The organism is Dactylosporangium sp. CS-033363, from assembly GCF_050942475.1.
Classification (GTDB): Bacteria; Actinomycetota; Actinomycetes; order Mycobacteriales; family Micromonosporaceae; genus Dactylosporangium.
In genome coordinates, this window is the sequence record NZ_CP192032.1 from 8,773,182 (window position 1) to 8,830,601 (window position 57,420).

The 57,420-nt window shown below is 71.6% G+C and carries 49 protein-coding genes and 1 pseudogene; 13 read left to right on the plus strand and 37 right to left on the minus strand.

Annotation, left to right across the window (positions count from 1 at the left end):
- Positions 1–41: 41 nt before the first annotated feature.
- Positions 42–920, plus strand: a complete 879-nt coding sequence (locus tag ACQPZ4_RS40370; RefSeq protein WP_433048390.1) for a peptidylprolyl isomerase — start codon at positions 42–44, stop codon at positions 918–920.
- On the opposite strand, the gene ACQPZ4_RS40375 is transcribed toward ACQPZ4_RS40370, so the two are convergent.
- The 9 genes from ACQPZ4_RS40375 to ruvC all read right to left on the minus strand — a co-directional run bounded on the left by ACQPZ4_RS40375 (position 886) and on the right by ruvC (position 13,487).
- On the minus strand, positions 886–4,497 hold the full coding sequence (locus ACQPZ4_RS40375) for a hypothetical protein (protein ID WP_433048393.1): 3,612 nt from the start codon (positions 4,495–4,497) through the stop codon (positions 886–888). The genes ACQPZ4_RS40370 and ACQPZ4_RS40375 overlap by 35 nt on opposite strands.
- Positions 4,498–4,548: 51 nt before the next feature.
- Positions 4,549–7,131 carry a RelA/SpoT family protein gene (locus tag ACQPZ4_RS40380; protein WP_433048396.1) on the minus strand — a complete coding sequence of 861 codons (2,583 nt, stop codon included), beginning with the start codon at positions 7,129–7,131 and terminating at the stop codon, positions 4,549–4,551.
- Positions 7,132–7,164: 33 nt separating this feature from the next.
- Positions 7,165–7,740, minus strand: a complete 576-nt coding sequence (locus ACQPZ4_RS40385) for an adenine phosphoribosyltransferase (protein ID WP_433048399.1) — start codon at positions 7,738–7,740, stop codon at positions 7,165–7,167.
- A gap of 11 nt (positions 7,741–7,751) precedes the next feature.
- Positions 7,752–8,936, minus strand: a complete 1,185-nt coding sequence (secF, locus tag ACQPZ4_RS40390; RefSeq protein WP_433048402.1) for a protein translocase subunit SecF — start codon at positions 8,934–8,936, stop codon at positions 7,752–7,754.
- Positions 8,937–8,938: 2 nt separating this feature from the next.
- Positions 8,939–10,783 carry a protein translocase subunit SecD gene (gene secD, locus ACQPZ4_RS40395; RefSeq protein WP_433048405.1) on the minus strand — a complete coding sequence of 615 codons (1,845 nt, stop codon included), beginning with the start codon at positions 10,781–10,783 and terminating at the stop codon, positions 8,939–8,941.
- Between the two features lie 80 nt (positions 10,784–10,863).
- Complete coding sequence (gene yajC, locus ACQPZ4_RS40400; protein ID WP_433048408.1) at positions 10,864–11,214, minus strand: preprotein translocase subunit YajC; 351 nt, start codon at positions 11,212–11,214, stop codon at positions 10,864–10,866.
- Between the two features lie 106 nt (positions 11,215–11,320).
- Positions 11,321–12,379 carry a Holliday junction branch migration DNA helicase RuvB gene (gene ruvB, locus ACQPZ4_RS40405; RefSeq protein WP_433048411.1) on the minus strand — a complete coding sequence of 353 codons (1,059 nt, stop codon included), beginning with the start codon at positions 12,377–12,379 and terminating at the stop codon, positions 11,321–11,323.
- Positions 12,376–12,978, minus strand: coding sequence for a Holliday junction branch migration protein RuvA (gene ruvA / locus ACQPZ4_RS40410; RefSeq protein ID WP_433048414.1), 603 nt, complete (start codon positions 12,976–12,978; stop codon positions 12,376–12,378). Before ruvA ends, ruvB begins: the two co-directional genes overlap by 4 nt.
- Positions 12,975–13,487, minus strand: coding sequence for a crossover junction endodeoxyribonuclease RuvC (gene ruvC / locus ACQPZ4_RS40415; RefSeq protein ID WP_433048417.1), 513 nt, complete (start codon positions 13,485–13,487; stop codon positions 12,975–12,977). The genes ruvA and ruvC overlap by 4 nt, the downstream gene beginning before the upstream one ends.
- Before the next feature lie 139 nt (positions 13,488–13,626).
- On the opposite strand from ruvC, the gene ACQPZ4_RS40420 reads away from it, so the two are divergent.
- A complete protein-coding gene (locus ACQPZ4_RS40420) occupies positions 13,627–14,385 on the plus strand; it encodes a 3-hydroxybutyrate dehydrogenase (protein ID WP_433048420.1) in 759 nt (252 codons plus the stop codon).
- Positions 14,386–14,396: 11 nt separating this feature from the next.
- On the plus strand, positions 14,397–16,289 hold the full coding sequence (locus tag ACQPZ4_RS40425) for a helix-turn-helix domain-containing protein (protein ID WP_433066869.1): 1,893 nt from the start codon (positions 14,397–14,399) through the stop codon (positions 16,287–16,289).
- 57 nt (positions 16,290–16,346) lie between these two features.
- Here ACQPZ4_RS40425 and ACQPZ4_RS40430 read toward each other — a convergent pair whose 3' ends face one another.
- From ACQPZ4_RS40430 to ACQPZ4_RS40525, 20 genes and pseudogenes are all read right to left on the minus strand, one after another.
- Positions 16,347–16,961 (minus strand): TetR/AcrR family transcriptional regulator, encoded by a 615-nt coding sequence (locus ACQPZ4_RS40430; protein WP_433048423.1) that lies wholly within the window; start codon positions 16,959–16,961, stop codon positions 16,347–16,349.
- 59 nt (positions 16,962–17,020) lie between these two features.
- Positions 17,021–18,559 carry an MFS transporter gene (locus ACQPZ4_RS40435; RefSeq protein WP_433048426.1) on the minus strand — a complete coding sequence of 513 codons (1,539 nt, stop codon included), beginning with the start codon at positions 18,557–18,559 and terminating at the stop codon, positions 17,021–17,023.
- 179 nt (positions 18,560–18,738) lie between these two features.
- Complete coding sequence (locus ACQPZ4_RS40440; RefSeq protein WP_433048429.1) at positions 18,739–19,659, minus strand: branched-chain amino acid ABC transporter permease; 921 nt, start codon at positions 19,657–19,659, stop codon at positions 18,739–18,741.
- A 61-nt stretch (positions 19,660–19,720) separates the two neighbouring features.
- Entirely contained in the window at positions 19,721–20,590 is an 870-nt protein-coding gene (locus tag ACQPZ4_RS40445) for a branched-chain amino acid ABC transporter permease (protein ID WP_433048432.1), read from the minus strand.
- Positions 20,591–20,596: 6 nt separating this feature from the next.
- A complete protein-coding gene (locus tag ACQPZ4_RS40450; RefSeq protein ID WP_433048435.1) occupies positions 20,597–21,838 on the minus strand; it encodes an ABC transporter substrate-binding protein in 1,242 nt (413 codons plus the stop codon).
- A 15-nt stretch (positions 21,839–21,853) separates the two neighbouring features.
- Positions 21,854–22,546, minus strand: a complete 693-nt coding sequence (locus ACQPZ4_RS40455) for an ABC transporter ATP-binding protein (protein ID WP_433048438.1) — start codon at positions 22,544–22,546, stop codon at positions 21,854–21,856.
- Positions 22,533–23,291 carry an ABC transporter ATP-binding protein gene (locus ACQPZ4_RS40460; protein WP_433048441.1) on the minus strand — a complete coding sequence of 253 codons (759 nt, stop codon included), beginning with the start codon at positions 23,289–23,291 and terminating at the stop codon, positions 22,533–22,535. Before ACQPZ4_RS40460 ends, ACQPZ4_RS40455 begins: the two co-directional genes overlap by 14 nt.
- 103 nt (positions 23,292–23,394) lie before the next feature.
- Positions 23,395–24,498: a branched-chain amino acid ABC transporter permease gene (locus ACQPZ4_RS40465; protein WP_433048444.1), complete on the minus strand. Its 1,104-nt coding sequence runs from the start codon at positions 24,496–24,498 to the stop codon at positions 23,395–23,397.
- A complete protein-coding gene (locus ACQPZ4_RS40470) occupies positions 24,495–25,382 on the minus strand; it encodes a branched-chain amino acid ABC transporter permease (protein WP_433048447.1) in 888 nt (295 codons plus the stop codon). Before ACQPZ4_RS40470 ends, ACQPZ4_RS40465 begins: the two co-directional genes overlap by 4 nt.
- Positions 25,379–26,098: an ABC transporter ATP-binding protein gene (locus ACQPZ4_RS40475; RefSeq protein ID WP_433048450.1), complete on the minus strand. Its 720-nt coding sequence runs from the start codon at positions 26,096–26,098 to the stop codon at positions 25,379–25,381. Before ACQPZ4_RS40475 ends, ACQPZ4_RS40470 begins: the two co-directional genes overlap by 4 nt.
- Positions 26,095–26,838: an ABC transporter ATP-binding protein gene (locus ACQPZ4_RS40480; RefSeq protein ID WP_433066872.1), complete on the minus strand. Its 744-nt coding sequence runs from the start codon at positions 26,836–26,838 to the stop codon at positions 26,095–26,097. The genes ACQPZ4_RS40475 and ACQPZ4_RS40480 overlap by 4 nt, the downstream gene beginning before the upstream one ends.
- Positions 26,839–26,902: 64 nt before the next feature.
- Positions 26,903–28,111: a substrate-binding domain-containing protein gene (locus ACQPZ4_RS40485; RefSeq protein WP_433066875.1), complete on the minus strand. Its 1,209-nt coding sequence runs from the start codon at positions 28,109–28,111 to the stop codon at positions 26,903–26,905.
- Positions 28,112–28,230: 119 nt separating this feature from the next.
- Complete coding sequence (locus tag ACQPZ4_RS40490; protein WP_433048453.1) at positions 28,231–29,163, minus strand: alpha/beta hydrolase family protein; 933 nt, start codon at positions 29,161–29,163, stop codon at positions 28,231–28,233.
- Positions 29,164–29,216: 53 nt separating this feature from the next.
- Positions 29,217–30,443, minus strand: a complete 1,227-nt coding sequence (locus ACQPZ4_RS40495) for a glycoside hydrolase family 5 protein (RefSeq protein ID WP_433048456.1) — start codon at positions 30,441–30,443, stop codon at positions 29,217–29,219.
- 197 nt (positions 30,444–30,640) lie between these two features.
- Positions 30,641–31,309: a response regulator gene (locus tag ACQPZ4_RS40500; RefSeq protein WP_433048459.1), complete on the minus strand. Its 669-nt coding sequence runs from the start codon at positions 31,307–31,309 to the stop codon at positions 30,641–30,643.
- Positions 31,306–32,328: an ATP-binding protein gene (locus ACQPZ4_RS40505; RefSeq protein WP_433048462.1), complete on the minus strand. Its 1,023-nt coding sequence runs from the start codon at positions 32,326–32,328 to the stop codon at positions 31,306–31,308. The genes ACQPZ4_RS40500 and ACQPZ4_RS40505 overlap by 4 nt, the downstream gene beginning before the upstream one ends.
- Positions 32,329–32,333: 5 nt before the next feature.
- Complete coding sequence (locus ACQPZ4_RS40510) at positions 32,334–33,797, minus strand: hypothetical protein (RefSeq protein ID WP_433048465.1); 1,464 nt, start codon at positions 33,795–33,797, stop codon at positions 32,334–32,336.
- Positions 33,798–33,814: 17 nt separating this feature from the next.
- A complete protein-coding gene (locus ACQPZ4_RS40515) occupies positions 33,815–35,419 on the minus strand; it encodes an ArnT family glycosyltransferase (RefSeq protein ID WP_433048468.1) in 1,605 nt (534 codons plus the stop codon).
- Positions 35,409–36,620: a glycosyltransferase gene (locus ACQPZ4_RS40520; protein WP_433048470.1), complete on the minus strand. Its 1,212-nt coding sequence runs from the start codon at positions 36,618–36,620 to the stop codon at positions 35,409–35,411. Before ACQPZ4_RS40520 ends, ACQPZ4_RS40515 begins: the two co-directional genes overlap by 11 nt.
- A gap of 151 nt (positions 36,621–36,771) precedes the next feature.
- Positions 36,772–37,104: pseudogene (locus tag ACQPZ4_RS40525) on the minus strand (GtrA family protein); the annotation flags it as partial.
- 142 nt (positions 37,105–37,246) lie between these two features.
- On the opposite strand from ACQPZ4_RS40525, the gene ACQPZ4_RS40530 reads away from it, so the two are divergent.
- From ACQPZ4_RS40530 to ACQPZ4_RS40545, 4 genes are read left to right on the plus strand one after another with little or no spacing between them, the layout of a single operon-like run.
- A complete protein-coding gene (locus ACQPZ4_RS40530; RefSeq protein WP_433048473.1) occupies positions 37,247–37,894 on the plus strand; it encodes a response regulator in 648 nt (215 codons plus the stop codon).
- The gene (locus ACQPZ4_RS40535; RefSeq protein ID WP_433048476.1) at positions 37,891–38,727 is read left to right on the plus strand and encodes a sensor histidine kinase; all 837 of its coding nucleotides are present in this window, start codon (positions 37,891–37,893) and stop codon (positions 38,725–38,727) included. Before ACQPZ4_RS40530 ends, ACQPZ4_RS40535 begins: the two co-directional genes overlap by 4 nt.
- Positions 38,728–38,761: 34 nt before the next feature.
- Positions 38,762–40,333 carry an FAD-dependent oxidoreductase gene (locus tag ACQPZ4_RS40540; RefSeq protein WP_433048479.1) on the plus strand — a complete coding sequence of 524 codons (1,572 nt, stop codon included), beginning with the start codon at positions 38,762–38,764 and terminating at the stop codon, positions 40,331–40,333.
- Between the two features lie 17 nt (positions 40,334–40,350).
- Positions 40,351–41,661, plus strand: coding sequence for a cytochrome P450 (locus tag ACQPZ4_RS40545; protein ID WP_433048482.1), 1,311 nt, complete (start codon positions 40,351–40,353; stop codon positions 41,659–41,661).
- A gap of 207 nt (positions 41,662–41,868) precedes the next feature.
- On the opposite strand, the gene ACQPZ4_RS40550 is transcribed toward ACQPZ4_RS40545, so the two are convergent.
- From ACQPZ4_RS40550 to pgsA, 7 genes are all read right to left on the minus strand, one after another.
- Positions 41,869–42,624, minus strand: coding sequence for a YebC/PmpR family DNA-binding transcriptional regulator (locus tag ACQPZ4_RS40550; RefSeq protein ID WP_433048485.1), 756 nt, complete (start codon positions 42,622–42,624; stop codon positions 41,869–41,871).
- 2 nt (positions 42,625–42,626) lie between these two features.
- Positions 42,627–43,235 carry a pyridoxal 5'-phosphate synthase glutaminase subunit PdxT gene (gene pdxT / locus ACQPZ4_RS40555; protein WP_433066878.1) on the minus strand — a complete coding sequence of 203 codons (609 nt, stop codon included), beginning with the start codon at positions 43,233–43,235 and terminating at the stop codon, positions 42,627–42,629.
- A 10-nt stretch (positions 43,236–43,245) separates the two neighbouring features.
- Positions 43,246–44,094 (minus strand): pyridoxal 5'-phosphate synthase lyase subunit PdxS, encoded by an 849-nt coding sequence (pdxS, locus tag ACQPZ4_RS40560; protein WP_433066881.1) that lies wholly within the window; start codon positions 44,092–44,094, stop codon positions 43,246–43,248.
- Positions 44,095–44,243: 149 nt separating this feature from the next.
- Positions 44,244–44,723: a hypothetical protein gene (locus ACQPZ4_RS40565; RefSeq protein WP_433048488.1), complete on the minus strand. Its 480-nt coding sequence runs from the start codon at positions 44,721–44,723 to the stop codon at positions 44,244–44,246.
- A 10-nt stretch (positions 44,724–44,733) separates the two neighbouring features.
- Entirely contained in the window at positions 44,734–45,861 is a 1,128-nt protein-coding gene (locus ACQPZ4_RS40570; RefSeq protein ID WP_433048491.1) for a glycosyltransferase family 4 protein, read from the minus strand.
- An 11-nt stretch (positions 45,862–45,872) separates the two neighbouring features.
- Positions 45,873–46,793, minus strand: coding sequence for a phosphatidylinositol mannoside acyltransferase (locus tag ACQPZ4_RS40575; protein ID WP_433048494.1), 921 nt, complete (start codon positions 46,791–46,793; stop codon positions 45,873–45,875).
- On the minus strand, positions 46,790–47,419 hold the full coding sequence (pgsA, locus tag ACQPZ4_RS40580) for a phosphatidylinositol phosphate synthase (protein WP_433048497.1): 630 nt from the start codon (positions 47,417–47,419) through the stop codon (positions 46,790–46,792). The genes ACQPZ4_RS40575 and pgsA overlap by 4 nt, the downstream gene beginning before the upstream one ends.
- Positions 47,420–47,610: 191 nt before the next feature.
- Between pgsA and ACQPZ4_RS40585 the strand changes: the two genes are divergently transcribed.
- The 3 genes from ACQPZ4_RS40585 to ACQPZ4_RS40595 all read left to right on the plus strand — a co-directional run bounded on the left by ACQPZ4_RS40585 (position 47,611) and on the right by ACQPZ4_RS40595 (position 52,161).
- On the plus strand, positions 47,611–49,773 hold the full coding sequence (locus ACQPZ4_RS40585) for an elongation factor G-like protein EF-G2 (protein WP_433048500.1): 2,163 nt from the start codon (positions 47,611–47,613) through the stop codon (positions 49,771–49,773).
- A 39-nt stretch (positions 49,774–49,812) separates the two neighbouring features.
- Positions 49,813–50,841: a DUF695 domain-containing protein gene (locus ACQPZ4_RS40590; protein ID WP_433048503.1), complete on the plus strand. Its 1,029-nt coding sequence runs from the start codon at positions 49,813–49,815 to the stop codon at positions 50,839–50,841.
- Between the two features lie 120 nt (positions 50,842–50,961).
- Positions 50,962–52,161 carry a cytochrome P450 gene (locus ACQPZ4_RS40595; RefSeq protein WP_433066884.1) on the plus strand — a complete coding sequence of 400 codons (1,200 nt, stop codon included), beginning with the start codon at positions 50,962–50,964 and terminating at the stop codon, positions 52,159–52,161.
- Here ACQPZ4_RS40595 and ACQPZ4_RS40600 read toward each other — a convergent pair.
- The gene (locus tag ACQPZ4_RS40600) at positions 52,113–54,116 is read right to left on the minus strand and encodes an acyltransferase family protein (RefSeq protein ID WP_433048506.1); all 2,004 of its coding nucleotides are present in this window, start codon (positions 54,114–54,116) and stop codon (positions 52,113–52,115) included. The two genes, ACQPZ4_RS40595 and ACQPZ4_RS40600, sit on opposite strands and share 49 nt — an antisense overlap.
- A gap of 97 nt (positions 54,117–54,213) precedes the next feature.
- Here ACQPZ4_RS40600 and ACQPZ4_RS40605 point away from each other — a divergent pair, with 97 nt between their 5' ends.
- The 3 genes from ACQPZ4_RS40605 (at position 54,214) to ACQPZ4_RS40615 (ending at position 57,408) form a co-directional block, all read left to right on the plus strand.
- Positions 54,214–54,795: a phosphatase PAP2 family protein gene (locus ACQPZ4_RS40605; RefSeq protein WP_433048509.1), complete on the plus strand. Its 582-nt coding sequence runs from the start codon at positions 54,214–54,216 to the stop codon at positions 54,793–54,795.
- 64 nt (positions 54,796–54,859) lie between these two features.
- The gene (thrS, locus tag ACQPZ4_RS40610; protein WP_433066887.1) at positions 54,860–56,881 is read left to right on the plus strand and encodes a threonine--tRNA ligase; all 2,022 of its coding nucleotides are present in this window, start codon (positions 54,860–54,862) and stop codon (positions 56,879–56,881) included.
- A gap of 50 nt (positions 56,882–56,931) precedes the next feature.
- On the plus strand, positions 56,932–57,408 hold the full coding sequence (locus ACQPZ4_RS40615; RefSeq protein WP_433066890.1) for an HIT family protein: 477 nt from the start codon (positions 56,932–56,934) through the stop codon (positions 57,406–57,408).
- Positions 57,409–57,420 lie beyond the last annotated feature (12 nt).

A 57,420-nucleotide genomic window follows, 5' to 3' on the forward strand; every position in this document is an offset into this window, starting at 1 on the left:
GTGCAGTCCACCCCATCCCTGTTGAGCAAGGAGTACCGACCGTGACCACCAACCGGGACCGTCAGCGCGCGGCCGCGCGTGCGCGGCTGGAGCGGGAGATGTCCGTCCGGGCCGAGCAGTCCAAGGCCCGGCGCCGGAGGAACACGACGATCGCCGCCGGTGCGGGCGCCCTGATCGTGGTGCTCGCCGCGGCCTGGGTGGTCATCGCGTTGACCAGCGACGACGACAAGAAGGACGCGGCCGCCCCGGGCGCGTCGTCCTCGGCCACCCCGACCAGCTGCACCTGGCAGCCCCTGGTCGACCCGAGCGCGAGCGCCTCGCCCGACCCGGAGCTGGCCAAGAACACCAAGGACGTCGGCAAGCCCCCCGCCACGGGCGAGGCCCGCACCGGCACCCAGACGATGACCCTCGACACGAGCGTCGGCACCATCAAGATCGAGGTGGACACCGCCCACGCCCCGTGCGCCGCGGAAAGTTTCACCTACCTCGCCAGCAAGAAGTTCTTCGACGACTCGATCTGCCACCGCCTGGTCCTGCAGAGCATCTACGTCCTGCAGTGCGGCGACCCCTTCGGCACCGGCTACGGCGGCCCCTCCTACCGCTACGCCGAGGAGAACCTCCCGACCGGCAAGCGCCCGGCCTACGGCGAGGGCGTGGTGGCCATGGCCAACAACGGCCAGCCCGCCTCGACGGGAAGCCAGTTCTTCATCGTCTACAAGGACATCGCGGAGCTGGACGCCAACTACACCGTCATCGGCAAGGTGACGGAGGGCCTGGACCTGGTCAAGAAGGTCGCCGAGGCCGGCGTCGTCCCGGACGCCTCCGCCCCGGCCGCGGACCCGTCGACGGGCCCGAGCGAGGGCAAGCCGAAGACCGAGGTGCGCATCAAGTCCCTGACGATGAGCGCCCCGACTCCGTAGGCTCCGCAGCGCTCAAGGGCCGCCCACCATCACGGTGGGCGGCCCTTCGCAACTCCGCCAGCCTCGGACCGACGAAACCGCGCTCAGCCAGGTGAGCGAACAGATCGTCCCGGCCGGCCTCCAGCAGGAGCCTGGCGAGCCGCAAAGAGACCAAGTTGTCCTTCCCCGGGGCAAACGTGCCCAGGAACGTGTCCCCGTCGTCGACCCGGCCGCTCTCGTACAGGTGTTGCGCGTATTTCACGGTGGCCATGTGCTCGCCGAGCTGTGCCCACCGACGCAACTCGTCGACGTCGCCGCGCCGGAAGAGCAGCTCCGCGAGCCGGTCCGACAAGCTGTCGTCGCCCACGCCCGAGTCGACCCGCGGCCGGAGGACGGCGATCGCCGCATCCAGGTCGCCGAGGTCGACGAGCAGGTCGACCAGGAACGGCACGGCCCGCTTGTCGCGGGCGGCCCAGGTGCGCAGGCGCGCCGAGTCCACCCGGCGCCGCAGGAGCCCGAACAGCGCACGGCTGGCGGCGTAATCCGGTCCGTTCTGCGACTCGAGGGCGACCCGCCGCTCGAGCACTTCCAACGCCTCGCGGATCTCGTCGCGTTCGGCGTGCAGCTCGGCGAGTAGGGCGGCACAGGGCCCGTCGCGGTACCTCCAGCGGCGCAACAAGGCCATCGCGCCCCTGCGGTCGCCGCGGCGGACGAGGAGCTCGGCGAGCTTCCGGGCGGCGTGCGGGTTGCGCTGCGCGGGCTTCCGGAGCACCGCGATCGCCTCGTCGACGTCGCCCCGGTTGGCGAGCAGCGACGCCAGCGTCAAGGCCGCCCAGGGGCGGAGGTGGGCCAACGACCGCAGCAGGGCGATGGCCTCATCGCACCGGCCGCCTTGTTCGCACACGGTGGCCAGGGCCTGGGTAACGTCGTCGTCCGGCGGTTCGGTCAGTCGGCGGAGGGTCAGTTCGTCGCCACGCTCGACCAGCAGCGGCAGTAGGACCCTCCGCGCTACGCGATCTCCCGCGGTCGCGCGCGCCGTCAAGACATCCGTTTCCCCCCGAAAGCGAAGCAGTCCCGCGAGTTCGGTCGCGGCGAACGCATCGCCCGAATCGGCCGCCTGCGTCAGGCCCGGCAGGTCCTCCCGCGCGCGCATGGCCGCCGCAGCCGCCCGTTGCCGGCCCTTCTTCGTGAAGGCGCGACGGGGATGGGCCGGCCGCGCTCGAAGCTTCTCGGCGGGCCGCCGGGCCAGCTCCTCCCTGACGGCGACGCCGTACGGGCCGGTCGACAGGTCCCACAGCTCATGCAGTGGCACATTGGGCAACGCGCTCAGGACGAGCGCGGTCGCGCCTTCGCCGTCACCACGCGCGGCGAGTTCGGCGTACATGTAATCGAGCGCCCGGACGTTCCCCCGCTCGGCGAGTCCACGCAACTCGGCCTCGCCGCCGTGCTTGACCAGCAGGCCGATCAGGGCTTCCGCCGCCGGGCTGTGCGCGGACGCCCCGGCCGAGCGCAGGAGCTGCAGGGCGGCGGCCGTCTGGCCCCGCTGGTCGAGCAGGCCGGCCAGGACGACCCGCGCGCCGCCATCCTGCCGATCCACCCGGCGGCGCAGCAGGGTCAGCACGGCCTCGGTGTCACCGACCTCCTCGGCGGAATCGGCCAGCTCACGCTGCGCACCGTCGTCCCCGGCCTCGGCGGCCTGGAAGAGGGCCTGCCGCCGGGTCGGCGTGGCCAGGCGGTCGTTGATCAGCGCGTGCCGGAACTGCCAGACCGAGCCGCTGCGGCGCAGGACCCCGCGAACGTAGGCGTCCTCCGCGAACCGAGCCATCCGCAGCGGGAGCCGGCCCCGGACCGCCAGGGTCAGGAAGCCCGCGCGGTCACGGGCCCACGGCCGTCCGAACCGGCTCAGCAGCACGGCGGCGCCGAGCACGACGGCGGCACTCATCGACCAGGCCGCGACGGCTCCGGGCGCCCGCCACGCGGCCGCGGCCGCGAACACGGCGACGCCGATCACCCACCACACCAGCATCCGGAGTCCGGCGGCGCGGGGCTGGTGCAGGTGCGTCAGACCGGCGTGCGTCAGGCCCTGGGCCAGGCCGGCGAGCAGCCCGACCCACCACGCCCCGACCACGAACCCGGTGGCCAGCCCGGTCACGAGGGCGAGCAGGGCGATGCTGGCGAATCGCAAGGCCGGCACGTCGTCCGCCGCCAGTGGCGTCCAGCCGATCGCGACCGTCGCGGCGACGATCGCCGCGGCAATGCCCCCGCCCACCGAGCCGAGGGCGTAGCCGAGCAGGGCCAGCGGCAACACGCCGGCGGTCGCCAGAAGCGCCCGCATGAGGTGCGGCCGGGAGTTGAGGAAGGTGACCGGCAGCGAGCGCCAGTCCAGGTCGCGGGTGCCGTGCCGGTACGAGTTGTAGGCCAGCGTGCCCAGCCAGCGCGTCGCCTTCTCCGGCGGATAGGGGCGCAGCGGCTCCCCGGCGACCAGCTGGGGGTCGTCCGGGTCGTAGGCGGCCGCCACGTAGCGGTCGATCAGGCGGTTGGTGATCTCCGTCTTCGTCTTCAGCCGGGTGAGTTCGGCCGGGTCGTGGTGGGGTTCGCGGTAGGCGGTGCGGGTCATGGCGGTCAGCAGCGGGGTGGTCAGGGTGGTGGCCAGGACGCCGGTCGGGTCGTTGCGCAGCAGGTCGAAGACCGGTGACCACCGTTCCGCGGTGGCCCGCGGGCGGCTCAGGAACTCGATGACGTGCTCCGCCGCGACCGGCTGGATCTCGATCAGGGCGGCCTGCTCGAGGTCACCCTGACGGTCCCGGGTGAGCAGGGCGTACTCGCGGGTGCGGCAGGTCAGGACCAGCGGGCGGCCGGCCGAGACGAAGCGGTGCAGCTTGGTGATGGCCGCCGGGATCCGTTCGGGTGGCAGCTCGTCCAGGCCGTCCAGGACCGGGATGACGAGCTGGACGGGCGGCTGGCCGCCGCCGGTGCGCAGCGGCGTGACCAGCATGCGGGCCAGGGCGGCGGTCGGGAACAGGCGTGGGTGGTCGAGCCGGAGCCGGCGGACCACGAAGTCCTCGACCGTGTCGGTGGTCGGGTCCCAGGAGGAGATGGGCAGGAACAGCGGGACCGGGTCGCCGCCGGTCTGCTCCGTCAGCAGGCGGCGGGAGAGCAGCAGCGCCAGGACGCTCTTGCCGGCGCCGGGCTCGCCCAGAATGATCAGCTGGCCGCGGGGCAGGCCCACGAACGCGTCGACGATCTGGTTGATGTCGCCGAGCGGCCGGTGCGAGTCGGCCCAGGAGAACCGGACCTCCAGCGGCAGGGCCTGGCTGACGCCGTGCCGCCACTCCTGCTGCTCGTACGCGGTCAGCAGGCGTTGGGCCAGGTCACGCACGATGCGGCGGACCTCGGTGTCGTCGGCCGCGCCGCCGAGGCCGCGCCGGGCCTCGATGGCGAACGCGGCGGCGACGAGCACCAGGACGCCCGACCACAGCAGCCAGGGCCACCACCACGCCTTGACCGTGACCGTACTGGTGGCAAGGTTCCCGATCAGCGCCAGCGCCGCGCCCAGCAGCAGCGCGGCGGACGAGTGCTGCCACCACCGCCGTCCCACGCGACCCACTGTGCCAACCCTGTCAACACAGGGTGCGCAGGGCGGGAGGGGTCAGGCGCCCGAAGTCACCCGATAGGCGTCGTACACCCCGTCGATCCGCCGCACCGCCGCCAGCAGGTGGTTCAGGTGCTTCGGGTCGGCCATCTCGAAGCTGAACCGGCTGATCGCCACCCGGTCCCGCGTCGTCGTCACCGTCGCCGAGAGGATGTTGACCTTCTCGTCGGAGAGGACCCGCGTCACGTCGGCGAGGAGCTTGTGCCGGTCCAACGCCTCCACCTGGATCGCCACCAGGAAGGTCGACGCGCTCGTCGGCTTCCAGCTGACCTCCAGCACCCGCTCCGGCTGCTCCTTGAGGTCGGCCGCGTTCGCGCAGTCGTCCCGATGCACCGAGACGCCGCCCGAGCGCGTCACGAAGCCGAAGACCGCGTCGCCCGGGACCGGGGTGCAGCAGCGGGCCAGCTTGATCCAGACGTCGTCGACGCCCAGGACCTCGACGCCCGGGTCGGAGGCGGCCGTGCGCGGGCGGGCGGGGCGGGTCGGGATGGCGGTCTCGGCGATGTCCTCGACCGCGCCCTCCTCGCCGCCGTAGCCCTGCACGAGGCGCTGCACGATCGACTGGGCCGAGGTCTGGCCGTCGCCGACCGCCGCGTAGAGGGCGGCCACGTCGGTCAGGTGCAGCTCGCGGGCGATCGTCATCAGCGACTCGGAGGTGAGGAGGCGCTGCAGCGGGAGGCCCTGCTTGCGCATGGCCTTGACGATCGCCTCCTTGCCGGCCTCGATCGCCTCCTCGCGGCGCTCCTTGTTGAAGTACTGGCGGATCTTGGTTCGGGCTCTTGGGCTCTTGACGAAGCCCAGCCAGTCCTGGGTCGGGCCGGCGGTCTCGGACTTCGAGGTGAAGATCTCGATGACGTCGCCGTTGGAGAGGGTGCTCTCCAGGGGGACGAGCTTGCCGTTGACGCGGGCGCCGATGCACTTGTGGCCGACCTCGGTGTGCACGGCGTAGGCGAAGTCGACCGGGGTCGAGCCGGTGGGCAGCGCGATCACGTCGCCCTTCGGCGTGAAGACGTACACCTCCTGGCTGGACAGGTCGAAGCGCAGGGCGTCGAGGAACTCGCTCGGGTCGCTCGCCTCGCGCTGCCAGTCCAGCAGCTGCCGCAGCCAGGTCATCTCGTCGATGTGGGCGGGCGGGCCGGCGATCGTGGCGTTCTTGGTCTCCTTGTAGCGCCAGTGCGCCGCGATGCCGTACTCCGCGGTGCGGTGCATGGCGTAGGTGCGGATCTGCAGCTCGACGGGCTTGCCGGTCGGGCCGATGACCGTCGTGTGCAGCGACTGGTACATGTTGAACTTCGGCATGGCGATGTAGTCCTTGAACCGGCCCGGGACGGGCTGCCAGTTCGCGTGGATCACGCCGAGGGCCGCGTAGCAGTCGCGCACGGTGTCGACCAGGATGCGCACGCCGACCAGGTCGTAGATGTCGCCGAAGTCGCGGCCGCGGACGATCATCTTCTGGTAGACCGAGTACAGGTGCTTCGGCCGCCCGGTCGTCTCCGACTTGATCTTGGCGGCCTTGAGGTCGTTGGCGACCTTCTGGGTCACGGTGCGCAGCAGGGAGTCGCGCTGCGGGGTGTGCTCGGCGATGAGCCGGCTGATCTCGTCGAAGCGCTTGGGGAACAACGTGCGGAACGCCAGGTCCTCCAGCTCCCACTTGATCGTGTTCATGCCCAGCCGGTGCGCGAGCGGGGCCAGGATCTCCAGCGTCTCCTTGGCCTTCTGCTCCTGCTTGGGGCGGGGCAGGAAGGTCAGGGTGCGCATGTTGTGCAGCCGGTCGGCCAGCTTGATCACCAGGACCCGCGGGTCCTTGGCCATCGCCACGACCATCTTGCGGATCGTCTCGGCCTTCGCCGCGTCGCCCAGCTTGACCTTGTCCAGCTTGGTGACGCCGTCGACGAGCAGCGTGACCTCGCCGCCGAAGTCGACCTGCATGCGCTCGATCGTGTACTCGGTGTCCTCGATCGTGTCATGCAGGAGCGCGGCGACCAGCGTGGTGGTGTCCATGCCCAGGTCGGCGAGGATGGTGGCCACGGCGAGCGGGTGCGTGATGTACGGGTCGCCGGACTTGCGGTACTGCCCCTTGTGGAAGTGCTCCGCCATGTCATAGGCGCGCTGGAGCAGCCGCACGTCGGCCTTGGGGTGGCTCGCCTTGTGCTGGGCGATCAGCGGCTCGAGCACCTCGCTCACCGAGGGGCTCTGCCAGGGCGCGTTGAAGCGCGCGAGGCGGGCCCGCACCCGGCGGCCGGTCGGGGCCGCGCCGACGAGCCCGGCCATCGTGCCGGTGACTCCGCTGGCCGCGTCCGTCAGGTCCTCGGTGTCCTCGCCCAGGATCTCCTCGGGCGTACGGCGCGGAGCCTGCTGATCGGACGCACGGCGCTGCGGCGCACCGGGCGGCGTCGGGAACTGCAGCACCACACCGCCGGCCTCCGCCGTCTCCGGCGTGGCGGTCTCGCGGGCGTCCTGCGGTTCATCCTGCACGTGGTCGACCGTACCCTCAATGGGGGGTGCGATGTCGCCGGTCACCGGCCGCTCCTCATCGCCGACAACGTTCCGAACCGCAAGCTTACCCGCCCCCACCGACATTTCCCGTCAGCGCGAGGTGCCGGAAAACGCCGCTCAGACAGTCAACAGGGCATGAACCGGACGTCCCGCCAGTTTCGCCCGCCCCTCCAGGAACGACAGCTCCAGCAGGACGCTGAAGCCGCTGACCGTACCGCCGGCCCGCTCGACGAGGCCGAGGGTGGCCGCGGCGGTCCCGCCGGTGGCCAGCACGTCATCGACGACCAGCACGCGCTCGCCGGCGATGAACGCGTCGGCGTGCACCTCCAGGGTCGCCTCGCCGTACTCGAGGGCGTAGGTGGCCGACACGGTGGCGCGGGGCAGCTTGCCGGCCTTGCGGACGGGCACCACGCCCTTGCCGGTGGCGTAGGCCACCGCGGCGGCGATCACGAACCCGCGCGCCTCGATCCCGGCCACGACGTCGAAGCTGTCCGCGCCGTGCTCGGCGATGACGGCGTCGATGGCCGCCGCGAACGCCTGGCCGTCGGCGAACAGCGGCATGAGGTCCTTGAACACGATCCCGGGCTTCGGGAAGTCCGGCACGTCCAGGACCTTGCTCGCGACCAGGTCGGCGATGTCCACCAACGCTCCTCCAAAGAAAAAGACGGGCGCCGCAGGTGCGGCGCCCGTCATCTTCGCAAGAGTTACCTGCGGCCTGAGCCGCCGCCCCCGGGTCGCCCACCGGCGCGCGGGCGCTTGCCCTGCCCCGGACGGGCCGACGGGCGGGCCCCCGGCCGCGGGGCCGCACCGGCGAGCTCGGAGCGCTCGACCGCCTTGGCCGTGCCGCCGCCGCCGACCGGGACGCCGTCGCTGTCGCGGGCCGGGCCGGTGGTCGCGCGGGCCGCCGCCTCCTTGGCCTGCGCGCTGCGCTTGGCCTTGACGCGGTTGGCGTGCTGCAGCAGGCGCGGCTCGCGGCTCTTGAGCTCGGCCAGCACGGGCGTGGCGAAGAAGATCGAGGAGTACACCGCGACGCCCATACCGATGAAGAGCACCAGGCCGAGGTCCTTCAGCGTGCCCGCGCCCAGCAGGCCGGCCCCGATGAACAGCAGGCCGCCGACCGGGAGCAGGGCCACCAGGCCGGTGTTGATCGAGCGCATCAGCGTCTGGTTGACGGCCAGGTTGGCCGCCTCCGAGTACGTCGAGGTGCTCGAGCCCGTGATGCCCCTCGTGTTCTCCTGCACCTTGTCGAACACCACGACGACGTCGTACAGGGCGAAACCGAGGATCGTCAGGAAGCCGATGACGGTCGACGGCGTCACCTCGAAGCCGACGAGCGAGTACACGCCGCCGGTGAGGATCAGGTCCAGCAGCAGCGAGGCGACCGCGGCGACGGCCATCCGCCACTCGAACCGCGCGATCAGGTACACCAGCACCGCGGCCAGGAAGATCGCGAGGCTCAGCGCCGCCTTGTTGGTGACCTGGCCGCCCCACGACGTGCTGACCGCGCTGTCGCTGATCTGCTCGGGCGTGATGTTGAAGTGCTGGGCGACCGAGTTCTTGATGTCCGTCTGCCGCTCGGCGTCCGTGATCAGTTCGGTCTTGATGATGTACTGGTTGTCGCCCACGGTCTGGCCGGTCTTGACCGACACGCCGGCGTCGGTGAACGCCTGCTCGACCTGCTCCAGCGTGCCGACCTTGACCGGCACGTTGTACTGGTTCCCGCCCTCGAACTCGATGCCGAGCGTGAAGCCGCGGAACAGCATGCTCGCGATCGCGATGACGATCGCGATGCCGGCGATGGTGAACCAGAGCTTGCGGCGGCCGACGACTTCGACGTCGGCCTCACCGCGGTACAGCCGGGCTGCGAGGCCCTTTCCGCTGCCAGCCATCGTCAGGCCTCCTTCGGGCGGTTACGACGGGTGCTGGTGGGCGCCGCGTCCGTGGTCGGTCGGTCGAGCACGCGGCCCAGGCCGCTGACCCGCGGCGAGAGGAACGCCTTGCTGCGGGCGAAGAGCGTCATGATCGGGTGACGGAACAGGAACACGACCACGAGGTCGAGGATCGTCGCGACGCCGAGGGCGAAGGCGAAGCCCTTGACCGAGCCGATCGAGACGAAGTACAGGATCGCCGCGGCCATCAGCGTGATGGTGTTGGCCGAGATGATCGTGCGGCGGGCCCGCACCCAGGCGCGTGGCACGGCGCTGCGTGGACTTCGGCCCTCGTGGATCTCGTCCTTGAGCCGTTCGAAGTAGATGACGAACGAGTCGGCGGCGACACCGAGCGAGACGATGAACCCGGCGAAGCCGGCGAGGCTCAGCGTGAAGCCGATCCCGCGGCCCAGCAGGATCAGGGCCATGAAGACCAGCAGGCCGGAGAGCACCAGGCTGAGCATGATGACCGCGCCGAGCAGGCGGTAGTAGAAGAACGAGTACAGCACCACCAGCAGCATGCCGATGCCGGCGGCGAGCAGGCCCGCCTCCAGGTGCGAGCTGCCCAGCGTGGCCGAGATGCTCTGCGCGTCCTGCGAGGTGAAGGAGAGCGGCAGGGCGCCGTACTGCAACTGGCTGGCCAGCAGCTGCGCCTCGGACTTGGTGAAGGTACCGCTGATCTCCGCGTCACCGGGGATGACGTTCTGGATCGTCGGCGCCGACACGACCTCGTTGTCGAGCACCACGGCGACCTGCTTGCTGTCCTGGCCGTTGTTGTACGCCACGCGGGTCAGGTCGGTCCAGCGGTTCTGCCCGGCGCTGTGGAAGGACAGGTTGACCGTCCACTGCCCGTTCTGCGAGTTGATGCCGGAGTCGGCGCTGGAGACGTCGGTGCCGAGCACCTTGGCCGCGTCGAGCTGGTACTTCACGCCCGGCCCACACGCGACCGCCTGGTCCTCGGCCTTGCTGATCGAGCCGACCGGCCGGTGGTTGAGCTTGTCGCACGTGACGTACGGGATGTTGTACTGCATCGACGCCGGCAGCACCGCGACCTCGGCCGGCGTGAGGTCCTTGAAGCCCGCGTAGCCCTCGGCCTTGTCGGGCGCCTGGGAGAAGTCGACCGGCGCCTGCTCGGCCAGGGCCGCGGCCCAGACGTCCTGGCCCAGCTTCTTCTGCACCGCCGCGCGCTGCGTGGCGATGTCCGGCGCGACCGCGGCCTCGGAGCCCGACGGCGTCGGTGCGGCGGCGGCCGGCGCGCTGGCCGAGGCCGACGGCGCGGCCGAGCCGCTCGGGGTGGCCGACGGCGTCGCCGCGGCCGAGCCGGTGGCCGACGGCGTGGCCGAGGCTCCGGTGGACGCCGGCGCGCTCGCCGAGGCCGACGCGGACGCCGACGGGTCGGTCGCCCCGGTGTCGCCGGTCTGGCCCAGCACCATGCGGAAGCGCAGCTCGGCGGTCTGGCCGATCTGCTTGAGCCGGTCGTCGCTCTTGCCCGGCAGGGAGACGACGATGTTGTTGCTGCCCTCGACCACGACCTCGGCCTCGGCGACGCCCAGGCCGTTGACCCGCTGGTCGATGATGCGGCGGGCGGTCTCCATCTGATCCTGGGTGGGCGGCTTGTTGCCCTCCAGGTTCTGGGCCTGCAGCGTGACCGTGGTCCCGCCGATCAGATCAAGGCCGAGCTTGGGCTCGAGCCGGTTGCGCCAACCACCGCTGCCGCCGAACCACACGAGTGCGGCGAGAACGATGAAGATGGCGGCAAGCACGGCGAGCTGGCGGCTCGGGCGCATCGGTGCCTGAGGTTGTGCCACGGCTGTCGGGTCTCCCTACACGACGCCGGCGGAGGTCGCGCGGCGTGAATGTTTCACATAGCGGGGCAGCGAGCAGTACTTCAGTCGGCGTCCGGCGTCGGGGCGGCGGGCTCGTCGTCGGCGGCCGGCTCTTCCTCGGTCGCCGCCTTCCGGTTCACCTTGCCGATGGCCTGGCGGGCGTACTTGGCGGTGACGCCCGGTGCGATCTCCAGCATGACGGTGTCGTTGTCGACCTCGGTGACGATGCCGTACAGGCCGCCGACCGTGACCACCTCGTCGCCGAGGCCCATCGTGGACTGCATGTCCTGGACCTCACGACGCCGCTTCTGCTGCGGGCGGATCATGAGGAAGTACACGAAGGCGGCGAAGGCGACGACGACAAGAAGCGGGAGCGCCGAGCTGCCGCCCGAGGTCTCCGCGGCGTAATTCACGATGATGGCCCTTCCGGGTCGAGGTATCTGACGTCCGCGCAGCGGATCGCGGCGAGTCTAGTCGGTGTGTCGGACGCCACGAACCCCGGCGTCCGTCACGGTGTTATCACAAACTGAACAGATCGGGCGTTTGCGACAAGCCGCCCGGGAAATTTCCGCCACCGACGGTACCAGCGGGACCTGGAATTCCAAGGTGCTGCCATGCGCCCGCAGTGGCGATCCGGCCACGCGGGGTGCGCGCCATGAGGCCTGATCGCAGCAGGAAGGGCTCGCACACCTCCTCCACCGTGTCCGGCTGCTCGCCGACGGCCACCGCCAGGGTCGACAGGCCGACCGGCCCGCCGCCGTGGCGCAGCAGGGCCATGAGCACCGCGCGGTCGAGCCGGTCGAGACCCAGCTCGTCGACGTCGTACACGCGCAGGGCGGCCCGCGCCGCGGCCAGGTCGACCACGCCCTCGGCCCGCACCTCGGCGTAGTCGCGGACCCGGCGCAGCAGCCGGTTGGCGATGCGCGGGGTGCCGCGCGAGCGCCGCCCGATCTCGACCGCGCCGTCCTCGGTGATCGGCACGTCGAGGATGCGGGCCGAGCGCGTGATGATCTGTTCCAGTTCCTCGGGGTCGTAGAAGTCGAGCTGGCCGACGAAGCCGAACCGGTCGCGCATGGGCCCGGTGAGCAGGCCGCTGCGGGTGGTGGCGCCGACCAGCGTGAACGGCTCGACGTCGAGCGGGATCGCGGTCGCGCCGGGGCCCTTGCCGACCACGACGTCGACGCGGAAGTCCTCCATCGCGCTGTACAGCAGTTCCTCCGCCGGCCGCGCGATGCGGTGGATCTCGTCGATGAACAGCACGTCCCCGTGGGTCAGGCTGGTCAGCACGGCGGCCAGGTCGCCGGCCCGCTCGATGGCCGGCCCGCTGGTCATCCGCAGCCCGGCCCCGAGCTCGGCGGCAACGATCATGGCCATCGTGGTCTTGCCCAGCCCGGGCGGGCCGGAGAGCAGGATGTGGTCGGGCGGGCTGCCGCGGCGCAGGGCGCTCTGCAGCAGCAGGTCGAGCTGCTCGCGGACCCGGTGCTGGCCGATCAGCTCGGCGAGGCGCTTGGGCCGCACGCTCTGGTCGGCCGCCAGATCCTCGTCCGAGGCGAAGGCACTCACCAGCGGGTCCGTCATCGAATCGTGCCCAGCATCCGGATCGCCTGCTTGAGCAGCACCGGTACCGGCGGCGCGGTCTGCCCGTCGAGCTGCTCGGCCACCGCGGCGACCGCCTGGTCGGCCTGCTTCTCGTTCCAGCCCAGCCCGACGAGCGCCTGGCGGACCTGCTCGGGCCACACGGCACCCCCGGCGACCAGCGGCGACCCGGCCCCCGGCAGCGCGCCGATCTTGTCGCGCAGCTCGAGCACGAGGCGCTCGGCACCCTTCTTGCCGATCCCGGGCACCTGCGTGAGCGTGGACGTGTCGGCCGCACCGATCGCCCGCCGTACGACATCCGGGGTGTGCACGGCCAGCACGGCCTGGGCCAGTCGCGGCCCCACCCCGCTCGCCGTCTGCAGCAGCTCGAACAGCTGCTTGGCGTCGTCGTCGGCGAAGCCGTAGAGGGTCAGCGAGTCCTCGCGCACGACCAGCGAGGTGGCCAGCCGGGCCTCCTGCCCGACCCGCAGCTCGGCGAGGGTGTGCGGGGAGCACAGGACGGCCAGCCCGACCCCGCCGACCTCGATCACCGCACCGTCGGGCGACACCGCCGCCACCCGGCCGCGAACGCTCGCGATCACCGTGTCCTCCTCAACGCCGCGCTGATGCGCTCGCGCGCACCGCCTCGCCACACATGACAGATGGCCAAGGCTAAGGCGTCGGCGGCGTCGGCCGGCTTAGGCGCGACCTCCAGCCGCAGCAGCCGGGTCACCATCGCCGTCACCTGGGCCTTGTCGGCCTGGCCGTTGCCGCTGACGGCCGCCTTGACCTCGCTCGGCGTGTACATCTGCACGGGCAGCCCGGCGCGCGCGGCGGCGAGGATGGCCACCGCCCCGGCCTGGGCCGTGCCCATCACCGTGCGGACGTTGTGCTGGGAGAACACCCGCTCCACGGCGACGCTCTCCGGCCGGTGCTCGGCCACCAGTTCGGCGAGCCGCCGGTCGAGGTTGAGCAGGCGCAGGGACAGGTCCAGGTCCGGATCGCTGCGGACGACCTCGTAGTGCACCAGCCGGCACGGGCTGCCCGGGCGGCCCTCGACCACCCCGACGCCGCATCGGGTCAGGCCCGGGTCGACCCCCAGCACGCGCACCGCCGCCTCCTCATACGTGTGTTCGACACCCTATCGGATGATCGAGACATGCCATTCGCGCGACACACACACCGAGTGCGGTAAAGGTATGTGGGCGGGCCCCATGGGACGGGCCGAGCAAGGCTCGTACGTTTCCGCCATGACGACGGAGCATGTGGTCGCGCTCGATCTCCGGGGGCGCACCGCGATGGTGACGGGCGCCGGCAGCGGCATCGGCCGCGCGGTCGCCGGGCGCCTGGCCGCGGCGGGGGCGAAGGTCATTGCGGTCGACCTGTCGTTCCAAAATGCCGATGACGTTGTACCCGTAGTGGCCGACCTGACCGACCCCGCCGCCATCGACCGGGTGCTGCGCGACCACGCCGACGCCGACGTGCTGGTCAACAACGCGGGCCTGCAGCACGTCGCCGCGCTGGAGGAGTTCCCGCCGGAGCGGTTCGCCTACATCCAGTCCGTCATGGTCGAGGCGCCCTTCCGCCTGGTGCGCGGCGTGCTCCCGCACATGTACGCCGGCAACTGGGGCCGGATCATCAACATCTCCTCCGTGCACGGCCTGCGCGCCTCGCCGTTCAAGGCCGCGTACGTGACGGCCAAGCACGCGCTCGAAGGCCTGTCCAAGACCGTCGCCCTCGAGGGCGCCCCGCACGGCGTGACGGCCAACTGCATCAATCCCGCGTACGTGCGCACGCCGCTCGTCGAGGGCCAGATCGCCGACCAGGCCCGCACCCACGGCATCCCCGAGGCCGAGGTGGTCGAGAAGATCATGCTGACCAGCGCGGCCATCAAGCGGCTGATCGAGCCGGAGGAGGTCGCGGAGCTCGTCGCGTACCTCTGCACCGACGTCGCCGGATTCATCACGGGCACTTCGCTGTCGATCGACGGCGGCTGGACCGCACACTAGGTCGTGTGACGATGCTGGAGTACCTCGAGCTGCTGGCCCGGGAGGCGGCCGCCGTCGAGTTCGAGGGCCCCCTCGTCGCCGCGCGGGGCGCCGGGCTGCCCCCGGACCGCATCGCCGAGCTCGAACAGGGCAAGGTCGTGGCGCTGCGCGTGCGGGCCCTGCTCGAGCGCCGCCGCCGCCGCGAGGAGGAGCTGTCCGGGCTCTTCGACACCGCCAGCGACCTCGCGGGCCTGCGCGACGTCGACGCCGTGCTCGCCGCCATCGTGCACCGCGCGCGGACGCTGCTGGGGGCCGACGTGGCGTACATGACGCTGAACGACGAGACCCGCGGCGACACCTACATGCGCGTCACCGACGGCTCCATCTCCGCGCGCTTCCAGGCCCTGCGCCTGCCCATGGGAGCCGGCCTCGGCGGCCTCGTGGCCCAGACCGGCAGCCCCTATGTCACCGCCGACTACCCGCGCGACGCCCGCTTCCGCCACACCGGCGACATCGACGCGGGCGTGGGCGAGGAGGGCCTGATCGCCATCCTCGGCGTCCCGCTCCGGCTGGGCGCCCGCATCATCGGCGTGCTCTACGCGGCCAATCGATCGGCCCGCCCCTTCGCCCGCGAGGAGGTCTCGCTCCTCGTCTCCCTGGCCGCCAACGCCGCCGTCGCGATCGACACCGCCCGCCTGCTCGGCGAGACCCAGGAGGCGTTGGCCGAGCTGTCCACGGCCAACGGCGTCATCCGCGCCCACAGCGACTCGGTGGAGCGCGCGGCGGCCGCTCACGATCGCATGACCGCCCTGGTACTGCGCGGAGCCGGCGTCGAGGACGTAGCCGCAGTCGTCGTCGAGGTCCTCGGCGGCTCCCTGCTGGTCCTGGACGCCGAGAGCCGCACTCTGGCCCTCGTCGGCGAGCTGGCCCGCCCCGACCCCTCGGCCATCGCGGAGGCCCTGGCCGCCTCCCGCACCGAGGGCCGCAGCGTCCGCCGCGGCGAACTGTGGGTGGCCGCGGTCGTCGCGGGCGCGGAGAACCTCGGCGCCCTGGTCCTGCGCCCCGACGCCTCTCTGGTCGACGCCGACCAGCGCATCCTGGAACGCGCCGCGGTCGTCACGGCCCTGCTGCAGCTGTTCCGCCGCACGGTCGCCGAGGCCGAGGGCCGGGTCCGCGGCGAACTGCTGGACGACGTCATCACCCGCCCGGTCCGCGACGCGGATGCCCTGCGCACCCGGGCGAAGCGCCTGGGCGTCGACCTGGACGCCCCGAACGTCGTGGTGGCCATCGGCGCGGAGGCCCTGACCGCCGGCTCCATGCGCCAGCGCGCGGTGTCCTGGGCCCAGACGTACGCCCACAGCCGCTCCGGCCTGGCCGCCGCCCGCGACGGCCACGTGGTCCTGCTCCTCCCGGGCGACGCCCCCGGCGACGCGGCCCGCGCGGTGGCCCGCGACCTCGGCAAACTGCTGTCCCGCCCGATCACGGCGGGCGCCGGCGGCCCGGCCACGTCCCCGGAGGCCATCGCCGCGGCGTACCGCGACGCCGACCGCTGCGTGACGGCGCTGACCGCCCTGGGCCGCACCGGCACGGGCGCGAGCACGGCGGAGCTGGGCTTCGTGGGCCTGCTGCTGGGCTCGGCCCCGGACGGCCGGGACCGCGACGTGCAGTCCTTCCTGGCGGCGACGATCGGCCCCGTGGTCGACTACGACGTCCGGCGCGGAACCGCCCTGGTGAAAACGCTGGAGGCCTACTTCGGCGTGGGCGGCAGCCTGGCCCGCGCCGCGGAACTCCTGCACGTCCACGTGAACACGGTGACGCAGCGCCTGGAGCGGATCGCCCAACTGCTCGGCCCGGACTGGCAGAAGCCCGAACGCGCCCTGGAGGTCCAGCTGGCCCTCCGGCTGAACCGCCTGCAGTCCACCTAGAGCCGCAACGGCCCGGCGCGTGCCACGAGGGCACGGCCGGGCCGGTTGACCAAGGGGTCAGGCGTGCGCCCCGCGCAGGACGAAGTCGACCAGGTTCTCCGCGAAGCCCTCGTCCGGCACGTTCGGGTTCCACCGCAGCATGTTCTGCGTCAGCGTGGGGCCCGACAGCACCAGCAGGGCCATCTCGATGTCCAGGTCGGCCCGCAGTTCCCCCGACTCGATCCCCCGCCGCAGCACGGAGCGCATCAGTTCCCGGCGGGGCTCCGAGACGGCCTGCTGGAAGGCGCGGGTCATCTCGGTGTTCTTGAACAGCTCCGGCATGAGGCAGGCCGTGACCTTGCCGTAGTGCGACATGCGCTTGTTGCGCATCGCCGCGATCAGCTCGATCAGGTCGCCCCGGACGGACTCGCCGGGGAGTTCGGGCAACGGGCCCTTCATGGCCAGCACGGCGTCGATCAGCAGCGCCTCCTTGTTGGGCCAGCGGCGGTAGATCGTCGCCTTGCCAACGCCGGCCTTCGCGGCGACCGCTTCGATCGAGATGGCGTCCGCGCTCTGGCCGGAGCTGAGCAGTTCGAACACCGCCTCGACGATCGCCTCGTCGACCCGGGCACTGCGGGGCCGGCCGGGACCTTTTCGGTCCTGGTCAGGCACCACATCCACGCTGAGCGTCATGGGTTCCATTGTTACCGAGTTTTCACACCGAAGCTACTCACCGGTTTCCTCCGCCTCGTTCAGTCGCCGACCGCTACGAGCTCGACACCCTGCTCCTCCGCCAGACCTTCGGCGGTGGTGGGGGCGGGCGCGTCGGCCGGGCGGCGCTTCGGCAGCCAGATCACGGCGACGAGGGCACCGAGGACGGCGAAGGCCGCCGAGCCGATGGCCGCGCCGTGCATGGCGGTGAGGAAGGCGTCGTTCGCGTGCTGGATCAGTGCCGGCGCCGCGGGGCCCGCGTGCTCGGCGACCCCGTACGCGCCCGAGATCGACTCGTTGGCGGCGTCGCGCGCCGCGGCCGGCAGGCTGCTCGTGGCCGAGTCCATGTGGTCGCGGTAGACCGAGGAGATGACGGCTCCGAGCGCGGCCACGCCGAGGGCGCCGCCGACCTGACGGATGGTGTTGCTGACGGCCGATCCGACGCCGGCCTTCTCACGGGGAAGCGCGGACATGATCGCCTCCGTCGCGGGCGGCATCACGTTGGCCATGCCGACGCCCATGAGGAAGAACAGCGCGCCGACGATCCAGATCGGGGTGTCGGCCTGGATGAACGTCCAGGCGGCCAGGCCGATGGCGACCAGCAGCAGGCCGGTGGTGCTGACGGCCTTGGGGCCGAAGCGCTTGACCATGGCGGCGCTGCGCGGGGCGAAGACCATCTGGGCGACCGCGAACGGCACGAACAGGGCGCCGGAGGCGAGCGGGCCGTAGCCGCGGACCAGCTGCAGGTAGAACGCGCTGACGAACATGATGCCCATGGCCGCGAAGAAGACCAGGCCGATCATGCCGGTCGAGGCGCTGAACTGCCGGTTGCTGAAGAGCTTGACGTCCAGCGAGGGGAACTCGATGCGCCGCTCGTAGAGGGCGAACGCGGCCAGCACGACCACCGAGCCGACCAGGGCGCCCCAGGACTCGAACTTGCCGAAGCCGTGGTCGCCGCCCTCGATCACGCCGTACGTGAGCAGGGTGAGCCCGATGATGGACAGCAGCACGCCGACGAAGTCGATGCGGCCCGGCTTGGGGTCGCGCGACTCGGGGATGAGCACGTTGACCAGGATCAGGCCGACGATCACGATCGGGACGTTGATCAGGAAGACCGAGCCCCACCAGAAGTGCTCGAGCAGCAGGCCTCCGACGATCGGGCCGATGGCCACGCCGAGACCGACGGCGCCGGCCCACACGCCGATGGCGCGGCCGCGCTCACGCGGGTCGAAGACGTTGGCGATGATCGACAGGGTGGCCGGCATGACCGCGGCGGCGCCCAGGCCCATCAGGGCGCGGGCCCAGATCAGCTGGTCGGCCGAGTCCGAGTAGGCCGAGACCAGCGACGCGATGCCGAAGAGGGTCAGGCCGACGGTGAGGGTGATGCGGCGGCCGAGCCGGTCGGCCAGGATGCCGGCGGTGAAGAGCAGGCCGGCGAAGACGAGGGTGTACGAGTTGATCGCCCACTCGAGCTGGCTCTGGGACGCGCCCAGGCCCTTCTCCGGGTCGGCGATGGTGCGCATGGCCACGTTCAGGACGGTGTTGTCCAGCACGACCACGAGCAGGCTGATGACGAGCACGCCGAGGATGGCCCAGCGTCGAGGATGTCCGGTGTTGGCTGGTGCTGCTTGGGTTGATGCGTCCACGGTGTAGCTCCCCCTGGTCGGAACGCGAAGCAAAACGATACGGAACAGTTCCGTATCAACGTAGACCCGGCCACGCCGATACGGAACCGTCTCGTATTGAAAAGTGCGTCCCGTCACAGCCGGCGGAAACGGCGGAATAAATCCGCCAGGCTCCCCCACAGTCCCCGCCGGAACAGCAGCACCACGAGCACGAAGATGCCGCCTGTCACCAGCCCGATCAGGTCGAAGCCGGCCTGCGAGAGCTGGTCCTCCAGGTCCACCACGAGCCCGGCCCCGAGCACCCCGCCCCACAGCGTGCCGATGCCGCCCAGCACGACCAGGACCACGCCCTTGCCCGACGTCGTCCAGTGCACCACGTCGAGGGACACGAACCCGTGCGCGACCGCGAACAGTCCCCCGCCCAGCCCGGCCAGAAAGGCCGAAAGGACGAAGACCAGCAGTTTGTACCGCCCAGCCGGATATCCCAGCGCCCGCGCCCGGTTCGCGTTGTCCCGGACCGCGACCAGCACCCGCCCGAACGGCGAGTGCACGATCCGCCAGGCGAGCAGCAGGCCGAGCGCCACGATCGGCAGCGCCGCGTAGTAGAAGTAGTACGGGTCGGACAGGTCCAGCCCGAAGAACTCGCGGGGCACGCTCTGCAGCCCGTTCTCGCCGCCGGTGACCGACGACCACGCGTTGGCCACGTAGTAGATCATCTGCGCGAAGGCGAGGGTGACCATCGCGAAGTAGATCCCGGTCCGGCGTACCGCGAGCCACCCGATCGGCACCGCCAGGGCGGCCGCCGTCAGCGCCCCGCCCAGCACCGCGACCGGGAACGGCGCCCCGAGCCGGGCCGCGATCAGCCCGGCCGTGTACGCCGACGTCCCCCAGAACGCCGCATGCCCGAAGGAGAGCAGCCCGCCGTACCCGAGCAGCAGATCGATCGCGACGGCGAACAGCGCCCAGCAGAGCATGTCGACCGCCACCGCCGGATAGATCCCGTTCGGCAGCCACGCCGCGACCGCGACACCGGCGGCCAGGAGCACCCATCTCACGCTGTGTCACCTCCATCCCCGGAAAAGCCGCAGCATGCCCGCCTCCGCTTCGCTGCAGCGGTCATGCCGCCCCCTCTCGCCCGAAGAGACCGGCCGGACGCACCAGCAGTACAACAGCCATCAGTAGGAAAATGAGCGTCTGGGCCAGCAATGGCGGGGCGTAGGCCTCGCTCCACGCCTGCAGCAGTCCCACCCCGAACGCGACCGCGACGGAGCCGAACACCGAGCCGAGCCCGCCGATCACCACGACCGCGAAGACCCCGATGATGAGATCGGCGCCCATGAGCGGATTGACCGCGCGCATCGGGGCGGCGAGGACCCCGGCCAGCGCGGCGAGGGCCACGCCGAAGCCGAAGACCGGCGCGATCCACCGCCCGACGTCGATGCCCAGGGCGCGGGTCAGGTCGGGCCGCTCGATGCCGGCCCGCACCACCATCCCGACCCGGGTGCGGGTCAGCAGCCACCAGGCCAGGGCGCACAGGGCGACCGCGACGGCGAGGACGAAGATGCGGTACGCCGGGAAGTCGAACACCCCGAAGTCGACCGTCCCGCCGAGGCCGGCCGGCGCGCCGTAGGGCTTGGACTGCGTGCCGTACCGCGACTTCACCGCGTCCTGCAGGATCAGCGTCAGGCCGAACGTGAGCAGGAAGTTGTACAGCGGGTCCAGGGTGGCCAGCCGCCGCACCACGGTGCGCTCGAGCACCATGCCGAGCAGACCGAGCACGAGCGGTACCAGAAGAAGGGCAATCCAGAACGACAGCCCGAACTCCTCGAGCAGCACGAACGCGCCGACCGCGCCGAGCATGTAGAACGCCCCGTGCGCGAAGTTGACGACCCGCAGCAGGCCGAAGATGACCGCCAGGCCGAGGGCGAGCAGCGCGTAGAAGCCGCCCCCGACCAGGCCGTTCACCGTATGGGTGAGCAGTCCCATGGCGGATCAGAGCTTGCAGTCCGGCGACGGCGCGCGGAAGGCGTCCTGGGCCGGGATGGTCTTGACGATCTGCTCGTAGTCCCACGGCTCCTTGACCTCCGAGCCGGGCTTGACCTTGGCCAGGTAGGCGTCGTGCAGCACCCGGTGGTCGGCCGCCCGGAACTCCCCGCCGCGCAGGAAGAAGTCGTCGACCTTCTTGCCCTCCAGCTGCTTGACGACCGCGTCGGCGTCGTCGGTGCCGGCCGCCTGGACCGCCTCCAGGTACTGCGTCGCCGCCGAGTAGTTGGCCGCGTGCGCGAACGTGGGCCGCTGGCCACCGGTGCGCGCCGCGAACTTGTCGGCCCAGGCGCGGTTGCGCTCGTCGAAGTTCCAGTACCACGCGTCGGTGAACGTGGTCCCGGCCAGCGCGTCCGGGGTCAGCGAGTGGATGTCGGTGAGGAACATGAGCCCGACCGCCAGCCCGATGCCCTTGTCCTTGAGCTTGAACTCGTTGTACTGCTTGACGAGGTTCACCAGGTCCGCGCCCGCCTGCATGGTGCCGAGCACGTCCGGCTTGGGGCTGAGCGTCGGCGCCTTGAGCAGGAACGTGGAGAAGTTGTCGTTCGGGAACGGCGTCGGGTCGCTGGCCACGACCGTGCCGCCGCCCTTGGTCACCGCGGCCGCGAACGACTTCTGCATGTCCTGGCCGAAGGCGTAGTCGGGGTACACGATGTACCAGTTCTTGGCCCCGCCCTGGGTGGCCGCGGTGCCGGTGCCGTTGGCCAGCATGGCCGTGTCGTAGGCGTAGTGGAACGTGTACTTGTTGCACGACTTGCCGGTCAGGTCGGTGGTGGCGCCGGAGATGTTGAAGTACAACTTCTTGCTCTGCTTGGCGACGTCGGCCACCTTCAGCGCGGCCGAGGACGTCGGCACGTCGAGGATCGCGTCGACGCCCAGGCGGTCGTACATCTCGCTGGCGCGGGTGTTGGCGACGTCGGGCTTGTTCTGGTGGTCGGCCGTCTCCACCGTGATGTTCTTGGTGACGGCCTTGTCGCCGTACTTGGCCTTGAAGTCCTCCACGGCCATCTGCACGGCCACGACGGAGTTCTTGCCGGACAGCTGGGCGTAGACGCCGGACTGGTCGTTGAGCACGCCCAGCACGATCTTGTCGCCGCTCAGGCCGGACCCGCCGGAGCTGCGCGGGCCTCCGCCGCCGCAGCCGGACAACACGACGCACAGGGCGGCGCCGAACACAACGAAACGCTTCATGGGGTGTACCTCCGGTCAGATACCGAGATGCGCGAGGAGTTCGGCCTCGCGGGAACGCACGTCGGCGTTGTCGAACGTGCCGGTGATCCGCCCCTCGGCGAGCAGGTAGTGGCGGTCGGCGACGGTGGTGGCGAAGCGCAGGTTCTGCTCGACGAGCAGGACCGTGGCGCCGTGGTCGCGGGCCCGGCGCAGGATCTCGCCGACCCGCCGTACGAGCAGCGGGGACAGCCCCTCCGTGGGCTCGTCGCAGAGCAGCACCGTGGCGCCCATGCGCAGCACCCTGGCCAGCGCGAGCATCTGCTGCTCGCCCCCGGAGAGGCTGGTGGCCGGGCTGGACCGGCGCTCGTGCAGGTTGGGGAACGCCTCGTGGATCTCGTCGAGGCTCCACGGCCGCGGCCCGACGACCGGCGGCAGGGCGAGGTGCTCGGCGACGGTGAGCGTGGCGTACGCGCCCCGGTCGTCGGGCACCCACCCGAGCCCGGCGCGCGCCCGCGCGTGGGCCGGGCGGCGGCTGATGTCCGCGCCCGCGAGCTGCACGGTTCCGGACTGGCCGGGGTGCAGGCCCATGACGCAGCGCAGGAGCGTGGTCTTGCCGGCCCCGTTGCGCCCGCACAGCGTGACCACCTCGCCCTCGGCCACGTCCAGGGCGACGTCGCGCAACACGCGGGCCTCGCCGTACCACGCGGACAGTCCGTCAATGCGCAGCATCGGCGCTCCCGAGGTAGGCCTCGATCACGCGCTCGTCGGCGCGCACTTCGTCGTAGGGGCCCTCGGCCAGGACCCGCCCGGCCTGCAGGACGGTGACCCGGTCGGCGAGCGCCCCGACGACGCTCATGTTGTGCTCGACCAGCACGACGGTCCGCCCGTCGCGGACGGCCGCGATGAGCTCGACGGTCCGCTCGACGTCCTCGACGCCCATGCCGGCGGTCGGCTCGTCCAGCAGCAGCACCCGCGGGTCGAGCGCGAGGGCGATGGCCAGTTCGAGGGCCCGCTTGCGCCCGTATGCGAGGCTGCCGGCGGTGTCGTCGGCCGCCGCGGCCAGCCCGACCCGGTCCAGCAGCTCCTCGGCGTGGGCCCGGAAGCGCCGCAGGGGCTTCTCCGAGCGCCAGAAGGACCAGCCCAGGTTGGTACTGCCCTGCAGCGCCAGCTCCACGTGGGCGCGCACGGTCTGCTGGGGGAACAGGCTGGCAATTTGAAACGAGCGCGCCATGCCGAGGCGGGCGACCCGCTCGGGTGCGAGCCCGGTGATGTCCCGGCCGCCCAGTTCGATCCGCCCGGCGGTCGGCGCGAGGAACCCGGTCAGCAGGTTGAACAGCGTGGTCTTGCCGGCCCCGTTGGGCCCGACGAGTGCGTGCACGGCGCCGGCGGCGACATCGAGGTCGACCCCGTCGACGGCGCGGAAGCCGCGGAAGTCGCGGGTGAGGCCGCGCGCGACGAGCGCGGAACCATCCATGTGGGATTCACCCTCCAAAGACGTCGGGAGTGACGGCCGTCACAAGGTACGGCTGCCACTCCCGAGGTCACTACGGAGTCAATCCACATATTTACATATAGAGCTATGTGCGCCGCTCGGGGATCCAGCGCGCCAGCGGGCCGAGCCGCGTGCGCAGCCCCGCGAGGCCGCCGGGGAAGAAGTACACGGCGAGGATGAAGACCGTGCCGAGGATGAACAGCGGCTGGGACAACGGCCCGCGCAGGATGCCCGGCAGCCCCTCCACCGCGTCCGAGTTGCCCAGCGCGACCAGGCGGTAGTCGAGGTACGTGAACAGGAACCCGCCGATCAGCGGGCCCCAGCGCGTGCCCGGCCCGCCCAGGACCACCATCACCAGCAGGGTCAGGGTCTGGTCGGAGGCCGCGATGTGCGGGGTCGCGCCGCCGATGAGCAGCGCGTACATCGCGCCCGCGAGCCCGGCCAGGCCGCCGGAGACGGTGAAGGCGAAGAGCTTGTAGCGGTACGGGTCCAGCCCCAGCACCCCGACCCGCCGCTCGTCGTCGCGGATCGCGGCGAGCACGCGCCCCGACGGGGAGTCGGCGATGGCGTGCACGACGAGGACGGTGACGACGAGGGCCGCGAGCGCGAGCCAGTACAGGTTCACCGTGTTGGAGACGCCCACCAGGAAGTCCGGCACCTTGGAGGTGTCCATCGGCAGGCCCTCCTCGCCGCCGGTGGCGCCGCCCGGGTCGCGGCCGATGGTGATCGCGGCGACCTGGGCGAAGGCGAGCGTCACCATGGCGAACGCGATCCCGCCGGTGCGCAGCGCGATCGCGCCGAGCAGCGCGGCCAGGGTCGCGGTGCCGACGACGGCCAGCAGGATCGCCGTCCACAGCCCGTAGCCCGCCTTGGTGACGAGCATGTCGGTGCCGTACACGCCGGCCGCGAAGTACAGCGCGTGGCCGAAGGAGAGCATGCCCGTACGCCCGAAGAGCAGGTCGTAGCCCATCGCCAGGGCGCCGAAGACCAGGCACAGCGCCAGCAGCTGCAGGGTGCCGGGCGCGTTGACGGCCGAGTCGAAGATGCCGGGGAGCTTCAGGCCGCAGTACGGCAGCACCGCGAACACGACGAGCGCGACCAGCGGCCCGAAGCGGGCGATGGGGACCCGGCGGCCGCGCGGCGCGGGGGCCGGTGCGCTGCGCGCGGACTGGGCGGTCTGTGTCGTCATGAGGTGGCGACCTTCCCGGTGATCCCTTGTGGACGGACGAGGAGCACCACCGCGAGCAGCGCGACGACGCAGATGTCGCCCAGGCCCGACGAGGTGTAGTTGACGAACTGCTGCAGCAGCCCGACCGCGACGGCGGCGTAGGCGGCGCCCGTGACCGAGCCCATGCCGCCGATGACGACGACGATGAACCCGAAGATGAGCAGCGAGCTGCCCCCGGTCGGCGAGATGGCGCCGGTGAACACGCCGCCGAGCGCGCCGGCCAGGGCCGCGGCCGCGCCGCCGATCGCGAACACCAGCGTGAACGCGCGGCGCACGTCGATGCCGAGCGCGGTGACCATCGAGCGGTCCTCGACGCCCGCGCGGATGACCAGACCGATCCGGGTGTACTTCAGGAAGGCCAGCAACCCGCCCAGCACCACGATCGCGGCGCCGATGAGCAGGAACCGGTCGTTGGGGACGCGCGCGCCCGCCACCGTGGTGAGCTCCTGGGTCCACTGTGGACGCGGGTACGGCTTGGGGTCGCTGCCCCACGAGGCCTGCAGCAGCGCCACGCCCGCGAGCGACAGCCCGACGGTGACCAGCACCTGCTCGATGGTGCGCCGGTACAGCGGCCGGATCAGCACCAGCTCGACCAGCGCGGCGACGACGGTGCCGCAGACGACGCCGAAGAGCACCGCGAGCACGAAGCCGAAGCCGCTCGACCCGGCCCCGGGCAGGTGCAGCGAGGCCCACCAGGTGCCGTACGCGCCGACGGAGAGGAACAGCCCGTGCGCGAAGTTGAGCACGTCCGCGAGGCCGAAGACCAGCGCGAGGCCCGAGGCGACGAGGAAGTACAGGGCGGCCAGGCCGAGGCCCGTGAGGGTCAGCAGCACGATCGTGCTCATGCGTGGTCCGCCTTCCCGACGCCCAGCAGCGACTTGGTCTTCTCGGTGTAGTCCAGGAGATCGGGCGCGGCGCCGGTGTAGGCGACCTTGCCGGCCGCGATCACCACGGCGTTCTGGGCCAGCCGCCGCACCACGGCCAGGTTCTGCTCGACGAGGAGCATCGGCACCACCTGGGCCACGGCGTGCAGGGCGGCCGCGACCTCGCCGACGACCTTCGGCGCGAGGCCCTTGGTCGGCTCGTCGATGAGCAGCAGCCGGTTGGGGTTGAGCAGCACCCGGCCGATGGCGAGCATCTGCTGCTGGCCGCCGGAGAGGGTGCCGGCCCGCTGCCGGCCGCGCCGGTGCAGCTCGGGGAAGAGCCCGTAGACCCGCTCGTAGTCCGGCGCGGTGCCGGGCCGCTCGGCCAGCCGGAGGTTCTCGGCCACGGTGAGCCCGCCGAAGACGCCGCGGTCCTCGGGCACGTAGCCGAGGCCGTCGCGCACCAGTTTGAACGTCTGCTGGCGGGTGACCCGGGCCCCGGCGAAGCGGACCTCGCCGGCCAGCTCGGCGCCGCGCGGCAGCAGGCCGAGCACCGCCTTGAGGGTGGTGGTCTTGCCCACGCCGTTGCGCCCGAGCAGCGCGGTCACGCCCTGCGGGGCCACGCCGAACGTCACACCCTGCAGGATGTGCGAGCCGGCGATGCGGACGTCGAGGCCCTCGACGTCGAGGATGCTCATAGCTTCTCTCCCAGGTACGCCTCCTGGACGGTGCGGTCGGCCATGACCACGTCCGGGGTGTCGCAGACCAGCAGCGCCCCGTGGTGCATGACGGCGACCCGGTCGGCCAGGTCCAGCACGACGTCCATGTGGTGCTCGACCATGAGCACGCTGCGCTTCTCCTCGCGGGTCAGCGTGCGGATGAGGGCCACCAGGCCCGGCACGTCCTCGGCGCTGACCCCGGCCATCGGCTCGTCGAGCAGCAGCACCCGCGGCTCGCCGGCCAGCAGCAGCGCGATCTCGAGCTTGCGCTTCTCGCCGTGGGCCAGGGTGCCGGCCATGGCCCCGGCGCGGTGGTCGAGGCCGACCCGCCAGAGCACCCGCTCGGCGCGCTCGGCCACGTCCCGGTCCTTGCCGGGCAGCGGGAACGGGCGGATCGAGCCGCCGCGGCGGGCCTGCACGGCCAGCCGCACGTTCGCGGCGACGGTCAGCGAGCCGAAGACCGAGGACGACTGGAAGGTACGCCCCAGGCCCAGCCGGGCCCGCCGGTGCGGCGGCAGCCGGGTCATGTCCCGCTTGTCCAGCGACACCGTGCCGTCCGACGGCTTGCGCAGCCCGGAGATGAGGTTGAACAGCGAGGTCTTGCCGGCGCCGTTGGGGCCGATGACGGCCAGGAACTCGCCCTCGGCGAGGTCGAGGTTGACCCCGTCGACGATGGCGACCCCGCCGATCCGCCAGGTCAGGCGCCGGGTGCTGAGCAGGCCGGTGGCCGGGGCGTCCGCGAGGACACCACCGGCCACCGGACCCGGTGCGTTGGCCAAGGCCTCAGCCCTTCATCTGCGCGGCCGGCGGTGCGGCGTCGGCCGGGTCGAGCGCCTTGACCAGCTCGGGCTTCAGGTCGGCGCCGCTGCCGGTGAACTTGCCCTGGAACATCGGCTGGAGCAGGGCGTGGTCCTCCTTGCGGACCGTCAGCTTGCCCTTGACCCCGTCGAACGACCAGCCCTCGAGCGCGGTGACCATCTTGTCGACGTCGTCCCCGCCCTCCTGCGCGGCCCGGACCACCATCTGGGCGGCGGTGAAGCCGTCCGGGTGGAACAGGTCGACCTTGCCGCCCTCGACGCCCTTGCGCAGCGCGGCGGTGGCCTCGTTGTCGCTGGCGCCGTCGAAGTAGTGGGCCAGCAGCGAGATCTTCCCGCCGGCCGCGCCGAACGTCGGCCACGACGCCCGCTGGTCGATGCCGGTCACCACCAGCGTCGAGCCGAGCACGCCCTGCTGGTCGAGGGCCTGCCACATCGCGGTGGCGGTGGTGCCCGCCCACGCGACGAAGATCATGTCGGCCTTGGCGTTCTTGGCCTGGACCGCGAAGCCGGTGAAGTCGGTGGCGTTGGCGGGCACCGACAGGGTGTCGACGGTGGCCCCGGCGCCGCCGATGACGGCCTTCACCGCGTCGGCGTTGGACTTGCCGAAGGCGCCCTCCTGCGTGAACACGAGGACCTTCTTGCCCGTGGGGGCGGGCACGTAGGACTTGGCCGCCAGGACGTCCTGGTAGGACTGCCGGCCGGAGCGGAACGTGTACTTGTTGATGCCGGTCACGGCGTCGGTGGCGGCCGGGCCGGAGATGAACAGGACCTTGTTCTGCGCCGCGAGGGGTGCCATCTGGGTGGCGACGCCGGACGAGGTGCTGCCCGCGAGAATCTTGTAGCCCTGGCCGATGAGGTCCTTGGCCGCCGAGACGGCCTTGGCCGCGTCGCCGGCGTCGTCGGCCTCCTTGACCTCGATCGGCCGGTTGCCGACCTTGCCGGTGCCCTTGGTGGCGAACGCCAGCCCGGCCTTCCAGCCCTCGATGTACTGCTTGCCGTAGCTCGCGAGGGGCCCGGTCTGCGAGTAGACCAGCCCGACCTTGATCGGTGCGCCGTCGCCGGCGGGCTCCTGAGCGGCCTCCTGGGGGCTGCTGCACGCAGATGCGAACGTCGCGGCGAGCGAGAGCCCCAGCGCCGCGAACAACACCCGCCGCGGCGCGCTTGTCTGCCTGATCAACGCTTCCTCCGTGTGAACGCCTTGTTAAGGCCAGCGCCTGCTGGCGGTGTTCGACACGCTAGGAGTGGCGTGAGGCACGTCGCTATGTGGTCGGGCCACACAGAATCGGCGAACCGCTATGGGTGGTCGGGGGCCACCCGGTCCAGGAAGGCCCCGAGCAGGGGCAGGAAGCCCGGTGACAACTGGGCGAACAGCGACATATCGTCCCGCGGCGGGACCGGGTACAGCATGTGCCCCACCCCCGGCAGCACGGCCACACCGTTACTTCCCCGATACCTGCCGGGCAGCCGCTCGCCCAGCACCGAGAGGCTGCGCTCGACCGGGACGTGCTCGTCGTCGGCGCCGAAGAAGGCCATCAGCGGGCAGGGCAGGAACGGCAGCGCCGCGCCCGGGTCGAAGGGCAGCATCCGGGCGAAGAACCCGAGCTCCTCCGGGGTGTCGTAGGGCCGGTCGCAGACGATCGCGGCCCAGTCGTCGCCGGCGTGGCGGGCCTGCTCGGCGTGCACCTGGGCGGGGTCCTCCCCCGCGGCCAGCCGGGCGGCGCGCTCGTCGGCCCAGGCCAGCCCGGCCGCGACGGACTCCTCGGGCAGGCCGTGCCGGCGCATGACCCGGGCCAGCAGGGTGCGCTCCTGCTCCTCGACGCCGACGAACGGGCCGCCGAGGGTGATCACGAAGTCCACGTGGTCGGGGACGGAGACGGCGGCCAGCAGCGACACCCAGCCGCCCTGGCTGTAGCCGATCAGCCCGGCCCGCTCGACCCCGGCCTGCTTGCGCAGCACGGCCAGGGCGGCGATGGCCTCGGCGGCCCGGTCGGCGAAGGTCTGGGCCCGCCAGTCGCCGGGCGAGCCGCCGCAGCCGGGCTTGTCGTGGCGCAGGCTGGCGATCCCGCGCGCGGCCAGCCACTCCGGGACGCCCTGCCAGGCGTGCCGGTCGGCCGGGCCGGAGCCGTCGGACAGCACGAGACCCCCGCGGGCGGGGCCCTCGGGGGTGCACAGGATCGCGTTGAGCGGCCCTGCCGCGGTGTCGACGACCGTATCGATATCAGGCATTGGATCGGCCCTCCCCCCGCGCCAATCTAGCAGCGGAGGGAGGGCCTTGCCGGTTACTGCGCCGCGGCGGCGAGCGGCGCCTGGTAGGTCTTCAGGAGCGCGGCCTTGTCGGCGTCGACCGTCTTCCAGTCGTCCTTGAGGACCCCGCCGGTGTCACCGGAGTTCGGGTTCCAGGCCCAGTAGGTGTAGCTGAGCCCGTTGTCCTTGAGGTACGCGACGAGGTTGCGCTGCCAGATGCCTTCCAGGTCCTTGTTGCCCTGGGCGTCCTTCTCGGCCACCGAGCGGCCGCCGAACTCGCCCATGAGCACCGGGGCGGTGTTGTTCTTCACCAGGTAGCCGAACTGCTTGTCCCACAGCGCGGGCATGTTGGCCGGGAACTTCGGGTCGGTGAACCACGTCTGCGACCAGACCTTGGGGCTGTAGTCGTGCGCGGAGTACACCAGCTTGGACTGGTCCGACAGCTTCACCGGGTGCTCCTTGGCGCCCTGCAGGTTGCCGCCCCACCAGTAGCCGTCGCTCTTGCCGTCGGCCGTCTTGTAGTTCTCGATGCCCTCGACGATGATCAGCCAGTTGGGGTTGGCCTTGAGCACCGCGTCGCCGGCCCGCTCCGCGGCGGCCTGCCAGTCGGTCTTGGAGTTGCCGTCGCCCCAGGTGGCCTCGCCGTGCGGCTCGTTGTGCAGGTCGGCGCCGACCACGAGCGGGTTGTCCTTGTACTGCTTGGCGAGCTTCACCCAGTCCGAGATCCAGCGGTCCTCGCTGACCTTGTCGGTGTACCAGAGGTTGCTCTGGCCCTGCGAGGTCGGGCGGTGCCGGTCCAGGATGACCATCATGCCGCGCTTCGTGGCGCCCTCGACCACCTTGTCCATCAGCTGCGGACCGGTCAGGCCCTTCAGATCCGGGTTGAGCGCGTAGTCCACGCCGTTGGGCTTGGAGGCGGCGTCGAACAGCTCGTTGCTGTACGGCAGGCGCATGGAGTTGAAGCCCTGGCCGACCATCTGGTCGAGCATGTCGCCGAGGTTGCGCGACCAGAGCCCGTGCGGCGCGAACGTGTTGGTCTCCAGACCGAACCAGTTGACACCGGTAAACGTCACGGTCTCACCGCGGGCGTCGACGATCTTCGAACCCTCGGCGTGCAGCGGCATCTGCAGCCGCTGACCGGACTGCGTCAGGCCCGGGTGGACCTGCTTGTCTTTGTCCTTGTGCAACAGCGGAACCAGTGCGACGGCTACGACGGCGAGCGCGACCAGTGCGGAAATCCAGTAAAGGCGCGTGCGACCCATTGAGCTGACCTGTCCTCACGTGTGACGGCGGGGCAGGTCAGAACATTACGGATATCGGACATATGCGGTCAGCGTACAAATGCCGGATTTATGGATCCACCAAATGCGTGACGGATAGTCATTGCGCAGTCAACAATAAGTCAACCTTCGGTGGATTCGATCAGTTCCCGCCGCGGGTGCGGCCTGCGTCACAGCGGCTACGCGGCGTTCGACGGCGTGTCCCACTCGGCCGCGCGGACCACGGCCTCGAGCTTCGAGCGCGCACCCATCTTGGACAGCAGGTGGCGCACGTGGCTGCGGACGGTCGTGTAGCTGATGCTGAGCTCCCGCGCGATGTCGCGGTTGTCCATGCCCTCGGTCATCAGGGCCAGGATCTCCCGCTCGCGCGGGGTCAGGCTGTCCAGCCGCCGGGCGTGCTCCTCCGAGCGCTGGGCGTGCTCGCGGCGGCGGGCGAGCAGCTTGGCCAGCTGGCGGGCGGGCACCAGGATCTCCCCGTCGACGGCCCGGCGCACGGCCTCGGCCACGTCGGCGCCGCCCGCGCTCTTCACGAGGTACCCCGCGGCCCCGGCTTCGAGGGCGGTGAGGATGACCTGGTCGCTCTGGTCGGCGCTGAGGAACACCACGGCGATCTCGGGCTGGTGGCTGCGCAGGGCGGCGACGGCCTCGGCCCCGGTGCCGTCGGGCAGCCAGAAGTCGCACAGCACGACGTCGAGGCGCTCCACGTCGGCCAGGTGCTCGACCTCGCCCACGCTGGAGGCCAGCGCGACGACGCGCAGCTCCGCGTGCTCGTTCAGCAGCGCGGCCAGCCCCTCGGCGACGACCTGGTGGTCTTCGACGATGAGGACCCGGTACGGCGGATGGCTCACAATGCGGTTCCCTTCGACTCGAGGTCGGCGCCGCGTGGTACCCAGAACGTGACGGTGGTACCGCGCCCGGGCAGGCTGCTGATCCGGAACCACCCTCCGGCCAGCGCCGCCCGTTCCTGCATGAGCAGCAGCCCGAGGTGGCCGGGGTCGGTGTGCAGGCTCTCGGCGCCGACGCCGTCGTCGATGACGCGCACGAGGTAGCCGCCGTCCTCCTCGCCGAGGATGACCGTGCACCGGTCGGCCCCGGCGTGCTTGCCGACGTTGGCCACCGCCTCCTGCAGCATCCGGAACACCAGCACCCGGGTCGGCAGGGCGGGTTCGGCGGTGAGCCGGGAGTCGACGCGGACCCCGATCGCGTGCTGCTCGGCGAGGTCGTCGAGCAGGTCCTCGGTCGCCGCGGCCAGCCCCTCCTCGGCCAGGCGGGGCGGGCGGAAGTCGAAGATGAGCCGGCGCAGCCGGTCGGCCGCCTGGACGAGCATCGCCTCCAGGCGGTCGAGGACGGCCAGCTCCTCCGGGTCGCGCAGGCGGCGGCGCAGCTGCTGCAGCCGCAGCGTGGCCGCGGTGATCACCTGCAGGCTGTCGTCGTGCACCCCGGCGGCGATGCGGGCCCGCTCGCGCTCCTGGGTGACGATCACGTCGCCGAGCAGCTCGCCCTGCTCCTGGCCGGTGAGGGTGAGCCGGGCGATGCGCTGCTCGAGCAGGGCCCGGCTGCGCCCCGGCGAGCCGCGCTCCTCCACGGCCAGGGCGAGCATGTGGCTGGGATCGCCCTCCAGGGTGCGCACCCGCACGTCGACCGGGAGCTCGCCGCCGTCGGGCAGCCGGACCAGGGCCGGGGAGGGCTGCTCGCCGGGCGCGAAGACCGGCCGGCCGACGAAGAGCTCGCCGAGGGAGCGGCCGAACAGGTCGGCCGTCTCCCGGCGGAACAGCGTCTCGGCGGCCGTACTGGCCAGGCGCACCACCCCGTCGGCGTCACACAGGACCAACGCCTCCGGGGCGGCGCGGAACGCCTGCCAGTACACCGGCCTCAGTTCTCCAGATTCTTCGGGATCACGTACGGCTTGGCGGACGGGATGTCGACCGGGCCGCCGGACTGGTCGACCTTGAAGTTCACCGTCGCCGTCGCGTCGCTGCGCTGGCCGTGCAGCTGGAAGACCACCGTGTTCTCGGTGTCACCCGGGATCGTGTACTGCCCGACCGCCCGCGCCGCGCCCTTGGCATCGACCCGGAAGGCGGCCACCGTCTCCGGCTTGGCCCCCTTGGACGTCTTCACCGTCACGTGCACGGCCTCGTTCGGCGCGAACTGCGTGGCGTAGAAGTTCACCACGGTGCCGGGCAGGCCGCCGTAGGCGTTGGTGCGCGCCTGCGGGGTGAACGGCAGGATGGTGAAGCCGCTGGAGACCGCGGCCCGGCTCTGCTCGCCGGTGAACACCAGCGACTGCGCGCCCTTGAGCTGGAACGGCATCGTGATCCCGGCGCCCTTGAAGGTGCCGGCGTCGTCGGTCGGGATGGCCATGACGGGCTGGCCGCCGGCCGCGTTGAGCCGCACCAGCACCCGCTCGCCCGGCGCGAACCCGGAGCCGGAGAAGCTGATCTTCTGGGTCGCCTTCACCGCGTACGGCGCGAGCTTGATCGACGGGTACAACCGCAGCACCTGGAACGGCGCGCTCGCCGCCGCGCCACTGGTCTTGCCCACGACCACCAGACTGGTCTGCCCGACGGCCGTGACGCCGACTCTGATCGGCGTCTTACCCACCGCGCCACCCTCGTCGGCCTTGAGGGTGAGGTTCGGGTCGCCGTTGATCCGGCCCCAGTACACGTTGAGCTGCTCGCCCGGCGTGAAGCCCTTGACCGTCAGGTTGATCGTGTCGCCCGGCTTGCCCACGATCGCCGAGAGCGTGGCCTGCCCGGCGCCCTGGGCCACCGACGCGTCGGCCTTGGCCACCTTGTCGCTGCCGCGGGCCTGGGCGGTGACCTCCTGGATGGGCACCGTCATCTTGCTGGGCATCGTGAAGTTGGCCGTGAACACGCCCCACTTTCCGGCCTTGGCCGTGGCCACCTGCTTCGGCTTGGCGTCGGCCGCGCCGCTGGGCGGCTTCTTCTGGCCGGGCGTGGAGGACGGGCCGAGGTACACGTCGACCATCGAGCCCTGGTCGAAGCCGGAGCCCGAGACGGTCACCCCGCCGCCGAGCCGCACCAGGCCCGGGTTCAGGGTGATCATCGGGGTGCCGCCACCCTGCACCATGACCCCGTTCAGGTCGATGGTGGGCGCGGGCGGCGCCTTCGTCTGCACCTCCGTCGGGGCATCCCCGGCGCCCCCGCCGATCCCGGGCGCGGAGATGCCCAGCGCGGGCAGCAGCGAGCGGCCGATCATCACCAGCAGCACCGCGGCCGCACCGGCCAGCAGCAGCCGCTTGCGGGAGATCTTGACCTTGTTGCGCTTCCTCTTCCGGGTGCGGTTCAGCGCCGGCCGGTGTTTCAGCGTCTGCATGTCGACTCCAGCTCCAGCTAGGACGTGTTGCCGATCTTCACGATTGACAGCGAGACGTCGCCCCGGGTGGCCTGCCACACGGTCTCCCCGTGCTGGTCGATCGCCTCGATGATCCAGGTCTCGCCGCCGCGCTGGAGGGCGTCGCGCATCTTGTTCGACATCACGACGTAGTCGACGTTCTCCCAGCTGGAATGGAAGACCTTGTCCCGCACGTCCGGGTCGGACGTGGCCTTGTAGTGCGGATGGGCGTTCTTGTACGGCGGATTCGTGTCGTGCAGCGCCACCCAGATGTCGTCGTCGATGATCAGGCGGGCGCTCGTCGGGATGTTCTGCTTGATCCAGGCGACCTGCTGCTCCTGCAGGCGGGTCAGCGGCAGCCGGTACGCGTCGCTGAACTCCAGCTCGCCCTTGGTGTTGTACTTGACCATGAACCCGCCCGGCATCACGAGCACCGGCACCAGCAGGCAGGCCACGAGCACCGCCGCCCCGGCCTGGTTGGTGCGCCGGGTCAGCCAGCCGAAGAACATGCCGAGGTTCAGCGCGAACAGCGGCACCATCGGCGCGATGTAGAAGTCGAGCAGCGCGCTGCGGCTCAGGTAGAACGCGTAGCCCAGGGCCATCAGGGCGCAGGCGAGCATCGGGGTGCGCAGCCGTTTGTTGCGCCGGCCCGAGATGAGCGCGAGCACGGTCGCGGCGACGCCGCCGATGAGGATGTACCGGTCCTTGAACAGCCAGCTTTCCTGCAGCAGGTACGTGAACGACAGGCCGGTCGAGCTGTTGGAGTTGCGGTGCAGCTGCCACCAGATCGTGTTGAGCAGCGACACGTGGCCCTGCAGCTGGTTGTTGTCCGGGTTGAACCGGAAGCCCTCCGGGAACAGCTCGTTCTTGATCTGGGCGAAGAGCAGGTACCCGATGACGGGCGCCAGCACCGCGAACCACCAGAAGCTGACCCCGAAGCGCCGGTTGTTCTGCTCCTTGATGCTCTTGTGCAGCAGGTACGCGCAGCCCGGCAGCAGGAAGACCGCGTTCTCCTTGGTCACCAGGGCGACGCCGAAGCAGGCGCCGGCCCCCATCGCGGTGACGATCCGCCCGTCCTTGCGGGCCAGCAGGTAGATCCCGAGCAGGATCCAGAACATCATGAGGTTGTCCAGCAGGACCTGGCGCTGGTAGTACACCCCGAGCGGGGACAGGTTGAACACCACGGTGGCCAGGACCGCCGCGGGCTTGCTGCCGGTGAAGCGGCGCACGATCTCGAACATCAGCACGACCGACGCCAGGTGGACGATCAGCATCAGCACCCGGCCGGTGTTGAGGGCGTTGCCGAAGGCGTTGAACCCGCCCGGCAGGATGCCGACCCAGCCGGCCAGGGCCAGCCAGCCCATCGGGGCGTGGTCGTAGAAGTAGGTGTACGGGGAGAGCTTGCCCTCCTTCAGCACCGACCAGGCCTGCTCCATGTAGATGCCCTCGTCGGTGAGGTACAGCGGATAGCGGAACATGTTCCAGCCGTGGCTCACCGCCCCGATGAGCACGCACACGGCGATGAGCAGCTTCGGGGCCTTCGCCGCCGGCTTCGCGGTGCCGGACGGCGGCTTCTTCGGCCTGGTGAGGACGTCAGCCGACATTGGTCAGCTCCGGTTCCTGGGTGCGGTGGGCGCCGACGTGGGCCGTCTTCTCCCAGTTGGTGGCGCCCTTGAGCTGGCGGTAGAGGGCTCGGGCGGCGGCATAGGACAGGACCATCTGGTACGGGAACCAGGTGATCGCCATCTTCACCACGATCCCGGGCCGCGCCTTGAGCCCGTGCGCACCGGTGAACTCGTAGAGCCCGACGACGCTCATCACGAAGTGCGCCCCGAGCAGCAGCACCGGCAGCCAGGACACCATCGCGACCGGCACCGGCACGCTGAGCACGAACGCGCTGAGCAGCGCGACGGGCAGGTAGAAGCCGAGCATCGCCTGGACGTGCGGGAAGGCCAGGGTGTACCAGGCCAGGAAGCGCTGCCGGCGGTTCGGCATCAGCTTCCAGGTGCCCTTGCCCAGCGTCTGCATGAACCCCTGGCACCAGCGGGTGCGCTGCTTGATGAAGCTCTGCAGGGTCGGCGGGGTCTCCTCCTTGGTCACGTAGCGGTCGTCGTAGACCACCCGGACCTTCTCCCCCATGCTGGACACCCGCAGCCCGATGTCCGCGTCCTCGGTCAGGTTGCTCTCGTCCCAGCCGCCGAGGCGCTCGATGATCTCCTTCTTGAAGAAGACCGTGTTGCCGCCGAGCGTGATCGCGCCGTTCTTGGCGTGGTAGTGCAGGCGGCTGCGGAACCAGAAGAAGTACTCCAGGACGTTGAACGTCGAGTACCAGTTCGACTCGAAGTTCATCAGCTGCACGCCCGCCTGCACCACGGCGACGTCGTCGGTGAGCATGATCGTGTTGACGATGTCGAACAGCTCCGGCTGGACCTCGTCCTCGGCGTCGAAGATGGCCACCACGTTGCTGGTCGCGTAGCGCAGGGCGGTGTTGAGCCCGTGCGGCTTGTTGATCGGGCCGTCGTCGAAGACGACCACGTCGACGTTGGTCCGCCCGGCCGCCCGTAGCGCGTTGATCTGGGCCCGGGCCTGCTCGATGGTGCCCACGTCGTCGGCCGAGCAGACGACGAGGATCTGCACCAGGTGGGGCGGGTAGTCAGCGGACGCGGCGCGGGCGATGGTGTGCTGGATGACCTCCTCCTCGTGCCGGGCGGGGAGGATGGCGGTGAAGGAGAGTTCCGGCGTAGCACGTTGATCGGGCACCCGGGCCTTGGCGTCCGCCTCGGGCTGGTCCCACGTGTAGATCATGAGATATAGGGCGTGGGCCGCCTGTACCGTCAGCACCAGCGAGATCAGGGTGAGGACGGCCAACACCAGCTGCTCCATCGGTGCGTTCACTCCAAATCCACTTCGAGCTGACGGCGAAGTTGACCCCGAACCCGGCGGTGATGCCGACCAGGTTGGCGGGGAGGTAGTGCAGGCCGAGTCCGACCAGCAGCTGGACGACGATGACGTTGACCGGCAGGGCGGCGAGCCCGGCCAGGCTGTAGGACGCGAAGCGCGACAGCGACAGCCGGCGACCGTGCGGCGCCGCGCGGCCCCGGAAGGTCCACAGCTCGTGCAGGATGTAGTTGGACACCAGGGCGAGCTCGACCGCGGCCACGGTCGCGGGCAGCAGGGCGAGCCCGAGCACCCCGTGCAGGACGAGCAGGGCGGCGTTGTTCACCACGACACCGCTGACTCCCACCAGGGAGAACCGGCTCAGCCGGTGCAAGTAGGGCGTCACGCTCACAACCGTGCCGACGCAGGGGTGCCCCGGGCATCACGCCGCGGTCGCTTACCGGCGCCCACCTTCGGCCTCCCCCATTTGGCGTAGATCATTTGAGTCCGCCGCCCGGGGTATTCGCGGCATTTGCGGGGTATGGCACGCGACGATGAGTATCAGGGTCTTGATTGCGGACGACCACGCGATGGTCCGTGAAGGGCTGCGCAGCTTCCTCGCGCTCAGCGGCGACCTCGAGCCGGTCGGCGCCGCGGCCGACGGCAAGCAGGCCGTGGCGCTGACGCACGAGCTGCGCCCGGACATCGTCCTCATGGACCTGCTGATGCCGGTCCTCGACGGGATCAGCGCCATCGCGGTGATCCGCCGGGAGCTGCCGAGCGTGGAGGTGGTGGCGCTGAGCGGGTACCTCGAACCGCAGCTCATCGCCGACGCGCTGCACGCGGGCGCGGTGGGGTACCTGCTGAAGGACACCGACGCGGAGGAACTGCACCGGGCCGTGCGCGCCGCGGCCGCCGGCCAGGTGCAGCTCTCCCCCGCCGTGGCGGCCCGGCTCGTGCGCGACGTGCACGTGCCGAGCACCCCGCCGCAGCTGACCCGGCGCGAGGAGGAGGTGCTCACGCTGCTGGCCCGCGGCCGCGCCAACGGCCAGATCGCCCGCGAGCTGCACATCGCCCCGCAGACGGTCAAGACGCACGTGAGCAACATCCTGCAGAAGCTCAACGCGGAGAGCCGGACCCAGGCCGCGCTCTACGCGATGCGGGTCGGGCTGGTCCCGGTGCACGCGGCGGCGCCGTCATGACCTCGGTGGTGCTGCTGGACACCCGCGGGGCGGTGGTCTCCGGCCCCGACGGGTTCGTGGACCGCGCCGTCGCGCGGCGGGCGATGGCGACCGGGCGGACCATGCGCGCCCGGCGGGTCACCTACCTGCCGGTGGCGGGCGGGCTGCTGGCCGCGACCGGGCGGCGGCGCTCGCCGCGGCCGTCGGCGCTGGAGCCGTACGTGCCGCTCGCCGAGCTGCTGCTGACCGCGGCGGGCGAGCCGGCCCGGCTGGCGCGGGACCTGCACGACTCGGTGGTGCAGACGCTGTACGGGATCAGTCTCGGCGCGGGCACGGCGGCCGAGCTGCTGCACGGCAACCCGGACCACGCCGAGGCCTCGCTCGCCTGGATCAAGGAGACGGCGGCGCTGGGCCTGACCGACCTGCGCGGCATCATCCTGCGGCTGCGGCCCGAGACGCTCTCGGGGGCCGGGCCGGCCACGGCGCTCAAGAGCGTGTTCGAGACGCTGCACAACGCGCCCGGGCGGGCCGGCTGGGGCCTCGAGCTCGACGCCGACCCGGTGGTCAGCCCGCCGGTCGAGGAGGCGCTGTACCGCATCGCCCTGGAGGCCCTCGCCAACGCCGCCCGGCACGCCGAGGCCACGCAGGTCACCGTGCGGCTGGCCGGCGACGACAGCCACGTGGTGCTCGAGGTCTCCGACGACGGCGTGGGCTTCACCCCGGCGCTGTCGTTCCCGGGGCGGCTCGGGCTGCGCTCGATGCGCGAGCGGGCCGAGCTGCTCGGCGGCACCCTGGACATCCGCAGCGCGCCGGGCGCCGGGACCGTCGTGCGGGCCGCCCTCCCGGCGGGGTGACCTGGCCGCGGGCAATCCGGGCGAGGGTTGACGCATGCGCGTTGTCGTCGACCTCACGAAGTGCCAGGGGTACGCCCAGTGCGCCTTCCTGGCGCCGTCGGCGTTCCAGATCAGCGGCGAGGAGGCGCTGCTCTACGACCCGGAACCGGGCGAGGAGCAGCACGAGCGGGTCAGGCGCGCGGCCGCCGCCTGCCCGGTGCAGGCCATCCAGCTCGACCGGCTGGCCCACAGCCTGCCCGCCGGCGCCTACGCGGAGGGCTCGGCCGGCCGGATCGTCATCGTCGGCGCCTCGCTGGCCGGGCTGCGAGCCGCCGAGGCGCTGCGCGAGCAAGGGTTCTCGGGCTCGCTGACGCTGATCGACGGCGAGCCGTACGGCCCGTACGACCGCCCGCCGCTGTCCAAGGCGGCCCTCGGCGGCCGGATCCGCCCCGACGCGACCGGCCTGCCCCGCGGCGGCCACCTCGACGCCCAGTGGCGCCTCGGCGTCCAGGCGCTCTCCCTCGACCTGCACGACCGCCGGGTGCAGCTCAGCGACGGCTCCGACGTGCCGTTCGACCGGCTGCTGATCGCCACCGGGGTGCACGCCCGCCCGTGGCCCGACCCGGCCGAGGGCGCCCTCGAAGGCATGCACGTCCTGCGCACCCGCGACGACGCGATCGGGCTGCAGGAGGCCCTCATGCCGGCCGACGGCTCGCGCCCGGGCCGGGTGCTCGTGGTCGGGGCCGGGTTCACCGGCTCGGAGGTGGCCTCGACGTGCCGCGCGCTCGGGCTGGACGTGACCGTGGCCGAGGCCGGCAGCGCGCCCCTGCAGGGAGCGCTCGGCAACGCCATCGGCGCGGTCGCGGCCGACATCCAGCGCGAGCACGGCGTCGACCTGCGCTGCGGCGTGACGGTCACGCGGATCGAGGGCGATCATCGGGTACGGCGGGCGTTCTTCTCCGACGGCGACTCGATCGAGGTCGACCTCGTGGTGGCCGCGCTGGGCGGCGTGCGCAACGTCGACTGGCTGGAGGGCTCCGGCCTGGCCGTCGGCCCGTGGGGGGTGGCCTGCGACGCGGGCTGCCGCGCCTTCGACGTCAACGGGGTGGTGACCGACGACATCTTCGTGGCCGGGGATGTGGCGCGCTCGCCCAACGCGATGTTCGGCTACCAGTTCCTGGCCCTGGAGCACTGGGCCAACGCCGTGAGCCAGGCCGAGGTGGCCGCGCACAACATGGTCAGCGACGAGGCCGACCGGTGGCCGCACCTGCACATGCCGCAGTTCTGGTCCACGCAGTTCGGCAACAACATCAAGTCCGTGGGGGTACCCACCTTCGCCGACCAGGTCGTCATCACCCAGGGCTCGGTGGCCGACCGCCGGTTTGCGGCGGCGTACGGGTACAAGGGCAGGCTGACCGCCGCGGTGACCTTCAACCACGCCAAGTGGCTGCCGTTCTACCAGCGGCTGATCGAGCAGGCGGCCCCGTTCCCGCCCGACTTCGACCGGGTCGACCGCCCGGACGACGCACTGCCCGTGCCCGCCGGGGTGCCCGACAGCGCCTTACTGGCCCGCGACGCCACGGTGGTCGTGACCGGCCACCGCCCGACCATGGTGCGCAGCACCTGACTCCTGGGAGTACCCCTATGACGACCGCGGTCGGCTCCGTCTTCGGCGCCGTGCTGGACCCCGTGAACCGCCACGACCCGTACCCGCTGCTGACCTCCCTGCGCCGCACCCCCGTCTCGCAGACGCCGGACGGCACCTACGTGGTGAGCACGTTCGACGCCATCACCGCGCTGCTGCACGACCCGAGGCTCAGCTCGGCCGACCAGGAGGAGCTGCCGGAGATCTCCTCCTCCGGCGCCACGGCCGACCTGGTCGGGCTGCCGCCGAGCTTCCTGCGCCTGGACCCGCCGGCCCACGACCGCATGCGCCGCCTGGCCACCAGGCCGTTCGGCCCCCCGCACACCCCGCACCGGGTCGCCGACCTGGAACCGGCCCTGCGCGAACTGGCCCAGTCGCTGGTCTCCGACCTGCCGAAGTCCACTGTGGACATCGTGGACCAGTTCGCGTACCCGCTGCCGGTCCGCGTCATCTGCGCCCTCCTGGGCGTGCCGCTGGCCGACGAGCCGAAGTTCCGCGCCTGGATCGACGAGGCCCTGGTCGCCGTCGAGCCGGACCGCGCGGCGCTGGCGGACCTGGCCCGGTACCTGGGCGAGCTGGTGGACCGCCGCCTGGGCCCACCCGACGACGGCGGCCACATCTCGGACCGCGGCGCCACCGACCCCAGCGAGAGCCTCATCGCCCGCCCCGCCCCCGCCCACGGCCTCCCGGGCGGCGCGGCGGAGCAGACCGTCCTGTCCGGCGTGGGCGGCGACCTGCTCACCGCCCTGGCCACCGACGACGGCCCCGACGGCCGCATGAACCGAGCCGAGCTGGTCAGCACCGCGATGCTGCTGCTCATCGCCGGCCACGAGACGACGGTCAACCTGATCGCCAACAGCTCCCTGGTCCTGCTGCGCCAGCCCCTGTGGCTGGAACGCCTGCTGGACGAGCCGGGCATCGTGGTCCCGTTCATCGAGGAGGTGCTGCGCTACGATCCGCCGGTCCAGATGCTGACGTGGCGCAAGGCCCTCGACGACATCCCGGTGGCCGGCACCACCATCCCCAAGGGCGCCAACATCACCCTGGTCCTGGCCGCGGGCAACCGCGATCCCGACCAGTTCCCGGACCCGGACCGCTTCGACCCCGACCGCACCCCCGCCCAGCACCTCGGCTTCGGCGACGGCATCCACTACTGCTTCGGCGCCCCGCTGGCCCGCCTGGAGGCGCAGGTGGCGGTGACGGCCCTCGCGCCGGTGCTCGCGCGCGCCCGCCTTTTGGAAGACCCGCCGGTGTACCGCCTGAGCGCCGTCCTCCGCGGCCCCCGCCACCTCCGCGTGGCCCTGGACTGAGCTTCTCGCCCCGGTCCAGGTGGCGCCCCGTCGCCGCTCAGGGCCACCTCCAGGGCACAAGCCGGTGGCGCCCCCGCTCGCTGCGAGGGCGCCACCGGAAGTGCTGGGGTGCGGCCGACCCCGCACGGCCTGCCGCTTGAGGCGGAGACCTTGAGGGGGTGTGGGTGGAGCGAAGCTCCCCCACGGTGGGGAGGAACACGGAACAGCTCAGGCCTCGACCAGGGCCATGACCTCGTCCGAGACGTCGAAGTTGGCGTACACGTTCTGGACGTCGTCGCAGTCCTCCAGGGCGTCGATCACCTTGAAGACCTTGCGGGCGCCCTCCTCGTCCAGCGGCACCGTGACGCTCGGGACGAACGAGGACTCGGCGCTCTCGTAGTCGATCCCAGCGTCCTGCAGCGCGGTGCGGACCGGAACCAGGTCGCTCGCCTCGGAGATGATCTCGAAGGCCTCGCCCAGGTCGTTGACCTCCTCGGCGCCGGCGTCCAGCACGGCCATGAGCAGGTCGTCCTCGGTCAGTTCGCCGGCCTTCGGGACGATCACGACACCCTTGCGGGTGAACATGTACGAGACGCTGCCCGCGTCGGCCAGGTTGCCGCCGTTGCGGGTCAGGGCCACGCGGACCTCGGTCGAGGCGCGGTTGCGGTTGTCCGTCAGGCACTCGATGAGGATCGCCACGCCGTTCGGGCCGTAGCCCTCGTACATGGCGGTCTGCCAGTCGGCGCCGCCGCCGATGAGGCCGCTGCCGCGCTTGACGGCGTTGTTGATGTTGTCGTTGGGGACCGAGTTCTTCTTGGCCTTCTGGATGGCGTCGAAGAGGGTCGGGTTGCCGGCCGGGTCACCGCCGCCCGTGCGGGCGGCCACCTCGACGTTCTTGATCAGGCGGGCGAAGAGCTTCCCACGCTTGGCGTCGATGACCGCCTTCTTGTGCTTGGTGGTCGCCCATTTAGAGTGCCCCGACATGCCTAACCCTCCGTCGTCTGACCCGCCTCACGGACCATCTCCACGAAGTACCGATGGACGCGTAGGTCGCCGGTGAGCTCGGGGTGGAAGGACGTCGCGAGCAGGTGCTCCTGCCGAACCGCGACAATCCTACCGGCGGCGGGGCCATCCTTCACGCGGCCCAGTACCTCGACTGCGTCGCCAACCTCTTCGACCCACGGCGCGCGGATGAAGACCGCGTGAAAAGCGCCCCCGTCGATGCCCGAAATGTCCACAGTGCCCTCGAACGAGTCGACCTGGCGGCCGAAGGCGTTGCGGCGGACGGTCATGTCGATGCCACCGAACGGGACCTGATCGGCGCGGCCGTCCAGGATCGAGGAGGCCAGCATGATCATTCCGGCGCACGAGCCGTACACCGGAAGCCCACCGGCGATCCGCTTGCGCAACGGCTCCAGAAGGCCGAACTCGACCGCCAGCTTGCTGATGGTCGTGGACTCGCCGCCGGGGATGATCAGGCCGTCGAGGTCGTCCAGCTCGTCGGCGCGGCGCACGGGGCGGCCGATCGCGTCGAGATCGGCCACCGCGTGCAGGTGTTCACGGGTATCGCCCTGCAGGGCGAGCACACCGATGATCAAGAGGGGGTCACCAGCCCCGCTCGGCGAGGCGGTGCGGCTGGGCGATCTCGTCGACGTTGATGCCGACCATGGCCTCGCCCAGGCCGCGGGAGACCTTGGCCAGCACGTCGGGGTCGTCGTGGAACGTGGTCGCCTTGACGATCGCGGCCGCGCGCTGCTGCGGGTTGCCGGACTTGAAGATGCCGGAGCCGACGAAGACGCCCTCGGCGCCGAGCTGCATCATCATCGCGGCGTCGGCCGGGGTCGCGATGCCGCCGGCGGTGAACAGCACGACGGGCAGCTTGCCGGTCTCGGCGATCTCCTTGACCAGCTCGTACGGCGCCTGGAGCTCCTTCGCCGCCACGAACAGCTCGTCCTCGGGCAGCGAGGTCAGCCGGCGGATCTCGGCGCGGATCTTGCGCATGTGGGTGGTCGCGTTGGAGACGTCGCCGGTGCCGGCCTCGCCCTTGGAGCGGATCATCGCCGCGCCCTCGTTGATGCGCCGCAGCGCCTCGCCGAGGTTGGTGGCGCCGCACACGAACGGTACCGTGAACGCCCACTTGTCGATGTGATTGGCATAGTCGGCCGGGGTGAGCACCTCGGACTCGTCGACGTAGTCGACCCCGAGCGCCTGGAGGACCTGGGCCTCGACGAAGTGCCCGATGCGCGCCTTCGCCATGACCGGGATCGAGACCGCGTTGATGATCCCGTCGATCATGTCGGGGTCGCTCATGCGGGACACGCCGCCCTGGGCGCGGATGTCGGCGGGGACCCGCTCGAGCGCCATCACGGCGACGGCGCCGGCGTCCTCCGCGATCTTGGCCTGCTCGGGCGTGACGACGTCCATGATGACGCCGCCCTTGAGCATCTCGGCCATGCCGCGCTTGACGCGGGCGGTGCCGGTGACCGGTGAACTGGGTGAGGACACGGCGACGCACTCCTTACAGGGAAGCTGGATTCACCCCCAAGTTTACGCTCCCGCCATCCCCCGGCCCGACGGCCAATGAGAACAAGGCGGCCCACAAATCACGACAAGGAGGGGTCGTCGACGTCGAAGTACGCCGGGACCGGGTGCTTCCTGGCCAGGCGAAACACGCGCACCAGGCCACGGCGCCGTACCCCCAGGGCGTCCCGGACGCAGTCGTTGTGCACCTGGCGGGCCAGCGCCACCCGGCGGCTGACCTGCACCAACGTGTCCACGACCTCGGCCGGCGGGGAGGCCGCGCCGCCGAAACCGTTGCGGAGGTGCCGGGTCAGGTCGTTCTCGGCCACCTCGCGATCGTCCGGCTGCGCGTCGAGGGCGATCTTGGCCGCGTACATCAGCGTGGGCAGCTGCGCCGCCTCCGCCAGGGCCACCGCCGCGGCCGCGCGCCGGACGAGGTGGGCGTCGAGCGTGGCATAGGCCGCCGCCGCCCGCGCGTGCAGCCGGTCGACCCGGGCCGCGAGCCACGTCAGGTAGGTGGCCACCGCGACCACAAGGGCCACAACCGCGATCACCCACCACATGCGCCGCAGCCTACGGGACGGACTCCTGCACGGTCGCTCCGGCAACCTCGATGGCGGTGGAGTACACCTCGAGCACCCGCTCCGCGACCACCGGCCAGTCGTAGGCGGCCACCACCTCGGACCCGCGGGCGGCCAGCGCGGCCCGCCGGGCCGGGTCGTCGAGCAGCTCCGCCGCCATGCGGGCCAGGGCCGCCGAGTCGCCGACCGGGAACAGCGCCCCGGCCGTGCCGCCGTCGAGCACCCGCCGGAAGGCGTCGAGCTCGCTGGCCAGCACCGGGGTGCCGGCCGCCATCGCCTCGGTGAGGATCATGCCGAACGACTCGCCGCCGGTGTTGGGCGCCACATAGAGGTCGACGCTGCGCAGCATCCGCGCCTTGTCCTCCTCCGACACCTTCCCCAGAAAGATCACCCGATCGGCAAAAGCACAATCATCGAGCACCTCAGCGGGGTCACCCGGCCCGGCGACGAGCAACCGCAGCTCCGGCCGGGAAGACGCGAGGGAATCGAACGCGGACAACAAGTATTTGAAGCCCTTGCGCGGCTCGGTGAACCGTCCGATGAACCCCAGCGCGCCACCCGGACCCGGCCATCCGGGCAAGGGCACGGCGCCACGGTACTTCGAAGCCTGCACCCCGTTCGGAATCTCCCACGCGCTGCCACCCAGGTGCTCCACCTGGACCTTGCGCGCCAGCTCGCTCACCGCGATCCGCCCGGTGATCTTCTCCAGCACCAGCTGCAGCACCCCCTGCGCCGCGGCGAGCGCGCGCGAGCGGGTCATCGCGGTGTGGAACGTGGCCACGACCGGGCCACGGGCGGAGAGCACCGCGAGCATCGACAGCGACGGGATGAGCGGCTCGTGCACGTGCAGCACGTCGAAGCGCCCCGCGGCCAGCCAGCGCCGGACCCGGGTCGCGGAGATCAGCCCGAAGGAGACGCGGGCGACCGAGCCGTTGTACGGCACCGGCACCGTGCGCCCGGCCGGCACGACGTACGGCAGGGTCATGCCCTCCTCGTCGCCGGGCGCCAGGACGCTGACGTGGTGGCCGAGCGCGATGAGCGTCTCGGCGAGGTCGCGGACGTGGTTCTGCACCCCGCCGGGCACGTCGAACGAGTACGGGCAGACGATCCCGATGCGCAACGCCCCTCCCCTCAGGCCACGGTGCTGACGGCCGGCTCGTCGAGCCAGAACCGCTGGAGCATGTGCCAGTCCTCCGGGTGCCGCGCGATGCCCTCGGCGAAGGAGTCGGCGACCCGCTGGGTGACGATCCGCACCCGGGCGTCGAGCGGTCCCTCGTCCGCGCCCGGCATCGGGATCGGGCCGTCCAGATAGCCGGCCGCCGCATCCGGATCGAACCACATGTGCGCCACGTACAGCGGCGCCCCGGTCCGCAGCGCGAGCAGCGCCGGCCCGGCGGGCATGCGGGTGCGCCCGCCGAAGAACTCCACGTCGACCCCGCGCGGGGTGAGATCGCGGTCGGCGAGCAGCGGCACCACGGCCGCGCCGTCGCGCAGCCGCTCCTCGAGCACGTCGAACGTCGGCCGCGGACCACCGGTCAGCGGCAGGATCTCCATGCCGAGCGAGCGGCGGAACTCGAGGAACTTGAGGTACACACTCTCGGGCTTGAGTCTTTCGGCGACGGTCGTGATCGGCCATCCCTTGGCGGCGACCCACGCCCCGGCCGCGTCCCAGTTGCCCGCGTGCGGCAGGGCGACGACCGAGCCGACGCCGGCCCGGTGGTGCTCCCCGAGCAGCTCGCCGCGCTCCAGCCGGAAGCCGCTGAGAATCTGCTCCTTGCTGCGGGCGGGCAGCCGGAACGCCTCCAGGTAGTAGCGCGAATAGGACCGCAGGGCCCGCAGCATCAACCGCTCGAACTCGTCCTCCGGCATGTCGGGCCCGACCACCCGTCGCAGGTTCTTGGCCAGCGTGGCGGTCCCTTTACCCGGTTTTCCGCGTCGGTACCCCCGGTGCCCCGACGACGCCGCCGCCGCGAACAGCGGCCACGTCACCCCGCGGGGCAGTCGCGGCAGGAGGGCGAACGCGGCGCCGTAGCCCAGCTCGACGACGTTCACCGCGCGTCGACCCGCTCGGGCGCGTACGCCTGGCGGTACACGGTGCCGATGCGCTGCCCGATGGTCACGATCGACAGCGCGCCGAGGATCCACAGCACGATCTCGAGGCCGTAGGGCACGTGGAACGTCCACAGCAGGCCGCCGATCCCGACGCCGACGAGGCGTTCGGCCCGCTCGATGATGCCCACGTTGCAGGTGAACCCGAGCCCCTCGGCGCGGGCCTTGACGTACGACACGACCTGCCCGGTGAGCAGGCACAGCAGCGCGGCCGCGACGACCCGCGGCTGGTGCTGGGTGGCGTACCAGTAGGCGACCGCCCCGAAGATCGCCCCGTCGGCGATGCGGTCCATCGAGGAGTCCAGCAGCGCGCCGAACTTGTTGGTGATCCCGCGCTGGCGGGCCATCGAGCCGTCGATCATGTCCGTGAGGCAGCTCACGGTGATGATAACGAGCGCGGTGAACAGGTGGCCGCGCGTCGCCCACCCGAAGGCGCCGACGAGCACACCGAGGGTGCCGACCACCGTCACGGCGTTCGGAGTGACCCCGAGACGCAGCAGTGCGGCGGCGACGGGGTCCAGGATGCGGGCCAGTCCGGCCCGGCTGACTACGCTGAGGATCTTCGCCATGGCGCTCTCACGATAACCGGGGCGGAGCTTGGCGGATACCGGCACGTGGGACACGCCACGGTGCTTGAGTGAAGCGGGGCGTTCGGGGCCGTACGGCCCTTGTGTCGGAGATGTTTCGGGTGTGGGATCGGTGAACAGGTTGTGACTGTGAGACTGCTCACAGATGTCGCGAGACTTTCGGGAGGCGCGTGATGGCGCAGAAGGTCCAGGAGAAGGGTGTCACCGGCACGGCGCCGGTGGTTGATGATCCCGGCAGGGTACGCAACGTGGTGGTCGTCGGCCACTCCGGCGCGGGGAAGACGACGCTGGTCGAGGCGCTGCTGGCCGCGACCGGCACGATCCCCCGGCCGGGCGTGGTGACCGAGGGCACCACGGTCACCGATCACGATCCGGCGGCCCAGAAGCAGCAGCGTTCGGTCACGCTGTCCTGCGCGCCGCTGCTGCACGACGGCGTGAAGGTGAACCTGCTCGACACGCCGGGCTACGCGGACTTCGTCGGCGAGCTGCGCGCCGGGCTGCGCGCCGCCGACGCCGCCCTGTTCGTCGTGTCCGCGGTCGACGGCATGGACGCGGCCACCGCGGCGCTGTGGGAGGAGTGCGCCCACGTCGGCATGCCCCGGGCCGTCGCCGTCACCCGCCTGGATCACCAGCGGGCCGACTTCGACGAGGCCCTGCAGATGTGCCAGGAGGTCTTCGGCGACAACGTGCTGCCGTTGTACCTGCCGATGCTGGGCGACGACGGCCAGAGCACCGAGGGCCTCATCGGCCTGATCACCCAGCGCGTCTTCGACTACTCGGCCGGGTACCCGCCCCAGGTCCGCGAGCCCGACGCCGAGCACCTGCCCGCCATCGAGGAGTCCCGCAACACGCTGCTCGAGGGGATCATCGCCGAGAGCGAGGACGAGTCGCTCATGGAGCGCTACCTCGGCGGCGAGACCATCGAGACCCGGGTCATCATCGAGGACCTCGAGAAGGCGGTCGCCCGCGGCACGTTCTACCCGGTCGTGCCCGTCTGCGCCGAGACCCGCGTCGGCCTCGACGCGCTGCTCGAGGTGCTGGTCAGCGGCTTCCCCTCGCCGCTGGAGCACGACGTGCCGCCGGTCACCGACGTCGACGGCGAGCCCCGCGAGCCGCTCACCTGCGACCCCGAGGGCCCGCTGGTGGCCGAGGTCGTCAAGACCACGATCGACGCGTACGTCGGGCGGGTCTCCCTGGTCCGCGTCTTCTCCGGCACGCTGCGCCCGGAGACCCCGGTGCACATCTCCGGGCACGGGATGGCCGAGCGCGGCCACCCCGACCACGACGCCGACGAGCGCTTCGCCCACCTGTTCTCGCCGCTCGGGTCCAACCTGCGCGAGGTGCCGCACGCCGTGGCCGGCGACCTGGTCGCGGTGACGAAGTCGGGCACCGCCGAGACCGGTGACACCATCTCGTCCAAGGAGCAGCCGCTGCTCATGGCCCCGTGGGAGATGCCGGAGCCGCTGCTGCCGATCGCGATCGTGGCCCGGACCCGCTCCGACGAGGACTCCCTGGCCAAGAACCTGAGCCGGCTGGTCGCCGGCGACCCGACGCTGCGGCTGGAGCGCAACGCCGAGACCCACCAGCTGGTGCTGTGGTGCATGGGTGAGGCCCACGCCGACGTGGTCCTCGACCGGCTGCGGGCCGGCGGCACGGAGCTGGACACCGAGCCGGTGAAGGTGGCCCTGCGCGAGACGTTCGCCGCGGCCAGCTCCGGGCACGGGCGGCACGTGAAGCAGTCGGGCGGGCACGGGCAGTACGCGGTCTGCGACATCAAGGTCGAGCCCCTCCCCCGCGGGTCCGGCTTCGAGTTCGTCGACAAGGTCGTCGGCGGGGCCGTGCCGCACAACTACATCCCGTCGGTCGAGAAGGGCGTGCGCTCCCAGATGGAGCGGGGCATGGTCGCCGGCTACCCGGTCGTCGACGTGCGCGTCACCCTCCTCGACGGCAAGGCGCACTCCGTGGACTCCTCCGACGCCGCGTTCCAGACCGCCGGGGCGCTCGCCCTGCGCGAGGCGGCCGAGCAGGGCCAGACCACGCTGCTGGAGCCGATCGACGAGGTGACGATCCGGGTGCCCGACGAGTTCGTCGGCGCGGTGATGAGCGACCTGTCCGGCCGGCGCGGCCGGGTGCTGGGCAACGAGCCGGACCCCGAGGGCCACGAGCGCACCCTGGTGCGGGCCGAGGTCCCGGCGACCGAGCTGGTCCGCTACGCCGTCGAGCTGCGCGCGATGACCTCGGGCGCGGGCACCTTCAGCCGGGTGTTCTGCCGCCACGACCCGATGCCCTCGCACCTGGCCGAGGCGGTCAAGAAGGAGCACGCCGCTACGCGCTGACGCCGTGGACGCCACGCCTCACCGCTAAAGTGAGGCGTGGTGTTCGGGCGCTCGAAGCGCAAGGCCGGCGACAACGCGGCGATCGTGGACTTCTGGACGTGGTGGCCGACCGTGCGGGCCGACGTCGAGGCGGCCATCTCCTCCGGCGAGTGGGCGACGCTCAGCGAGCAGTTCTCCCGCCGGGTCGAGGACATCCACCCCGGCCTGGAGTGGGAGTTCTACCGCGGCACCGCCGCCCAGCACTCCCTCGTGGTCTCCGCGGCCGGCGTGGCCGAGCTGCGGCCGGTCGTGGCCCGCTGGGGCGCGCTCGCCCCGCCGGCCGACGCGACCTGGGAGTTCCACACCGCCCGCCAGCCCGACCCGGAGGTGCTGGGCAGCGCCATCGGCATCGGCGAGGGCGTCCAGCTCGACCTGGCCCAGCTGCGCTTCGCGTTCGCCCGGGACGAGTCCTCCCCCGAGATCTCGGTGATCGCCTACCACCCAGGCTTCCGGATGCTCGGCGAGGACGCCCGCCGGTCGGTCACCTTCCTGGCCCTGGACTGGCTGCTCGGCGAGGACGGCGTCGAGGAGTGGATCGGCGAGATCTCCTGGGTGACCGACCCGCCCGAGGACGCCGCCGACCCGCGCGAGCTGGGGGCGGCGGTGGAGGCGCTTCGGGAGGAGTACCGGACGCCGCAGTGGATTCTGTTGCACGGCGAGGGGGCCGGCGGCCCGATCATCGCCACCGTCCAGCGGCCGCTGCGCCCGGTGCGCTGGCCGCGCTTCGACACGCACGTCGCCATCACCCTGCCGTACCGCGAGCAGAACCCGGCCGGCCTGCCCGAGGCCGAGTCGCTGGCGGCGCTGCGCGAGTTCGAGGACACCGCGCTGACCACGGCGGCCGGCGCCGACGGGGTGCTGCTGGCCCACGAGACCAGCGGCGGCACGCGCATCCTGCACTACTACGTGGACGCCGACTCCCCCGCCGCCGACGACCTCGCCGAGGCGGCCGGCTGGTGGAAGGACGGCCGCGCCCGCGTCGAGCGGCACTTCGACCCGGCGTTCGAACGCATTCGCCACTTTCGTTAGACGGCCGGAAGGCCGCGCGCGACGGGCATTCGTGACTTTCGTTAGTTGGCTATGGTTGGCCGCGTGGCGGAAATCGTGCAGAACGACGAAATCGACCGGCTGCTCGGCGAGCTCACCACGATGACGGGGCGGGAGGACCCGTACCCGCGCTACTCCCGGCTCCGGGAGATCTCCCCGATCGTGCGGGCCGCCGACGGCGCGCTCGTGGTCACCGGATACGCCGACTGCCAGACCGTGGTCCGCGACGGCCGCTTCGCGCACATGCCGGCGGACATGCTGGCCTTCGTCGGCTTCCCGGACTGGCGCGAGCACCCGGCGCTGCTGCAGCTGTGGACGAGCATGCTGACCCTGAACCCGCCGGACCACACCCGGCTGCGGCGGCTGGTCGGCTCGGCGTTCACCGCCCGCCGCGTCGCCGCCCTGCAGCCCGCGATCGAGCGCATGGTCGGCGACCTCCTCGACGACCTCGCCGCACGGTCCGACGGCGGCGTGGCCGACTTCGTGGGCGGCTTCGCCTTCCCGCTGCCGGTCGCGGTCATCGGCGAGCTGCTCGGCGTGCCCGCCGCGGACCGCCCGCAGTTCCAGACCCTGGTCCGCGACTGGACCCAGGTCCTGGAAATGATCACGCCGGACGTCCTGCTGACCGCCGACCCGGCCGCCGCGGCGATCCGCGACTACCTCGGCGGGCTGCTCGACGAGCGCCGCAAGGAGCCCGCCGACGACCTGCTCACCGCCCTCACCCAGGCGCAGACGGCCGACGACCGGCTCACCGACGAGGAGGTGCTCTCCAACGCCGCCCTGCTCTTCGCGGCCGGCTTCGAGACCACCACCAACCTGCTCGCCAACGGGCTCGTGGCGCTGCTCGAACAGCCCGGCCGGCTGGCCCGCGCGGCCGAGGCGCCCGAGGCGGCGGTCGAGGAGCTGCTGCGGTACGACAGCCCGGTCCAGATCGCCAGCCGGATCGCCGCCGACGACGTCGAGCTCGCGGGGCTGCCGATCGAGGCGGGCGAGCGCGTGGTGGCGTACCTCGGCGCCGGCAACCGCGACCCGCAGCGCTTCGACGCCCCGGACGAGCTGCGGCTGGACCGGGAGAACAACGCGCCGCTGTCCTTCGGCGGCGGCATCCACTACTGCCTCGGCGCCCCGCTGGCCCGCCTGGAGGCGCGGATCGCCCTCCCCGCGCTGGCCGCCCGGTTCCCGGAGATCGCCCTGGCCGGCCCGCCCGAGCGCCGCAACAGCCTGACCCTGCGCGGCTTCACCGGGATGAGGGTTCAGCTGGGCAGTGCGGCCGCCAGCAGCGGGGTCAGCAGCCTGACGTAGGTCGACGTGACGTGGCTGCCGTCCCGGTACACCAGGGTGTCGCCGACGATCGCCGGGCACACGGTCGCGGTGCAGAACCAGTCGGCCGGGTCGAGCACCGTGACGCCCCGCTCCCGGGCGGCGTTCTGGATCGCGGCGCGGCGGCTCGGGTACAGCGCGGCCTCGGCCTTCAGCGCGCAGCGCCCCACCGCCTGCGGGTGCGCGGCGACACAGTCGGGCACGTCGACGCCGCGCGGGTCCGGGGTGTCCTGCAGCACGACGGGGCGGGCGCCGAGCGCGGCGATCCGCTCCGCCGTCCTCATCAGCGCGGCGGCCCACGTCGCGTCGGCCGGCGGCTCCGTGTAGGTGCGGGTCGACAGCAGCACGAGGGCCGGGCGGAGCGTTTCGATCGCGTCGAGCGCGTCCGCGCGCCAGGAGGTGCACTCGCGGTACGGCCGGCGCGTCCCCAGCTTCGTCGTCGTCGCCTCGGCCGGCGTGCACCCGCTCTTGGCCAGCACCGCGAGGCGCCAGTGCCGCTGCTTCGCCACCTGGTCGACCGCCTCGAACCACTGCTCGGTGTGCGAGTCCCCGAACAGCACCACGGTGGTGGCCGCGCCCGGGTCGCCGTGGCGGTCGCAGCCCAGCCGCAGCGCCTTCGCGGTCGAGGTGTCGTCCAGGGAGGCGAGGCAGCCCCGGTCCCCGGCGGGCGTGTCGCGGCCGGCCTGGGTGACCGGCGGGACGAGGTTGGCGGGCATCGCGGCGCGGGTTGCCGCCGCCTCGATCAGCGCCTTGAGCGCGACCTCCGGATGCGCGGGCGCGGCGACGACGGCCGCGGCGGTGTTGCCGGCCGTGCCGGTTCCCGCCACGTGTACCGGCAGCCCGAGCAGGATCGTCGCCGCCCCGGCGGTCAGCGCGGTCGCCGCCGCCCCCAGCTGCAGCCCGCGCTCGCGGAACCGGACCCCGAACCGGATCGGGTTCTCCACCAGGTGCAGCGACAGCCAGGCCGGGACCAGCGCTCCGAGGGCGGCGGCCAGCCGGAGCCCCAGGTTCCCGGTGACGTGCCCGACGAAGATCAGCGCGGGCCAGTGCCACAGGTACCACCCGTACGACAGCCGCCCGATCCGGCGCAGGACCGCCGCGCCGAGCCATCGGCTCCGTCCGGCCACGACCAGCGCGGCGCCGGCCACCGGGAGGAGCGCGGCCGGGCCCATCTCGTCGTCGTACCAGACGGCGGCCGTCCCGATCAGCGCCAGCCCGATCCAGGTCACGTTCTTCAGCCGCGGCGCGAGCAGCGCGACCACCCCGCCGACGGCCAGCTCCCAGGCGCGGGCCGGCAGGCCGAAGTACGCCCACGGCTGCGCGGCCGTCGTCTGCCACGCGGACACCGCGAAGCTCACCGCCGCGAGCCCGCCCAGCGTGAGCAGCGCGCGCCGCCTGGTCGCGCCGGCCAGCACCAGCAGCACGGGCCAGACGAGATAGAACTGCTCCTCGACGGCCAGGGACCAGAAGTGCTGCAGCGGCGACGGTTCGCGGGTGGCGCTCAAGTAGTCGGTGCCCTGCGCGGCCAGGCGGACGTTGATGCCGTACACGGCGGCGGTGATCGCGTCCAGGCTGACCGCCCGCGCGGCGATCGGCGAGAACCAGGCCCACGCGGCGGCGACGGTGGCCAGGGCGGCGAGCGCGGCGGCGGGCAGCAGCCGGAGCATGCGGCGGCCGTAGAACGCGGCGAAGCGGATGCGGCCGGTGCGGCGGCGCTCCTCGAACAGGTGCCGGGTGATCAGGAAGCCGGAGATCACGAAGAACACGTCGACGCCGACGTACCCGCCGGCCAGCCCCGGCACGCCCGCATGGCCGAGCACGACGAGCAGCACCGCGACCGCCCGCAGGCCCTCGATGTCGGGCCGGAACTTTGCTTCCGGCTTTTTTGATCTTGTACGGGCAGCCGGCCGGGGCCGCGGCCGGGTGTCGACGGTCACCGACTGCCGCCCGGTCGCCTACGCACCGCGACACGGTAGCGAATTCGGGCATTTAGCGCACTTTACGGAGAATTCCTCGGTTTGTTAGGGTGCGCCGGTGATCCAGCAGCGGGCCGCCCGCTTCTTCACGGAGGCGTTCGCGCCCGCGGTACTGGTGTCGGTGCTGCTCGTCCTGCTCGGCGTGCACGCGGAGCCCGGCCTCGCGCGCGGCCTGGCCCTCGGCGCGGTGGCCGCGCTGTTCGAGAGCGTGCTGCCCTACCTCTACATCCTGCGCGGCGTGCGCACCGGCAAGCTCACCGACCACCACATCGGCGACCGGCGCCAGCGGCTCGTCCCGCTGCTGGTCGGGATGGGTTCCGTGCTCGCCGGCTTCGTCGTGCTGCTCCTGGCCCACGCGCACCGCGAACTGCTCGCCGCCGTGGTGGCCGGCGGGGTCGGCCTGGTCGTCGCCGCGCTGGTCAACCACTTCTGGAAGATGTCCATCCACGCCGCCGTCGCAGCCGGATCGGTCGTCATCCTTTCCCTTGTGTACGGCCCGATCCTCCTCGTCACCGCCCCGCTCGTCGCCGCCGTGGGCTGGTCGCGGGTCGTGCTGAAGGACCACACGGTGCTCCAGGTTCTGGTCGGCACCGTGGTCGGCGCGATCGTCGCCGGTGGGGTGTTCGCCGCCGTCCGCTGAGGCCCTCGATAGCATCGGGGTTGAAAACCGACTCTTTGATGCTTGGGAGCAGCCCGTGTCCGCAGTGCGCTCGAATACCGAAGCCCCACCGCGCATCGTGGTCACGGCGGGCACGACGGCGGCCGCCGCGGTCGCCGCGGCCGGGCTGCCCACCTCCGGCCCGAAGGCGATCGTCGTGGTCCGCGACGGCGACAAGCTGCGCGACCTGGACTGGACGCCGCAGGCCGACACCGAGGTCGAGGCCGTGGACATGTCCAGCCCCGACGGGCTCAACGTGCTGCGGCACTCGGCGGCGCACGTGCTGGCTCAGGCCGTACAAGATGTGTTTCCGGAAGCCAAGCTCGGCATCGGGCCTCCCATCGAGAACGGTTTCTACTACGACTTCATGGTGGCCAAGCCGTTCCAGCCGGACGACCTGGCCAAGCTCGAGAAGCGCATGCAGGAGATCATCAAGGCCGGCCAGCGCTTCCGCCGGCGCCGCTTCGACTCCCTCGAGCAGGCCAAGGCCGAGCTCGCCGACGAGCCGTTCAAGCTGGAGCTCGTCGACATCAAGTCGGACGTCGACACCTCCGAGGTGATGGAGGTCGGCGGCGGCGAGCTGACCATCTACGACAACCTCGACCCGCAGTCGGAGAAGGTCTGCTGGTCCGACCTGTGCCGCGGCCCGCACCTGCCCTCGACCCGGTTCATCCCGGCCTTCAAGCTGATGCGCAGCGCGGCCGCCTACTGGCGCGGCTCGGAGAAGAACCCGCAGCTGCAGCGCATCTACGGCACCGCGTGGCCGACCCGCGACGCGCTCAAGGACTACCAGAAGCTGCTCGAGGAGGCGGCCCGCCGCGACCACCGCAAGCTCGGCGCCGACCTCGACCTGTTCAGCTTCCCCGACGAGCTCGGCTCCGGCCTCGCCGTGTTCCACCCCAAGGGCGGCATCATCCGGCGCGAGATGGAGCAGTACTCGCGCCAGCGCCACCAGGAGTCCGGCTACGAGTTCGTGAACACCCCGCACATCAGCAAGGCGAACTTGTTCCAGACCTCGGGCCACCTGCCGTACTACGCCGACACCATGTTCCCGCCCATGGAGATGGAGGGCGCGGAGTACTACCTCAAGGCCATGAACTGCCCGATGCACAACCTGATCTTCCGGGCCCGCGGCCGCTCCTACCGCGAACTCCCCTTGCGCCTCTTCGAGTTCGGCAGCGTCTACCGCTACGAGAAATCCGGAGTCGTCCACGGCCTGACCCGCGTCCGCGCCATGACCCAGGACGACTCGCACATCTACTGCACCAAGGAGCAGATGGCGGGCGAGCTGACCTCCCTGCTCCAGTTCGTCCTCGACCTCCTGCGCGACTACGGCCTGCCGGACTTCTACCTGGAGCTCTCGACCCGCGACGACTCCCCCAAGTTCATCGGCGAGGACGCCGACTGGGAGGAGGCCACGGAGGCCCTCCGCGCCGCCGCCGAGGCCTCCGGCCTGGAGCTCGTCCCCGACCCGGGCGGCGCCGCCTTCTACGGCCCGAAGATCTCCGTCCAGGCCAAGGACGCGATCGGCCGCACCTGGCAGCTGTCCACCATCCAGGTGGACTTCAACCAGCCGAAGCGCTTCGGCCTCGAGTACCAGGCCTCGGACGGCACCCGCCAGCAGCCGGTGATGATCCACCGCGCGCTCTTCGGCTCCATCGAACGCTTCTTCGGCGTCCTCACCGAGCACTACGCCGGCGCCTTCCCGGCCTGGCTCGCCCCGGTCCAGGTGGTCGGCATCCCGATCCGCTCCGACCACGCCGACTACCTGTTCGACTTCGCGGACCTCCTGAAGCAAGAGGGAATCCGCGTCGAGGTGGACCACTCGGACGAGCGCATGCAGAAGAAGATCCGCAACGCCCAGCAGCAGAAAATCCCCTTCATGGCCATCGCCGGCGACGACGATGTCACCGGCGGAACGGTGAGCTTCCGCTACCGGGACGGCTCCCAGCGCAACGGCGTCCCCCTAGCGGAGGCGGTGGCCCACGTGGTGGAGGTGGTCCGTTCGCGCACGAACGACGGCCCGTCTTTTGCGGCTCCCGACGCCTCCGAGGGTTCGCCTCAGTGACCAACCCTGGGGAACCGGACGAGCTGGAGCGCTTGTGGACGCCACACCGGATGGCGTACATCAAGGGCGAAGGCCGAGCCGACGACCACGACGAACCGGCCGGGTGCCCCTTCTGCCGGGCCCCCGGCCTACCCGCCGACGAAAGCCTGGTCGTAGCAAGGGGAGAGGTCGTCTACACGATCCTGAACCTCTACCCCTACAACCCCGGCCACCTCATGGTCGTCCCGTACCGCCACATAGCCGACTACACAGACCTCACGCCGCCCGAAACCGCCGAGGTGGCCACGTTCACCCAGACGGCCATGCGCGTGATCCGCAAGGTAAGCGGCGCCCACGGCTTCAACCTGGGCATGAACCAGGGCGCCGTAGCAGGCGCAGGAATAGCCGCCCACCTGCACCAGCACATCGTCCCCAGATGGGGCGGCGACACCAACTTCATGCCGGTGGTGGGCCGCACGAAGGTCCTGCCCCAACTCCTGACCGACACGCGGAAGCTCTTGGCGGAAGTCTGGCCGGCAACGGCCTGAGTTGGTCTCTCT

Coding starts and splice junctions, on each gene's coding strand:
- ACQPZ4_RS40455 (WP_433048438.1), bottom strand. CDS start 22,546: ATGCTGCGCATTGACGGACTGTCCGCGTGGTACGGCGAGGCCCGCGTG.
- ACQPZ4_RS40445 (WP_433048432.1), bottom strand. CDS start 20,590: ATGGGACTGCTCACCCATACGGTGAACGGCCTGGTCGGGGGCGGCTTC.
- pdxS (WP_433066881.1), bottom strand. CDS start 44,094: ATGGCCGAGATGCTCAAGGGCGGCGTCATCATGGACGTCGTCACGCCC.
- ACQPZ4_RS40460 (WP_433048441.1), bottom strand. CDS start 23,291: ATGGATGGTTCCGCGCTCGTCGCGCGCGGCCTCACCCGCGACTTCCGC.
- ACQPZ4_RS40450 (WP_433048435.1), bottom strand. CDS start 21,838: ATGAAGCGTTTCGTTGTGTTCGGCGCCGCCCTGTGCGTCGTGTTGTCC.
- ACQPZ4_RS40495 (WP_433048456.1), bottom strand. CDS start 30,443: ATGGGTCGCACGCGCCTTTACTGGATTTCCGCACTGGTCGCGCTCGCC.
- ACQPZ4_RS40530 (WP_433048473.1), top strand. CDS start 37,247: ATGAGTATCAGGGTCTTGATTGCGGACGACCACGCGATGGTCCGTGAA.
- ACQPZ4_RS40430 (WP_433048423.1), bottom strand. CDS start 16,961: ATGACGCTCAGCGTGGATGTGGTGCCTGACCAGGACCGAAAAGGTCCC.
- secF (WP_433048402.1), bottom strand. CDS start 8,936: ATGGCTGGCAGCGGAAAGGGCCTCGCAGCCCGGCTGTACCGCGGTGAG.
- ACQPZ4_RS40515 (WP_433048468.1), bottom strand. CDS start 35,419: ATGTCGGCTGACGTCCTCACCAGGCCGAAGAAGCCGCCGTCCGGCACC.
- ACQPZ4_RS40470 (WP_433048447.1), bottom strand. CDS start 25,382: ATGAGCACGATCGTGCTGCTGACCCTCACGGGCCTCGGCCTGGCCGCC.
- ACQPZ4_RS40545 (WP_433048482.1), top strand. CDS start 40,351: ATGACGACCGCGGTCGGCTCCGTCTTCGGCGCCGTGCTGGACCCCGTG.
- ACQPZ4_RS40420 (WP_433048420.1), top strand. CDS start 13,627: ATGACGACGGAGCATGTGGTCGCGCTCGATCTCCGGGGGCGCACCGCG.
- ACQPZ4_RS40585 (WP_433048500.1), top strand. CDS start 47,611: ATGGCGCAGAAGGTCCAGGAGAAGGGTGTCACCGGCACGGCGCCGGTG.
- ruvB (WP_433048411.1), bottom strand. CDS start 12,379: ATGACGGACCCGCTGGTGAGTGCCTTCGCCTCGGACGAGGATCTGGCG.
- ACQPZ4_RS40540 (WP_433048479.1), top strand. CDS start 38,762: ATGCGCGTTGTCGTCGACCTCACGAAGTGCCAGGGGTACGCCCAGTGC.
- ACQPZ4_RS40380 (WP_433048396.1), bottom strand. CDS start 7,131: ATGTCGGTGGGGGCGGGTAAGCTTGCGGTTCGGAACGTTGTCGGCGAT.
- ACQPZ4_RS40615 (WP_433066890.1), top strand. CDS start 56,932: ATGGCGTACATCAAGGGCGAAGGCCGAGCCGACGACCACGACGAACCG.
- ACQPZ4_RS40520 (WP_433048470.1), bottom strand. CDS start 36,620: ATGATCTACACGTGGGACCAGCCCGAGGCGGACGCCAAGGCCCGGGTG.
- ACQPZ4_RS40385 (WP_433048399.1), bottom strand. CDS start 7,740: ATGACGGGCGCCGCACCTGCGGCGCCCGTCTTTTTCTTTGGAGGAGCG.
- ACQPZ4_RS40510 (WP_433048465.1), bottom strand. CDS start 33,797: ATGCAGACGCTGAAACACCGGCCGGCGCTGAACCGCACCCGGAAGAGG.
- ACQPZ4_RS40465 (WP_433048444.1), bottom strand. CDS start 24,498: ATGACGACACAGACCGCCCAGTCCGCGCGCAGCGCACCGGCCCCCGCG.
- ACQPZ4_RS40490 (WP_433048453.1), bottom strand. CDS start 29,163: ATGCCTGATATCGATACGGTCGTCGACACCGCGGCAGGGCCGCTCAAC.
- ACQPZ4_RS40535 (WP_433048476.1), top strand. CDS start 37,891: ATGACCTCGGTGGTGCTGCTGGACACCCGCGGGGCGGTGGTCTCCGGC.
- ACQPZ4_RS40425 (WP_433066869.1), top strand. CDS start 14,397: ATGCTGGAGTACCTCGAGCTGCTGGCCCGGGAGGCGGCCGCCGTCGAG.
- ACQPZ4_RS40475 (WP_433048450.1), bottom strand. CDS start 26,098: ATGAGCATCCTCGACGTCGAGGGCCTCGACGTCCGCATCGCCGGCTCG.
- ACQPZ4_RS40550 (WP_433048485.1), bottom strand. CDS start 42,624: ATGTCGGGGCACTCTAAATGGGCGACCACCAAGCACAAGAAGGCGGTC.
- pgsA (WP_433048497.1), bottom strand. CDS start 47,419: ATGGCGAAGATCCTCAGCGTAGTCAGCCGGGCCGGACTGGCCCGCATC.
- ACQPZ4_RS40595 (WP_433066884.1), top strand. CDS start 50,962: ATGACGGGGCGGGAGGACCCGTACCCGCGCTACTCCCGGCTCCGGGAG.
- ACQPZ4_RS40565 (WP_433048488.1), bottom strand. CDS start 44,723: ATGTGGTGGGTGATCGCGGTTGTGGCCCTTGTGGTCGCGGTGGCCACC.